This window comes from Sphingomonas sp. (assembly GCF_019635455.1).
GTDB lineage: Bacteria > Pseudomonadota > Alphaproteobacteria > Sphingomonadales > Sphingomonadaceae > Sphingomonas.
Map to the genome: position 1 here is coordinate 113,155 of NZ_JAHBZJ010000005.1, position 52,795 is coordinate 165,949.

Below are 52,795 nucleotides of genomic sequence, written 5' to 3' on the forward strand. Positions count from 1 at the left end.
CGCATCCTGAAGCCGTTCAGCCGTCTGCGCATCGTCGTGCGCGAAGTGCAGGAAGAAGCATAATGGGTCACAAGAGCAACCCGATCGGTCTGCGTTTGCAGATCAACCGCACCTGGGACAGCCGCTGGTTCGCGGAAGGCCAGGATTACGGCCGCCTGCTCATGGAGGATCTGAAGATCCGCCAGTACATCCTCAAGACGCTGCCGCAGGCGGCGATCTCGAAGGTGGTGATCGAGCGTCCGGCGAAGCTGTGCCGCGTGAGCATCTATGCCGCGCGTCCCGGCGTGATCATCGGCAAGAAGGGGTCGGACATCGAAAAGCTTCGCAAGAAGCTGGCGTCGATGACCAGCTCGGACGTGTCGCTGAACATCGTCGAGATCCGTAAGCCCGAAGTCGATGCCAAGCTCGTCGCGCAGGGGATCGCCGATCAGCTGGAGCGCCGCGTGGCGTTCCGCCGCGCCATGAAGCGCGCGGTTCAGTCGGCGATGCGTCTGGGTGCCGAAGGCATCCGCATCAACTGCGCCGGCCGTCTGGGCGGCGCGGAAATCGCGCGTTCGGAATGGTATCGCGAAGGTCGCGTTCCGCTGCACACGCTGCGCGCGAACATCGACCATGCCGAGGCCGAAGCCCACACCGCCTATGGCGTGTGCGGCGTGAAGGTCTGGATCTTCAAGGGCGAGATCCTCGGTCACGACCCGATGGCGACCGACCGCCTGAACATGGAATCGCAGACCTCGGGCGTTCGCCCGGCGCGCGATGATCGCCGCTAAGGACTAGAGAGATGCTGCAACCCAAGCGCACCAAGTTCCGCAAGGCCTTCAAGGGCCGCATCAAGGGCGAGGCCAAGGGCGGCGCGACGCTGAACTTCGGCTCGTACGGCCTGAAGGCGATGGAACCGGAGCGGATCACCGCCCGCCAGATCGAAGCGGCCCGCCGCGCGATCACCCGCCACATCAAGCGCCAGGGCCGGCTGTGGATCCGCGTGTTCCCCGACCTGCCCGTGTCGAGCAAGCCGGCCGAAGTCCGCATGGGCTCGGGCAAGGGCGCGCCTGAATATTGGGCGGCGCGCGTCAAGCCCGGCCGTATCCTGTTCGAGCTGGACGGCGTTCCCGGTCCGCTGGCGGCCGAAGCGTTCGAACGTGCGGCGATGAAGCTGCCGATCAAGACCAAGGTCGTGGCGCGTCTCGGCGACACGTCGCACCTGGAGGGTTGAAGACAATGACGAAGGCAACCGATCTGCGCGCGAAGAGCGACGATCAGCTGACCGAGGAGCTGGGCAACCTGAAGCGCGAGGCGTTCAACCTGCGTTTCCAGGCCGCGACCAGCCAGCTCGAGAAGCCGAGCCGCGTGAAGGAAGTCCGCAAGGACATCGCCCGCATCAAGACGCTGCAGTCCGAGCGTTCGCGCTCGGCTGCGAAGTAAGAGGATACGAGACATGCCGAAGCGCGTGCTGACCGGGCAGATCGTGTCCGACAAGGGCGACAAGACGGTGGTCGTGAACGTGGAGCGCAAGGTCAAGCACCCGCTCTACGGCAAGATCATCCGCCGCTCGAAGAAGTATCACGCCCATGACGAGGCGAATGAGTACAAGGCCGGCGAAACGGTGCGGATCGAAGAGACCAAGCCGATTTCCAAGCTGAAGACCTGGAAGGTGATCGAGCGGGTGAACACCCACGCGACCCCGGCCAAGGCCGACATCGCCTGAGGCGTCACCGCCTGAACTTTTAACTGGAACCGCCGGGCGAACAGTCCCGGTAGGCCGAACGAGAAGGAACCGGATCGATGATCCAGATGCAGTCCAATCTCGACGTCGCCGACAACAGCGGCGCGAAGCGGGTGCAGTGCATCAAGGTGCTGGGCGGCTCGAAGCGCCGCACGGCCGGCGTTGGCGACGTGATCGTCGTCAGCGTCAAGGAAGCGCAGCCCCGCGGTCGCGTGAAAAAGGGTGACGTCCATCGTGCGGTGATCGTCCGCACGGCGAAGGACATCCGCCGCGCCGACGGCTCGGTGATCCGCTTCGACGGCAATGCCGCCGTGCTGGTCAACAAGAACACCGATCCCATCGGCACCCGTATCTTCGGCCCGGTCGTCCGCGAACTGCGGTCGAAGGGCTATATGAAGATCATTTCGCTCGCCCCCGAGGTGCTGTGATGGCTGCTGCCAAGATCAAGAAGGGTGACCAGGTCATCGTCCTGTCCGGCAAGGACAAGGGCAAGACCGGCGAAGTCACCAAGTCGATGCCCAAGGACGGCAAGGTCGTCGTCGCGGGCGTCAATGTCGCGGTGCGTCACCGCAAGCCGAGCCAGACCAACCCGCAGGGTGGCCTGGAGCGCGCCGAGGCGCCGCTGCACGTGTCGAAGGTCGCGCATGTGACCAAGGACGGCAAGGCGACCCGCGTCCGCTTTGAGGAGCGCGACGGCAAGAAGGTGCGCGTCGCCGTCAAGACCGGGGAGGTCATCTAATGGCTGACAAATACACCCCGCGCATGAAGTCGAAGTACGACGCGGAGATCGCGAAGGCGATGACCGCTAAGTTCGGCTACAAGAATGCGATGGAAGTGCCGAAGATCGAGAAGATCGTGCTCAACATGGGCGTCGGCGAAGCGACCCAGGACAAGAAGAAGGTCGAAGCGGCGGCTGCCGAAATGGAGCTGATCGCGGGCCAGAAGCCTGTCGTGACCAAGGCCAAGAAGTCGATCGCGCAGTTCAAGCTGCGTGAAGGCATGGCGATCGGTTGCAAGGTGACGCTGCGCCGTGAGCGGATGTACGAGTTTCTCGATCGTCTGATCACGATCGCGATGCCCCGCATTCGCGATTTCCGTGGGCTGAACCCGAAAAGCTTCGACGGCCGTGGCAATTACGCCATGGGCGTCAAGGAACAGATCGTGTTCCCCGAGATCAACTATGACCGCATCGAAAAGGTGCGCGGCATGGACATCATCGTGACCACCACCGCGAAGACCGACGATGAGGCGCGCGAGCTTCTCCGTCTCTTCGGCTTCCCGTTCCCGATCGAGGACGGTGAAGCGAAGCAGGCGGCATAGGAAGGAAAGAGAACTTAAGTCATGGCGAAACTGAGTTCCGTGAACAAGAACGAGCGTCGCAAGAAGCTGGTGAAGAAATATGCCGGCCGCTACGCGAAGCTCAAGGCAATGGCGAACGACAAGTCGCTCGACGAGACCGAGCGTCTGATCGCGCGCCTGAAGATGGCCGAGATCCCGCGCAACGGGAATCCGACGCGCATCCGCAACCGGTGCGAGCTGACCGGTCGTCCGCGCGGTTATTACCGCAAGTTCCGTCTCGCGCGCGTCATCCTGCGTGATCTGGCCAATAAGGGCCTGATCCCCGGCGTCACGAAGTCGAGCTGGTAAGGGTCCAAGAAAATGGCAGTGACCGATCCCCTGGGTGATATGCTCACCCGCATCCGCAACGGCCAGCGCGCCCGTAAGGACAGCGTCCTGACGCCGGCGAGCAAGCTGCGTGCGCGTGTCCTCGACGTGCTTCAGCGCGAGGGCTATATCCGTGGCTACAGCGAAGAGCAGATGGGCCCTGCGGCCGGCATCCGCATCGAGCTGAAATATTTCGAGGGCCAGCCGGCGATCAAGTCGATCGCGCGCATCTCGAAGCCGGGTCGCCGCGTCTATTCGGGCAGCAAGGAGCTGCCGACGGTACGCAACGGCCTGGGCATCACCATCGTTTCGACGCCGCGCGGCGTTCTGTCCGACGCGGAAGCGCGCGACCAGAATGTTGGTGGCGAAGTGCTGGCGGAGGTGTTCTGATGAGCCGCACCGGTAAGAAGCCGATCCCCGTCCCCGCCGGCGTCACCGCCAGCGTCGAGGGTGGCAAGATCAGCGTCAAGGGTCCGAAGGGGACCCTGTCGATGCCGACCGCCGACGACATCTCGTATGAGGTGAGCGATGGCAATATCGTCGTGAAGCCGGCGAACGAGACCAAGCGCGCCAAGGCGTTCTGGGGCATGCAGCGCACGCTGGTCCAGAACCTGGTGACGGGCGTGACCGACGGCTTTTCGAAGAAGCTGCTGATCACCGGCGTCGGCTATCGCGCGAACGCGCAGGGCAAGAAGCTGAAGCTTCAGCTCGGCTATTCGCACGACGTCGATCTCGACGTTCCGGAAGGTCTGGAGGTGAAGACCCCCGACCAGACGACGGTCGAGATCTCGGGGAACGACAAGCAGCAGGTCGGCCAGTTCGCGGCCGAGATCCGCCGCTGGCGCAAGCCGGAGCCCTATAAGGGCAAGGGCATCAAGTATGAGGGCGAGTTCGTCTTCCGCAAGGAAGGGAAGAAGAAGTAATGAGCAAGGGTCTCTCTCTCTTCGAGAAGCGCCGCCGGCGCAACCGTACCGCGCTGCGCGCGCGTTCGGGCGGCCGTCCGCGGCTTTCGGTCCATCGTTCGGGCCGTCACATCTATGTGCAGGTGATCGACGACGCGCAGGGCAAGACCCTGGCCGCGGCCTCGACCCTCGACAAGGACGTGTCGGGCAAGACCGGTGCGACGATCGACGCCGCGAAGGATGTCGGCACCCGGATCGCCGAGGCCGCGAAGAAGGCCGGCGTGACCCAGGTCGTGTTCGACCGTGGCGGGTTCCTGTTCCACGGCCGCGTCAAGGCGCTGGCGGATGCCGCCCGTGAAGGCGGATTGGAGTTCTAAGAATGGCTGACGAAACCAACCAGACGCCCGTCGAGGGCGCGGCGCCGGAAGCCGGCAACGAAGCGCCCCGTCGGGGCCGTGGCGGTCGCGGTGGCGAGCGTGGCGGTCGCGGTGGCGATCGCGGCCGTGGCCGTCGTGACGATCGTCGCAACGCCGAGGACGGTGGCGAGGAGCTGATCGAAAAGCTGGTCCATATCAACCGCGTCAGCAAGACGGTGAAGGGCGGCAAGCGCTTCGGCTTTGCGGCGCTGGTCGTCGTGGGCGACGGCAAGGGCCGGGTCGGCTTTGGCCATGGCAAGGCGCGCGAAGTGCCGGAAGCGATCAGCAAGGCGACCGCGTCGGCCAAGAAGAAGATGGTCCGCGTGCCGCTGCGCGAGGGTCGGACGCTTCACCATGACGGCAAGGGTCATTTCGGCGCCGGCAAGGTGACCGTGCGCTCGGCCCCGGCCGGCACCGGCATCATCGCGGGCGGCCCGATGCGCGCCGTCTTCGAAAGCCTGGGCGTCGCCGACGTCGTGACCAAGTCGGTCGGTACGTCGAACCCCTATAACATGATCCGCGCCACCTTTGAGGCGCTGAACGACCAGTCTTCGCCGAAGGCGGTCGCCCAGCGGCGCGGCAAGAAGATCGCCGACCTGCTCGGCCGTGGCGGTTCGCAGACCGCCGAGGCCGACGCCGCGGCGATCACGGAGTAAGGCGCATGGCCAAGAAGGAAGCAGCCCAGAGCAAGACGGGCACGATCAAGGTAAAGCAGGTCGGTTCGCCGATCCGCCGCACCAAGGATCAGCGCGCGACGCTGATCGGTCTGGGCCTCAACAAGATGCATCGCGTCAGCGAGCTTCAGGACACGCCGGAAGTGCGCGGCATGATCCGCAAGCTGCCGCACATGGTCGAGATCGTCGAGGATTGACCGGTCGGCAAATTGCCGGGTGACAGACAAGGGGAAGGGGGCTATCGGCCCCCTTTCCGATTTTTTCAGCGCGACAAAAGCGAAAGCGAGTGCAAGACATGAAACTGAACGAAATCAACGACAATGAAGGCGCTCGCAAGGGCCGGATGCGCGTCGGACGCGGCATCGGTTCGGGCAAGGGCAAGACCGCGGGCCGCGGCCAGAAGGGCGCCAAGGCGCGTTCGGGCGTCGCGATCAACGGGTTCGAGGGTGGCCAGATGCCGCTCCACATGCGCCTGCCGAAGCGTGGCTTCAACAACCCCAACGCCAAGGATTATGCCGAAGTCAATCTGGGCGCGATCCAGAAGCTGATCGACGCCGGCACGCTGACTGCGACCGACATCGATCACGCGGCGCTGAAGGCCGTCGGCCTGGCCCGTGGTGGCAAGGATGGCGTCCGCCTGCTCGGCAAGGGCGAGCTGAAGGCGAAGCTGAGCTTCACCGTCGCCGGCGCGTCGAAGGGCGCGGTCGCGGCGGTCGAGAAGGCCGGCGGCAGCGTCACGGTGCCGACGATCGTCCCCGCTGCCGAAAAGCATGCCGCCAAGCATCGCACGAAGCAGAAGGAAATCGCCGCGAAGAAGGCCGGCAAGGCCTGACTTTAGCTGTGGACAGGGACGTGCGATGCATTGCCCTGACCCGGCGCTAACCTATATGAGCGGCGGGGTGGCGGAAAACGCTGCACCGCCGCTTTGGTTTCCAGGATAATCGTTCAATGGCATCCGCAGCCGATCAATTCGCAACCGGCCTCAACCTGTCCAAATTCGGGCAGGCGACCGAACTCAAGAAGCGCCTGTGGTTCACGCTCGGTGCGCTGATCATCTTCCGGATGCTGAGCTATGTTCCGCTGCCGGGTATCGACCCGACGCAGCTGGGCCTGCTGGCCCAGCGCACGCAGGGCGGCGTGCTCGATTTCTTCAACACCTTTTCGGGCGGCGCGTTGCAGCGCATGTCGGTGATCGCGCTTGGCGTGATGCCCTACATCACCGCCTCGATCGTGGTGCAGCTGGCGACGTCGCTGTCGCCCCAGCTCGCCGCGATCAAGAAGGAAGGCGAGAGCGGACGCAAGAAGCTGAACCAGTATACCCGGTACGGGACGGTCGCGCTGACGGCGGTTCAGGGCTGGGTGATCGCGGTGGGGCTTGAGACGCTGGGCGCGAACCAGGGGCTGGCGCCGGTGGTTGATCCGGGCCTGTTGTTCCGGATCGCCGCCGTGGTCAGCCTGATCGGCGGCACGATGTTCCTGATGTGGCTGGGCGAGCAGATCACCAGCCGCGGCGTCGGCAACGGAATCTCGCTCATCATCATGGCGGGCATCGTCGCGCACCTTCCGACCACGCTGGTACAGCTGTTCGAAGGCGGCCGTACCGGATCGCTCGATCCCATCAAGATGGCGGGCATCCTGATCGCGGTGGTCGGCCTGGTGCTGTTCATCTGCTTCATGGAGCGTGCGCAGCGCCGTATCCTCATCCAGTATCCCAAGCGCCAGACGGCGCGCGGGGTGCAGTCCGAGCGCAGCCACCTGCCGCTCAAGATCAACACCGCCGGCGTGATCCCGCCGATCTTTGCCAGCTCGCTGTTGCTGATGCCGCTGACGATCAGCCAGTTCGCCGGCCAGGCGCAGGCGAGCGGCAAGAGCAGCTGGTGGGGTGATCTGGTCATCAGCCTGAACCAGTATCTTCAGCATGGCAGCCCGATTTACATGGCGCTGTACGGCGCGGGCATCATCTTCTTCTCGTTCTTCTACACCGCCGTGGTGTTCAATCCGGAGGAGACGGCCGAGAATCTGAAGAAATATGGCGGCTTCATCCCCGGCATCCGTCCGGGCAAGAACACCGAGGCGTATTTCGATTATGTGCTGACGCGCATCACCGTGATCGGTGCGGCCTATCTGACGCTGATCTGCCTCGTGCCGGAATATCTTGTCTCCGCGCTCTCGATCCCCTTTTATCTGGGCGGCACCAGCCTGCTGATCGTAGTGAACGTGACGATGGATACGGTGACGCAGATTCAGTCGCACCTGCTGGCGCACCAGTATGGCGATCTGATCAAGAAGGCGAAGCTGAAGGGCGGCCGGCTCCGCTAAGCGGGCGGCACATCAGGCCCTGAGGAGGGGAAGCGCGTTGAACATCATCCTGTTGGGGCCTCCCGGGGCCGGCAAGGGTACCCAGGCAAGCCGGTTGGAAGATGACCGCGGCATGGTCCAGCTTTCGACCGGGGACATGCTGCGCGCCGCAGTGAAGGCCGGAACGCCCGTGGGGCTGAAGGCCAAGGCGGTGATGGAGGCCGGCGAGCTGGTTTCCGACGCGATCGTCAGCGGCATCATCGGCGAGAAGCTGGACGAGATCGGCGACAAGGGCGCGATCTTCGACGGCTATCCCCGCACGGCGGCGCAGGCGGATTCGCTCGACGCGCTGCTGGCGGCGCGCGGGCGCAAGCTGGATCACGTCATCGAACTGGTGGTGGACGAGGATGCGCTGGTCGAACGCATTACCGGTCGCTTCACCTGCGCCAATTGTGGCGAGGGCTATCACGACCGGTTCAAACAGCCCGTCGTCGCCGGAGTGTGCGATGTCTGTGGCTCGACCGAGTTCAAGCGCCGCCCGGACGATAATGAAGAGACCGTGCGCACCCGCATGGCGGAATACCGCGCGAAGACCGCACCGATCCTGCCGGGCTATGAAGCGCGCGGGCTGGTGAAGCGGGTCGATGGCATGGCCGACATCGCCGACGTCACCGACGCGATCGAAGCGATCCTGGACGGGCGGGGGTGAGCGTGAAGCCTGGCTCAGTGGCAAAGCCCGAGTGAGTCTTTCGCCGCTTTCGGATCAGGAGGCGGCCGATTTTTCCCTGTCGATGACTCCTGCCGAACGCATAATGATGCGGCATTTTCTGGAGGAGCGCGGACGGCTCTACGCGGTAATCGCTGAAAAGGCTGGCGTGTCGTACGCGTTGGTGCGGACGTTCGGTCGCAAGCTACAGAATGCTCGGCTGGCGCATATTTCAGTGATCCCGTTCGATGGATGCCGGCTGTTCCTGAACGCCCGCGGAGTGAGGGTTAAGCGCGCCGTCGAAATACTGGACCGCATCGAACGCAACCGCGCTCAAGGTCCGAGCTTGTCACAGAGGTAACCCCACAGCAGAAAGGCCGCCGTCCCGGGGGACAGCGGCCTTTCCCTTACTCCCTCGTCCTTCTCAACGCCGGGCGCGGCGCTTGAACTGGTCCAGGCTGACGACGTTGCTGGGCGGCTCGATCGCGATGCCCGAATAGAGCGTCGCCATCGGTTCGTCGGCGACCTCATGCGTCGCATCGACACCGAAGCCGTTGAAGGCGGTGCGCATCGCGCAGCCATAGGCGCCCAGCATCCCCACCTCGATATAGTCGCCGGCGCGGATGTCGGCGGGAAGCACGAACGGCCCCGCCATATGGTCCATGTCGTCGCAGGTCGGGCCATAGAAGCTGAATTCGGCCACGTCCTCCGACACCTCGCCGTCACGCAGCAGCGTAACCGGGAAGCGCCAGCCGACATGCGCGGCGTCGAACAGCGCGCCATAGGCACCGTCGTTGATGTACAGTTCATCGCCACGCCGCTTTTCGACGCGCACGATCAGCGAGCTGTATTCCGCGCACAGCGCACGGCCCGGCTCGCACCACAGCTCCGCGCTGTACGAGATCGGCAGGTTTTCGAACGCATTGTGGATCACGCCGAAATACGCGTCGAGCGGGGGCGGCTCCATGCCCGGATAGGTCGAGGGAAAGCCGCCGCCGACATCGACGATGTCCACCGTCACCGACGATGCGACGATCGCTGCGCGAACACGCTCCATCGCCTCGGCATAGGCGGCCGGCGTCATCGCCTGGCTGCCGACATGGAAGCAGATGCCGAGCGCGTCGGCGGCCTGCCGGGTTGCGACGAGCAGTTCGGCCACGTCCTCTGGCTCCGCACCGAATTTCGCGGCAAGGCTGAGCTTCGAATGATCGGACGACACGCGAATCCGCACGCACAGGTTCAGATCCTGCGCGCCCCGGGTGGCGCGGACGATCTTTTCCAGTTCGTCCATCGTGTCGAGGCTGAAGGTGCGCACGCCATGGACGAAATACGCCTCTTCGATCGCTTCCTCGGCCTTGACCGGGTGCATGAAGCAGAGCGTCGCCTTGGGCAGGGTGCGGCGGGCCATCCGCACCTCACCGATCGACGCGACGTCATAATGCGTCACGCCGGCGTCCCACAGGATTTGCAGGAGGGCGGGGGAGGGATTGGCCTTGACGGCATACATCGTCGTCCCCGGAAACTTCTCAACGAAGAATCGGGCTGCTCGCTTGGCGGCGTGCGGACGAACGAGCGTTACCGGCTCGACGGGACGAAGGGCTTTCGCTAGCCCCAGCGCGCTAAGATGCTTGTGCAACTCAAGGGACCTCCAATTGGCTTGCGCCGTACGGTTAATTCACTGCCTTGCGGTGGAAGTCCCATGGGGCAGCGGACGGGTCACATAGGGTTGGAGACCCTCCTTGTAAAGCCTATTGGGGTCGAAACCAGCGAAGCGGGGTGAGATGTGACGATTGTGCGACAGCCCACACGGGCCGGGGTTCGCGACGCAGCAGCAAAGGTGGCGGCGGTGCTGCCGGCGACGCCGCTGTTCGTGGTCGAGGTGCGCGGCGTGCCGGTGATGTTCAAGGCCGAATCGCTCCAGCCGATCGGTGCGTTCAAGATTCGCGGCGCCTGGCACCGGCTCACCGCGCTGAACCCGGAACAGCGGGCGAGCGGCGTCGTCGCCTATTCGTCGGGCAACCATGCGCAGGGCGTGGCCTGGGCGGCGCGGCGGCTGGGCATGCCGGCGGTCATCGTGATGCCGTCCGACGCCCCCGCCCGCAAGCGCGACCAGACGCTGGCGCTGGGGGCCGAAGTGGTGAGTTACGACCGGATGACCGAAAGCCGGGAGAAGATCGCCGCGCACCTGGCCCATGCGCGCGGCGCGGTGCTGGTGCCGCCGTTCGACGATCCGTGGGTGATCGAGGGACAGGGGAGCATCGGCATCGAGGTGCTGACCCAGGTCGCCGAAATGAAGCTGCCGGACCCGACCCATGTCGTGACGCCATGCGGCGGCGGCGGGCTGGCATCGGGCGTGGCGCTTGCGCTGCCCGATGCGCAGATGACGATCGTGGAGCCGGCGGGCTGGGACGATATGTGCCGCAGCCTGGAGGCCGGGTGGATCGAATCGGTCGGCGACAATCCGCCACCCACCGCCTGCGATTCGCTCCAGACGATGCAACCGTCACCGCTGACGTTCGACGTGCTGTCGCGGCGCGGCGCGACCGGGGTGACGGTGAGCGAGGCGGAGGTGCGCGCGGCGCAGCGATGGGCGGCGGCGCAGCTGCGGCTGGTGGTCGAACCTGGCGGCGCGGCGGCGCTGGCGGCGGTGCTGGCGGGCAAGGTCGATCCGGTGCCGGGGATGCTGGTCGTGCTGTCGGGCGGCAATGCCGATCCGGCCGCCTATGCCCGGGCGATCGCTCCCGAGGCGCAGGCCGATCGCCAGCCGGTCGAGGCATGATGCGGATGCCGGGGGCGCTGCCCCGGCCCGGATCGACCTGCCCGTCCTGATCGCGGCCCCACGTGCCGGCGAAGGCCGCCGGCCGACATTTCCACGCGATCGCGCGCAGATGATGGGCGCACACCACGTCGCGGAACGCAAACAGAACGAATCCGACATTGCAACCGTGCGCCGATGCGGCCAGAGCGGTCGCACGGCATGACGAGGCGATGATGGGTTTGACCGCGATCGATATATTGGTGCTGATCGCGATCGGCGGCGCGGCGGTGCTGGGCCTGATGCGCGGGTTCGTCACCGAAGTGCTGTCGCTGATGGCGTGGCTGTTCGTCGTCGTCGCGCTCAAATTCCTGCACACGCCGCTGGCCGCCGCGCTGGCGGAACCGGTCGGCACGGTCCAGGGGGCGGCGGTGCTGGCCTTCGCGCTGATCAGCGGCGTCACCTGGTTCGGTGGCAGGGTCGTCGCCAACGCGATCGGATCGCGCACCCGCACCGGTCTGCTCGGCCCGATCGATCGCGTTCTGGGGCTGGGCTTTGGCGCGGTAAAGGGGCTGATCCTTGCCAGCCTGGCGTTCCTGCTGGTCGCGCTGGTGGTCGATACGGTCGGAGGCGGCCCGGCGCGGCGGCCCGACTGGATGACTCAGTCGCGCACCTACCCATTGCTTAACGCGACCAGCGCGAGCATCGCCGAATTCGTCGATCGGCGACGGCGCGGAGAGCCGGTGTTCGGCAACGACAGCGATGGCGCCGCCCTTGCGAACGAGGCCGCCGACGATACATCCGGCAGATGAACGCGCCGCTCTATACCCCCGAAATCCTGCGCCTGACGACCGCGCCGGGCCTTGATCGCCGGCTTGCGGATGCGATGGCCAGCGTCGAGAAGCGGTCGCCGGTCTGTGGCAGCCGGATCATCATCGACATCGATCTCGACGCGGATGGGCGGATCAGCGATCTGGGCATGCAGGTACGCGCCTGTGCGCTGGGACAGGCTTCGGCGGCGCTGTTCGAGGCGCATGCACGCGGCCGTCACGCGGACGAGATCGCGGCGGCGTCGGATGCAGTCGCGGCGTGGCTGTCGGGTGAGCGGGCGGCGGCGCCCGAGTGGCCGGGCATCGACCTGCTCGCTCCGGCGATCCCGCATCGGGGACGCCATGCCGCGATCCGGCTGCCGTTCGAGGCGGCGGCCGACGCCTGCGCCGCGATCCTCAAGGAGCGCGGGTGATGGAAAGTTCGGCCCATTCGCTGGTCACCGAGGGGGCGCCGCTGCTCGGCTTCGCGCTGCTGTTCGTCCTGATCTTTCGCCGGATGGGGCTGGGCGCGACGCTGGGCTATCTCGTCGCCGGGGCGCTGGTCGGCCCGCAACTGCTGAACCTGGTGGGTGAAGCGGAAAGCAAGATGGGCATCGCCGAATTCGGCATCGCCCTGTTGCTGTTTCTGGTTGGCCTGGAACTCAGTCCGTCGCGGCTGTGGCGGATGAAGCAGGATATCTTCGGCTTTGGCCTGTTGCAGGTCGTGCTGTGCGGCGTCGCGCTGAGCGTGGTGATCGGATATGGCGCGAACTTCTCGCTCGCCGCCGCACTGGCGCTGGGCCTGCCGCTGGCGCTCTCATCGACGGCCCAGGTGTTGCCGATGCTGCAATCGGCGGGACGGCTGCGCACCCCGTTCGGCGAACGTGCGTTCGCGACGCTGTTGTTTCAGGACATCTCGATCGTGCCGCTGATCACGATCATCGCGGTGCTGAGCCGCAATCCGGCGGACGCGTCGGGGCCGCCGGGATGGCTGCTGGCGCTCTACACCGTCGGCGCGATCAGCGGACTGGTGCTGGCCGGCCGCTATGTCCTGCGCCCGCTGTTCAAGCTGATCGGCAATTGGGGCGAGCGTGAGCTGTTCGTCTTTGCCGGGCTGTTCACCGTCGTCGCCAGCGCGGCGCTGATGCAGGCGCTGGGGCTGTCCATCGCACTGGGTGCATTCATCGCCGGCGTGATGCTGGCGGACAGCCCCTATCGCCACGAACTGGAGGCGGATATCGAACCGTTCCGTTCGATCCTGCTCGGCCTGTTCTTCCTCTCTGTCGGCATGATGCTGGACCTGTCGGCGATCGCCGAGCGGCCGGTGTTCGTGCTGTCGATGGCGCTGGCGCTGATCGCGACGAAGACGGCGGTCATCACCGCGCTGGCGATGGCGTTTCGCATGTCGTGGCGGCAGGCGCTGGGGCTGGGGCTGTTGTTGAGCCAGGGCGGCGAATTCGGCTTTGTGCTGTTCGCCCAGGCGCAGGCGGCGCTGCTGATCGCGCCCGAAGCGGTGAGCGTGTTCAGCGCGGTGGTGACGATTTCGATGGCGACCACCCCGTTCCTGATGATGCTGACCCGTCGGTTCCGTACCGAGGCGGCGGAAGCGAAGGGCGAGCGCGACGGCCCCGTTGCCGATGGATCGAGCGCGCTGATCGTCGGCTATGGCCGGTTCGGCCAGACGGTCGGCCAGATGCTGAACGCCCAGGGGATCGCGGTCACGCTGATCGACACCGACATCGAGATGATCGACGTCGCCGGCCAGTTCGGCGCCAAGGTCTATTATGGCGACGGCACCCGGCTGGACCTGTTGCGGCAGGCCGGCGGCGCGGAGGCGGAACTGATCCTGTTCTGCATGGACGGCGACAAGGTCGATTCCGATCTGGTCGAGGCGGTGCATGAGGCATTTCCGAAGGCCGCGATCTTCGTCCGCGCCTATGACCGACGCGCGCTGCTGAAGCTGAAAGGGTCGCCGGCGGCGGGAGTGGTGCGCGAGGTGATGGAATCGGCGGTATTGATGGCGCGCCGGGCGATGGACGCGGTCGGCGTCGATGTCGAGGAGATCGACCGGACCGAGGATCTGTATCGCCGGCGCGACCGCGAACGGCTGCGCATCCAGCATGAGAGCGGCGACCTGCTGGCCGCGCGTGAGACGATCAACGCCGATCCGGAACTGCGCTTTTCGGCCGGACGCGAACGGGCGCGTCCCGATCCGCTCGAGGGCAGGGACGCGCCGGGGACCGGGGGCGAGCCGGATCACAGGGGAGAGTGCGGATGAACTGGCTGATGATGCTGGCCGCGCTGTCGGGCGCGATTGCGGTGGGCGCGGGCGCGTTCGGCGCGCATGGCGCGAGCGGCGAGGCGGCGGCGTGGCTGAAGACCGGCGGCGAGTATCAGCTGATCCATGCGGTTGCGGCGCTGGTGGCCGTACAGATCGGCGCGAAGGGGGCGGGATGGCTGTTCGTCGCGGGCGCGGCGATATTTGCCGGGACGCTGTACCTGATGGCGCTCGGCGCGCCGCGCTGGCTGGGCGCGATCACGCCGATCGGCGGAACCGCGCTGATCGCGGGATGGCTGTGGCTGGCATGGGTGGCGCTGCGCGGAGGATAGGATGCCGCGCGATCGGTGGGGCATCGCCGCAGCGTCGCGGTGCGTCGTTGCGCATGGCCCGGCTTCCGGCGGTTGCTTCGCCCGTCCGCCCCGCCACTGCCGGAAATAGAAGGCCGGCATGCGCACGCGGCTGAGCGTCTGTCGTCGCAAGCGGCGCTTCGCGGACCGGAGCGCGGCGATCGCCGCCGCAGCGGCGGCGGACGTCCCGCTACGCCCCTATCGCTGCGACCGGTGCCTCCGCTTTCACCTTACCGGCAGGATGAAGGGCAAGGGGTGGCTTCTCCTCCCCTCGCCCCGCGACTGATCGGCGCGCCGCTGCGTGGGGGACGCCCCACGCCCGACCTGGGCCGGGCCGGCGCATTCGACCTACTTCCCGTCGAGGATCCGCGTGACCGCGCCAACCGTGACCGGGTGGTAGCCCGGCTTCGCCTTCGCGAAGATGCGCCGCGCGATCGGTTCGCCCCAGTCGCCCTGCGCCTTCAGCCCGGCATAGAGCGGGCGGACCAGCAGGTTGCGGCCGACGCGGGTGAGATATTCCTCGAGCGCCGGAATGATCGGATCATAGCGGTTGGCGATCGCCAGATCGAACCAGGCCGACTGGATATAGGCGTTTTTCGAGCGGGTAAGGCCCAGCGCGTCATCCAGTTCGCGAAGCCGCGCGGCGCTCTGTTTGCGGGGCAGATTGTCGAGGAAGCGTTTCCACTGCTGCGTTTGCCATCCGCGTGTGTCGATCGCGCTGGCGGGGCCGCCGGCGTTGAAACGGGTGAGGTCGGCATCGACCTTGGCCAGCGTTTTCGACCGGACATGCACGGCGTTGTCGGGGATGCCGGGCTGATACACCCAGCGGTCGAGCTGAAGCCTGGCCTCCAGCGCCTTGTTACCGCGGATCAGGTGACGGCGCAGATCGGCGAGGAAGCCCGCGCTGGTCTGCGGCTGAAAGGCGTGGCGGTCGAAATAATTGCGCAGATACGCGTCCCAGCGCTTGCGCCCGACCGCGGTTTCGATGGTGCGCAGAAAGATGCTGCCCTTGCTGTAGTCGAGGCTGCCGGCACCGTCGCCGGGATCGCCATGCAGCCGGGTCGAGGGCGCGGTGGCGCCGCCCGCTTCCTTCACGTCGCGGACCATCCCTTCATAATCCAGATCGGCGTAGATGGCGGCGCGCTCCTTGCCATACAGCGCCTCCATGATCCGGTTTTCGAAATAGGTGGTGAACCCCTCGTTCAGCCAGCTGTCCGACCAGGTGGCGTTGGTGACGAGGTTGCCCGACCAGCTATGCGCCAGTTCGTGGGCGACGACATCGGTGTTGGAGCGATCGCCGGTGATGATCGTCGGGGTGAAGAAGGTGAGATTGGGGTTCTCCATCCCGCCGAACGGGAAACTGGGCGGCAGGACGAGCATGTCGTAGCGGCCCCAGCGATAGGGACCGTACAGCGCCTGCGCCGCGTCGATCATCCGCTCGACATCGCCGAATTCGGCGACCGCGGCATCGACCATGGCCGGTTCGGCCCAGACGCCGGAGCGCGGGCCGGTCGGCTTGAACGCGAGATCGCCGACCGCCAGCGCGATCAGATAGGGCGGGACGGGATGCTCCATGCGGAAGCGGAAGCGGCGGCGCCCGTCCGGCAGCGTCTGCCCGTTCGCGCCGTCGAGCATCTGTGCGCTCATCACCGCAGTGAAGCCGGCGGGGACGGTGATCGTCGCCGACCAGGTCTGGCGGATGCCGGGGCTGTCCTGGGTCGGAATCCAGCTGCGATTGTTGATCGCCTGTCCCTGGCTGAACAGAAAGGGCAGTTTCTTCCCCAGCGTCTGTTCGGGGGTAAGCCATTGCAGCGCGCGTGCGCCGGGTTTCGAGCGATAGGCGATGCGGACCCGCTTGGCGCCTTCAAGCCTGATCGTCATGGCGCGGCCGAGCTGATCGTCCGCCGCACCGAAGCTGTAGGGAAGGGCGGTGCCGCGATCGTCGGTGACGCTGGCGATATCGAGGTCGAGCGTGTCGAGCACGATCTCGTCCGCCCCCTTTGCGGTGAGGATGTCGAGGGTCGCGACGCCGCCGATGGTTCGGCTGTCGAAATCGACGGAAAGGTCGAGATCGACATGGGTCACGCGCGCTTCGGCCGGGCGGGCGCGGGTCCACACATCCTTCGCTTCGGGTGCGGTGAGGATCGGGGCAACCTGCTGGGCGGCGGCGAGGGCAGGGGCGGAGGCGGCGAGCAACAGCGCCGCGAGGGGGAGAATACGCATGATGCGAGGCTATCGCCCGCCACGCGGGAGAGCAACCGCAGGCCGGCAGATTGGGAAACCGAAATGATGAAACTTGCGCGCGCTCACGCGTTGATCGGGTGAAAGGAGAGCAGGCGATGAACATCGATACCAACGCCACGGCGCAGGGCGCCAATCCGCTGATCGCGTCCGACCGGGTGGAGGGAACTACGGTCTATGGCCGCGATGGCGAGAAGCTGGGCCGCGTCGAGCGGTTCATGGTGAACAAGATTTCGGGGCAGGCCGAATATGCGGTGATGTCCTTTGGCGGGCTGCTGGGAATCGGAAGCCGTCATTTCCCGGTGCCGTGGAAGGCGCTGGACTATGAGGAGGACAAGGGCGGCTATGTCGTCGGATTGACGCCCGAGACACTGGAACGCGCGCCGCATTACGACGCGGAGGGCGCGGAGCCGGTCTATGACCGCGTCTATACCCAGCATGTCTTCGCCTTTTACGGCCTGCCCTATCTCTAGGAGCGGTCGCCGGGCGCGGGGGGAGACCGCCAGCGCCCGGTTTCCATCCAGCGCAGCAGCGGCCTGAGCGGCGCGATCCAGATGATGCCGGTAACGATGTAGAACACCAGCTGCACCAGGATCGGCCAGCCGCCGACGACCGGCGACAGGCTGGCGATCGCAACGCACCAGATGACGATCAGCGCGACGATCGCGAACGCGCCGGCCGGTTTGCGCCACGACGGCGTCATGCCGACACCTCACCCCAGAGATCGGATTCGGTGATCACGCCATGAAGCGGCACGTCCCACGAATCGGTGGCGAGGCGATCGACCTGTTGCACCGACCAGGCGATGCCGATCCGCCACGCGTCGGGCAGGCGGGCGAAAACGCGATCATAGTGGCCGGCGCCCTGACCCAGCCGGTTCAGTTCGGCGTCGAACGCCAGCAACGGCGTGAGGACGATATCGGGATCGTACTCGCCGGCATCGGGCAAGGGCTGGCGCAGGCCGAGCGGGCCGTCCGCGAGCGGCTGGCCCGGCTCCCACCGAAAGAAGCGCACCTGCGAGTCGCGGCTTTCCACATGAGGAAGCACGATCGTGACACCGCGTTCATGCGCGGCAAAGGCGACCCCGCTGGGATCCGCCTCGCTCCCCACCGGGATGTAGCTGGACAGGATGACGCCGGGAGCGAGCCGGGCGAGCAGCGCCGGCGGCGGCTCGATGGCGCCGCCGATCGTCATCGCGAATTCGTCGCGCAGCGAGCGCATCCGGGCGCGCAGGGTCCGTTTGTCGTCGGTCATTTGCATTGAAGCCTCGCCCGCGGCGAGGTGGCGGTGCCTGCCCGCTCCCCCACCCGGCCACCCATGGGATACTGGCACCGGGTGGCGGGGTAGGGGAGCGGGCAGGCACCGCGCAGCTTCGCTGCACAATCAAGCAAGTGGCGGAACCACCATGGGCCGTTTGCGGTGATATCCACTGACGCCCAAAACGTCAGGTGGGGACCATGTGCGTCGGACCAGGGTCCGGGCAGGGACAGCCCCCGTGGATGATGAATAGCCTCAGGGATGATCGTTCGCTCGTACCGGGCAGAACCGCCGCGACCGACTTATGCATTCGCGTCGCAATCCTCAAGTGCCGCCGCGACCGCTTCCAGCCGGTCGGCAAGATTGTCGATCAGCACCGGCGATACCCCGCCGGGGGGATTGCGTTCCGCCTCGTCCAGCAGATCGGCGAGAATGAGCGCGAGGAACAGCATCGTCCGCTCACCGCTCAGCCCGCCCGAGGCGCGGATCGCGGTTTCCGAATGGCGATCGAGCACCCGTCCCAGCCGTTCGAGATGCATCTCCTCCCCGTCGCGGCACGCGATGCTGTGCGGCTTGCCCGCGACGGTCAGCGTCACCTGTCCCATCAGTCGGGAGTCTCCCGCGTCATCAGCGCATCGAGCGCGCCGATCGCATCCTCGACCTTTTCGCGCAGCGTGGCGTGACGGCGCCGCAGCGCATCGGCGTCGAACGCGCGCTTTGCCGCCGCCGCCTCGATCCGCGCGAGCGCGGCGTCGATCCGTTCCAGCGCGGCGGGGGAAGCATCGGACATGCGTTCGGGATAGGCACGCTTTATGGCACCCGCAACCCCCGGCGGTTGACCTTCGCGCCCGCCCGCCCCATTGGCACGCCACATTCGATTCGCCGGGCCGTGGCGAGATGCGCGACCCGGAACAGGGGGGCCGCCGTGACCGTTTCATTCGCCGACCGCGCCAACGCGATCCGTGCGCTTTCCATGGATGCGGTGGAGGCCGCCAATTCGGGTCACCCCGGCATGCCGATGGGCATGGCCGATGTCGCGACCGTGCTGTTCAGCGACTATCTGAAATATGATCCCGCCGATCCGGCATGGCCCGATCGCGACCGGTTCGTGCTGTCGGCCGGCCATGGGTCGATGCTGATCTATTCGTTGTTGCACCTGACCGGCTATGCCCGGCCGACGATCGACGACATCAAGGCGTTTCGCCAGGTCGGCAGCCCGTGCGCCGGCCACCCGGAGAATTTCGAACTGCCGGGCGTCGAATGCACCACCGGCCCGCTGGGCCAGGGGCTGGCGATGGCGGTCGGCATGGCGATTGCCGAGCGCCACCTGAACGCGGTGCATGGCGACGATCTGGTCGATCACCGCACCTGGGTGATCGCCGGCGACGGGTGCCTGATGGAGGGCATCAACCATGAAGCGATCGGACTGGCCGGCCATCTGAAGCTCGGCCGGATGATCGTGCTGTGGGACGACAATGACATCACGATCGACGGCAAGGTATCGCTGTCGTCGAGTGAGGATGTGCCGGCGCGCTATGCCGCCACCGGATGGCATGTCGTGGAATGCGACGGGCATGACGAGGCAAGCATTCGCGCGGCGTTCGACGCGGCGATCGCCGACGACCGCCCCTCGCTGGTCCGCTGCCGCACGGTGATCGGCAAGGGCGCGCCGAACAAGGGCGGTACGAGCAAGGTCCACGGATCGCCGCTGGGCGCCGACGAAGTAGCCGCCGCGCGCGCGGCGCTGGGCTGGAACCACCCGCCCTTCATGGTGCCGGACGACATTCGCGCGGCATGGCTGGAAGCGGGCAGGCGCGGCGCGCAGCCGCATGCGCAGTGGCAGCAGCGGCTGGCCGCATCGGACAAGGCGCAGGGCTTTGCCGCCTCGGGCGCGCCCTGCGACCCGGCCGTGCTCGACGGCTATATCGCCGACCTGCTGGCCAATCCGGTAAAGGTGGCGACGCGCAAGGCGTCCGAAATGGCGCTGGAGGTCATCAACGCGGCGGTTCCCGCGACGATCGGCGGATCGGCGGACCTGACCGGGTCGAACAACACCCTGACCAAGGGGATGGGCGCGCTGAATGCCCAGGATTATGCCGGGCGCTACGTCTATTACGGCATCCGCGAATTCGGGATGGCCGCGGCGATGAACGGGATGGCGTTGCACGGCGGGGTGATCCCCTATGGCGGCACCTTCCTGGTGTTCAGCGATTATTGCCGTGGCGCGATCCGCCTGTCGGCGTTGCAGAATGCGCGCGTCGTCTATGTGATGACGCACGACAGTATCGGCCTGGGCGAGGACGGGCCGACGCACCAGCCGATCGAGCATCTGCAAAGCCTGCGCATGATCCCTAATCTGGACGTGTACCGGCCCTGCGACACGGTGGAGACGGCGGAGGCGTGGGCGCTGGCGCTGGCGCGGACCGACGGCCCGTCGCTGCTGGCGCTGAGCCGCCAGAACCTGCCGCAGCTGCGTACCGAGGCGGGAATGATGAGCGCGCGCGGCGGCTATCGCCTGCGCACGGCGGGCGCGGCGCGCAAGGTGGTGCTGATCGCGACCGGATCGGAAGTCGAGATCGCGGTCGGCGTGCGCGATCGGCTGGAGGCGCAGGGGATCGGCGCGGATGTCGTGTCGATGAACTGCACCGCGCGCTTCGATGCGCAGGAGGCCGCCTATCGCGATGACATCCTGCCGCCCGACGCCGATGTGCTGCGCGTATCGATCGAGGCAGGGACGACATTTGGTTGGGAGCGCTACACGATGGTGCAGGGGATGCGGTTCGGCATCGACCGGTTCGGCGCATCCGGCCCCGCCGAGGATGTCTATGCGAAGTTCGGCCTGACCCCGGACGCGATCGCCACGAAGATTCAGGAACGGCTCAAGGCTTAGGAGACACAGATGACGAAGGTTGCGATCAACGGATTCGGGCGCATCGGGCGGCTGGTGGCGCGCGCCATCCTGGAACGTCCCGACAGCGGTCTGGAACTGGTGACGATCAACGACCTGGCCGATGCCAAGTCGAATGCCTGGCTGTTCAGCCGTGACAGCGTGCATGGCAAATATCCCGGCACCGTGTCGGCGGACGGCGACGACATCGTCATCGACGGCAAGCGCATCAAGGTGACCAAGGAGCGCGATCCCGCCAACCTGCCGCATGCGGCAAATGGCGTCGATATCGTGCTGGAATGCACCGGATTTTTCACCGATCGCGAGAGCGCGCAGAAGCATCTCGACGCCGGCGCGAAGAAGGTGCTGATCTCTGCCCCGGCCAAGGGCGTCGATCTGACCGTCGTCTATGGCGTCAACCACGACAAGCTGGAGGCGGGCCACACGATCGTTTCCAATGCCAGCTGCACCACCAACTGCCTGGCGCCGGTTGCCAAGGTGCTGAACGATGCGATCGGGATCGAGCGCGGGCTGATGACCACCGTCCACGCCTATACCAACGATCAGAAGATTCTCGACCAGATCCATCCCGACCTGCGCCGCGCGCGCGCCGCGGCGATGAGCATGATCCCGACCACCACCGGCGCGGCGCGCGCGGTGGGCGAAGTGCTGCCCGAACTGAAGGGCAAGCTGGACGGATCGGCGATCCGCGTGCCGACGCCGGACGGCAGCCTGATCGACCTGACCTTCACGCCGAAGCGCGACACCACGAAGGAAGAGGTCAATGCACTGCTGAAAGCGGCGGCGGAGGGGCCGATGAAGGGCGTGCTCGACTATTCGGACGAGCCGCTGGTTTCGATCGACATCGTCCACACGCCGGTGTCATCCACGGTCGACAGCCTGGAAACGGCGGTGATGGACGGCAAGCTGGTGCGCGTGGTCAGCTGGTACGACAATGAATGGGGCTTCTCCAACCGCATGGTCGATACCGCCAGCACGATGGCAAGGCTGGGCTGATCGATGGGCCGGATCGCCGGCATTGCCCGCCACCCGTTTCCCAAGGCGCCGATGGAAACCATCGAACACGCCCGGGTGACGCTGGAAGGCGGGATTGCCGGCGATTATCGCGGTGCGATGAAGGGGCGGCCCTATAAGCGTCAGGTCTCGCTGATCGAGGCCGGTGACTGGGACGCGGCGATGGCGCTGGTCGGCCATTCGATCGGATGGGAACAGCGCCGCGCCAATCTGCTGGTCGAGGGCATGGACCTGCCGCAGACGGTGGGAACGCGGCTGCGGATCGGGGCCGATGTGGTGCTGGAAGTGCGCTGCGAGACCGACCCATGCGCGCGGATGGAGGCGCTGGCCGAAGGGCTGCGCGCGGCGCTGACGCCGGACTGGCGCGGCGGAGTTTGTACGATGGTGGTCGCTGCGGGCGAGATCGCGCTGGGCGACGAGATCAGGATCGAGGACGCATGAGCCGGGCTTTCAAGACTCTTGACGATATGGGCGACGTTTCGGGCAAGCGCGTGCTGGTCCGCGAGGATCTGAACGTGCCGATGGCCGATGGTGCGGTCACCGACGATACCCGGCTGCGCGCCGCAGTGCCGACGGTCGGCGAACTGGCGGACCGGGGCGCGATCGTGCTCGTCCTCGCGCATTTCGGACGGCCCAAGGGACAGCCCGATCCGGCGATGAGCCTGGCGCTGGTGACCAAGCCCTTTTCCCAGGTGCTGGGCCGGCCGGTGCGCTATATCGACTGGGAAGGGGATGCCGAGGCGGTCGCGACGCTTCAGCCGGGCGACATCGCACTGCTGGAGAATACCCGGTTTTTTGGCGGCGAAGAGCGGAATGACGCGGGGGTGGTCGCGCGCTTTGCCGAGCTTGGCGACCTCTATGTCAACGACGCCTTTTCGGCGGCGCATCGCGCCCATGCCTCGACCGCGGGACTGGCGCGCGCGCTCCCGGCCTTTGCCGGGCGGCAGATGGAGGCGGAGCTGGACGCGCTGGACAAGGCGCTGGGCCAGCCCGAGCATCCGGTCGCGGCGGTGGTCGGCGGCGCCAAGGTCTCGACCAAGCTGGACGTGCTCAAACATCTGGTCGGGCGGGTCGATCACCTGATCATCGGCGGCGGCATGGCGAACACCTTTCTCGCCGCGCGCGGGGTGGATGTCGGCAAGTCGCTGTGCGAGCACGACCTGGTCGGCACCGCCAACGCCATCTTCGACGCGGCGGATGCGGCGGGCTGCACGATCCATCTGCCCTATGACGTGGTGGTGGCGAAGGAATTCGCGGCCAACCCGCCATCCTTGCGTACCTGCAACGTCCATGAGGTCGCCGCCGACGAGATGATCCTCGACATCGGCCCGGCGGCGAGCGAGGCGCTGGCGGACGTGCTGAAGACGTGCCGGACGCTGGTGTGGAACGGGCCGCTGGGCGCGTTCGAGACCAAGCCGTTCGATACCGCGACAATGGCGCTCGCGCACACCGTGGCGGCGCTGACCAAGGAAGGATCGCTGGTATCCGTGGCGGGCGGAGGCGATACCGTCGCTGCGCTCAACCAGGCGGGTGTGGCCGGCGACATGACGTTCGTTTCGACGGCGGGCGGCGCCTTTCTGGAATGGATGGAGGGCAAGGAGCTGCCCGGCGTCGCCGCGCTGACGCATTAGGCGTGTTGCCAATGTAATACAGTTCGACTAACATTTGCCGCGGATCGGGGGGCAGATGATGATGTCGCAAAAGTGGACCGGGCGCGTTGCGGGCCTGTTATATCTGATCGTCGTGATCACTGGGATCGTCAGCCTGGCCTATGTGCCGTCGCGGCTGATGGTGCGCAACGACACCGCCGCCTCGATCGCCAACATCCTGGCCAACGAGCAGCTGTTTCGGATCGGCATCGCCGCCGGGCTGATCTGTTACACCGCGTTCCTGTTGCTGCCGTTGGTGCTGCATCGGTTGTTGGCACCGGCCGGTCGCGCGGCGGCAGCGGCAATGGTGGCGCTGGCGCTCGCGAGCGTGCCGCTCTCGCTATGGAACATGCATGCGCGGCTCGACCTGTTGTCGTTGCTCAAGCGACCCGAATATGGCCTGTCCGGGGGGCAATTGCAGATGCAGGCCCGGATGCTGCTGGATTCGTACAGCAACGGCATCTTGATCGTCGAACTGTTCTGGGGCTTGTGGCTGCTCCCGCTGGGATATCTGATGATCCGGTCGCGGGCGATTCCACGCGTGCTGGGCGCGTTCCTGATGCTGGGTTGCGCGGGCTATCTGGTCGATGTGTTCGCGACACTGCTGGTTCCGGGCTTCGATGCGATGTCCTTTGCTCCCTATGTCACCACGCCGGCGGCGATCGGAGAGATCGGCACCTGCCTGTGGCTGCTGGTGATGGGCGCGCGAAACGTGGACGGCAAATCGACCAGCGAGTGACCTGTCCATCGTTGTCAGACTTTGCAGGCGCGGGTCGCGCTGCGATAGCGGCGCCAGCATCGCAAAGGGGATCGCATGAACACCGCCGAAATGACCGCCAAGATCGCCGCCGGAAACGGCTTCATCGCCGCGCTGGACCAGTCCGGCGGTTCGACGCCAAAGGCGTTGAAGGGCTATGGCGTCGAAGAGGGGGCATGGTCGAGCGAGGAGGAGATGTTCGGCCTGATCCATGACATGCGCAGCCGGATTATCACCTCGCCCTGCTTCACCGGCGAAAAGGTGATCGGCGCGATCCTGTTCGAACGGACGATGGATGGCACCGTCGATGGCGAACCGACCCCGGCGGCGCTGATCGCGCGCGGCGTCGTCCCGTTCATCAAGATCGACAAGGGGCTGGAGGATGAGGCCGACGGCGTCCAGCTGATGAAGCCGATGCCCCAGCTCGACGCGCTGCTGATCCGTGCCAAGGCGCTTGGCGTGTTCGGCACCAAGGAACGCTCGGTCATCAACCTCGCGAATGCGGCGGGAATCGCGGCGGTGGTGAAGCAGCAGTTCGAGCTCGGCCGGCAGGTGCTGGCGCACGGCATGATGCCGATCATCGAGCCGGAGGTGAACATCAAGTCGCCCGAACGCGCTGAGGCGGATGCGATCCTGCGCGACGAAATCCTGAAGGAACTGGATGCGCTTCCCGATGGGCAGCAGGTGATGCTGAAACTGTCGATCCCCGCCCGGGCCGGGCTGTTCGAGCCACTGGTCGATCATCCCAAGGTGCTGCGCGTCGTCGCGTTGTCGGGCGGGTTCAAGCGGCCGGAAGCGTGCGCGGAGCTGGCAAGGAATCGCGGCATGATCGCGAGCTTCAGCCGGGCGCTGCTCGAAGATCTGCGCCACGGGATGAGCGACGACGCGTTCGACGCGTCGCTGGGCGGCGCGATCGACGAGATTCACGCCGCGTCGGTGGCTGGCGCCCCGATCGACGCCTGACGCGACGCTGCGGCCGGCGCGGGCCTCGTTCGGGGGCCGCGCCCGCCGCCTGCGCTCGGCGTGTCAGGGGCGCGGGGCAAAGCTGAAATGAACGCGATAGGCGGGGGACGGGATCTCGCCGTCCTGGGTAGTCCGTCCCGGCGTCGCCGAATCGAGGCGGATCGGACCGAAATCGGTCTGCGCGACCTCACCCAGCGTGAAATTCCGCTCCAGCCGGTCATAGCCGCCGGCGATCGCCGCGCGCACGACCAGGCGCCCGGCCCAGATGCAGCGGGCGTTGATCGGGCAGCGGCTATCCTCGACGATGGCGAGCGGGGTGATGGTGAGGCCGCCGAGCCGCTGCGGCTGGTCGAGCGCGACCGGACCGGTCGATGCGGTCGGGGTCATCATGCAACCGGCAAGCAGCATCGGGACGGCGCACAGGGCGGGGCGGGCAAAGGCGTTCATGCGATCCCTGATGGCACAAAGCGCCTTGCCTCGCGATGAATTCGATCGTTAGGGCAGGGGGATGGACGATGACGACCTGCCCCCGATCGGCCCCGAATTCGCCGCCCGGTTCGTGCGCGACGACCGGCGGCCGCCCTGCCAACTCTACCTGATCTCCCCGCGCGACGTCGCCGGCGGATTTCCCGACCGGCTGGCACGCGCGCTGGACGCCGGCCCGGTCGCGGCGTTCCAGTTTCGCGTGAAGGATATCGATCAGCATGCGGCCGCGCGGCTGGCGGAGCCGTTGCAGCGCATCTGCGCCGATCGCGACGTGGCCTTCATCGTCAATGACAGCGTCGCCCTGGCGAAGCGGCTGGGTGCGGATGGCGTTCATCTGGGCCAGTCCGATGGCGACCCGCGTGAGGCGCGGACGATCCTGGGTCCGGGGGTGCAGATCGGCATGACCTGTCACGACAGCCGGCATCTGGCGATGGAGGCGGGAGAGGCGGGCGCGGATTATGTCGCGTTCGGCGCCTTTTATCCCACGACGACCAAGGAAACGTCGCACCGCCCGGATCCCGCAATCCTGTCCTGGTGGGCGACATTGTTCGAGCTGCCCTCGGTCGCGATCGGGGGGATCACCCCGGACAATGCCGGCATGCTGGCGGCGGCGGGCGCAGATTTCGTCGCGGTCAGCGGCGCGGTGTGGAATGGCGAGGAGGGCGATGCGGTACGCCGCTTCGCGCAGGTTCTGGGCATCGTTTGACGCAACAAACCGCGCGGCCGGATCGTTCTACCTCCGCAAGGACATCAGGAGAGCGAACAGGTGCGTCGAGTGTTTACCGCAATGTTTCTGGGATCGGCGCTGGCGCTGGGCGCATCGGGCGCGGCCGGGCAAAATGGCAGCGCGACGTCGCAGAGCGCCAAGCCGGTGCTGAGCCGCGACATCCTGCATGTCCAGGTGATCCTCGACCATCTGGGATTCGGGCCGGGCGTCCTCGACGGGCGTGAGGGGCAGTCGCTGACCGCCGCGCTGCGCGGGTTCCAGATTTCGCGACAATTGCCGGTCACCGGCAAGATCGACCAGCGCACGCTGGTCGAACTGCACAAGCACCGCGAGATTCGTCCCACCCGGATCATCCGCCTGACCCCCGACATGCTGTCGGGCGATTTCGTCCGGCCGTTCCCGACCGATCCGGCGGCGCAGGCGAAGCTCAAGACGATGGGCTATCGCTCCGCGCTCGAAAAGCTGGCGGAGATGTTCCACACTACGCCCGAGGTGCTGATCGAACTGAACAGCCCCGATACCCGGCTTGCCCCCGGCGTGCCGGTTCAGTTCCCCAACGCGGTGCCGGCGTCGCGCGATTATCCCGCCGACTGGAAACCGGAATGGCGCAAGACGCTCGCCGATCTGAACATCGATGCGAACCAGCCAAAGGCGGGGCGCATCGTCGTCGACAAGTCCGACAAGGTGCTGCGCGTATTCGACAGGGCGGGCAAGCTCGCCGCGCTGTTCAGCGTGACCACCGGCAGCACTCACGATCCACTGCCGATCGGCAGCTGGAAGGTGACGGGGATCGCGCAAAATCCAGAATTTCACTATAATCCCAAACTGTTCTGGGACGTTTCGGACAAGAAACCTGAAGCGCTGCTACCCCCCGGCCCCAACAATCCGGTCGGCGTGGTGTGGATCGATTTGAGCAAGGAACATTACGGCATCCACGGCACGCCCGAGCCGCAGACGATCGGCCGGACCGAGAGCCATGGCTGCGTCCGCCTGACCAACTGGGATGCGGCGCGCGTGGCGATGATGGTCGAGCCGGGGACGCAGGTGATCTTTCAGCCATGAGCGTGCTGCGTGTCACCATCTGGACGCTGATCGGCGTGCTGATCGCGGCGATGGCGTTTCTGGCCGCGACGATCCGCGTGGTCGAGCCGGGCCGGGCGGTCGCCGGAAACGCGACACGGCAGGACGGCGCGCGCGCGCCTCTTGTGGAGCGCGCGCTCGCCACCACCCCGCGTCCGCAGGCCGATCCGGGGCCTGCCCTGACGATGCCGGTCGTCGGCGCGGACATCACCAGGTTGCGCAGCAACTGGGGCGATGCGCGCGGCGGCGGCACCCGCGTGCATCAGGGGTTCGACATCATGGCGCCCGGCGGGACCCAGGTGGTCGCCGCCGCCGACGGCACGGTCGAAAAGCTCTATTATTCGAACGGCGGCGGCGGCATCACGCTGTACGAGCGGTCGGACGACGGGCGCTGGATGTATTATTACGCGCATCTGGGCGGTTATGCGCCCGGGGTGGAGCAGGGACGGCGCGTGCGCGCGGGCGACCCGATCGCCTATGTCGGCGACACCGGCAATGCGGGACCCGGCAATTACCACCTGCATTTCGGGATCGCGACGATGGCGCCCGGCGAACGCTGGTGGCAGGGAACGCCGATCGACCCCTATCCGCTGCTTGCGGCGGGGCGGCAGGGCCGCTAAGGGCCGCTCCCTGTTCTTTCTCAGCATTGATAGGCACGTCCCATGAAGATCAGCGGCGTGGACATTCGTCCCGGCAACATCATCGAATATGAAAACGGCATCTGGCGCGCGGTGAAGATCCAGCACACCCAGCCGGGCAAGGGCGGCGCCTATATGCAGGTTGAGATGAAGAACCTGCGCGACGGCCGCAAGACGAACGTGCGCTTCCGTTCGGCCGAGACGGTGGAGCGCGTGCGGCTCGATACCAAGGATTTCCAGTTCCTCTATGCCGAGGGCGATGGCCTCGTGTTCATGGACAAGGATACGTATGACCAGGTGACGCTGCCGCGCGACCTGCTGGGCGATGCCGCCGCATTTTTGCAGGACGGCATGGACGTGGTCATGGAACTGTACGAAGAGGAAGCGATCAGCGTCCAGTTGCCGGACACGATCGAGGCGGAGATCGTCGAGGCCGACGCGGTGGTGAAGGGGCAGACCGCCTCGTCCAGCTACAAGCCCGCGATCCTCGACAATGGCGTGCGCATCATGGTGCCGCCGCACATCGCGGCCGGTACGCGCATCGTCGTGGATGTGTACGAACAGACGTACGTGCGGCGCGCGGACTGAACGGCACCATGGTTTCCCATTCCGGCCTGATCACCGTCATGGAGCGTGCCGCGCGCAAGGCGGGGCCGCGGCTGCGGCGCGACTTTAACGAGGTTCAGCACTTGCAGGTCAGCCGCAAGGGGCCGGCCGATTTCGTGTCGATGGCCGACAAGCGGGCCGAGGACACGCTGATCGAGGAACTGCGCAAGGCGCGGCCCGACTGGGGCTTCCTGGTCGAGGAGCGCGGTCAGATCGCGGGCGATCCGGACAAGCCGCGCTGGATCATCGATCCGCTGGACGGCACCACCAACTTCCTGCACGGCATCCCGCATTTTTCGATGTCGATCGCGGTCGAGGATCCGCGCGGAAGCCAGGGCAAGCCCGAGATTACCCATGGCTATATCTATCAGCCGATCACCGATGAGAGCTTCTGGGCCGAAAAGGGGCGCGGCGCCTGGTTGCAGGACCAGCGGCTGCGCGTGTCGGCGCGCAAGGACCTTGCCGATGCGCTGATCGCCACCGGCATTCCGTTTCTGGGCCATGGCAATTTCGCCGAGTGGAGCCGCATCTTTGGCGCGGTGGCACCGGAAGTCGCCGGCATTCGCCGCTTCGGATCGGCCGCGCTCGATCTCGCATGGGTCGCGGCGGGGCGGTATGACGGGTTCTGGGAGAGCGATCTTCAGCCCTGGGACGTGGCGGCGGGAATCCTGATCGTCAAGGAAGCGGGCGGCTTCGTCACCGATTATCGCGGGGCCGAGGCGTCGATCCACAAGGGACAGGTGCTCGCCGCGAACGACGCGCTGCATTCCAAGCTGCACAAGGCGGTCGCGAGCGCGCTGCGCAACGCGTGATCGATCCGCCCATCGAGCCGTTCAGTATCTCGGCACATCGTCGCCGATCGGCGGGGACATGATCGGCTTGTCCCCGAAATATCTGGCGACGATCCGATCGCGCCTGTCGAGCGACGCGCCCTCCGGATCGATGTCCTCGGGATAGATGAGGGTCGCGTTGAAGCGGCCATATCTGATGAGATATTCGATCTCCGCCCTTTGCCTGTTCCCGTCTTGCGTCGCCCACAGGCCCAGCGAAGCCCGGCTCAGTCGCTTGAGATCCGGCGCTTTGTAAGGAATGTGGGTTTCCGGACCCTTGAGCATCGCCCTGCCGCGCCGCGCCTGCGCGCGTGTGCGTCGAGTTGCAACGCACCGCTCCAATTGTTCGATACGACAAGAACATTTGAGGAACATGTTTCAAGGCGTCAATCGCCGTTCGCAGGAAGCGCGGCCGTAATTGCGAGTGATTCTCACCGGTTTCCGCCCTTGTCGGGCAATTCCCATCGGCCTAGAGAGACCCCGAGATTCCGCAACCGCGAGAGGCCGTCTTGGTCGATCTGATCGAATATCTGCCAATCCTGCTGTTCCTGGGGGTGGCGCTGGCGCTGTCGGGCGCATTCGTGTTCCTGCCGATGCTGGTGGCGCGCCTGACCGGCACGCATCAGCCCTATCCGGAAAAGCTGACCGAATATGAGTGCGGCTTTCCCGCGTTCGAGGATTCGCGCAGCCAGTTCGACGTGCGATTCTACCTTGTCGCGATCCTCTTCATCATCTTCGACCTTGAAGCGGCGTTTCTCTATCCCTGGGCGGTGACGGTGTTCGATCTGGGCTGGGCGGCCTGGGTGAGCATGATGATCTTCATCGCCGAACTCGCGCTTGGCCTCGCCTATGCGTGGAAGGTGGGGGCGCTGGATTGGGAATGAGCATTGTGAACACATCTTCCAACATCGTGATGCCCGGCCATGACGGCGCGGTGGTCCAGCCGAATCAGGCGTTTTTCGACGATCTGAACGGCGAACTGACCGACAAGGGTTTCCTCGTCACATCGACCGAGGAGTTGTTCCAGTGGGCGCGCACCGGCAGCCTGTGGTGGATGACCTTTGGCCTGGCCTGCTGTGCGGTCGAGATGATCCATGTGAACATGCCGCGCTACGACATGGAACGGTTCGGCGCCGCGCCGCGCGCCTCGCCGCGCCAGAGCGACGTGATGATCGTGGCCGGCACGCTGTGCAACAAGATGGCACCCGCGCTGCGCCGCGTGTACGATCAGATGTCGAACCCCAAATATGTGATTTCGATGGGGTCGTGCGCGAATGGCGGCGGCTATTATCATTATAGCTACAGCGTCGTGCGCGGGTGCGACCGGATCGTGCCGGTGGATATCTACGTCCCCGGCTGCCCCCCGACTGCCGAGGCGCTGCTCTATGGCGTGATGCAGCTCCAGCGGAAGATCCGCCGGATCGGGACGGTGACGCGGTGAGGGCTCCTGCACCCCGCTACGCCGCGAATGACGGCGTGATCGCGGCGGCGCAAGCGGCGCTGGGCGACATGCTGGTCGCGGCGAGCGACCTGGTCGGCGAGGTCAATCTGACCGTTGCGCGCGACCGGCTGGTCGCGGCGATGACCGCGCTGCGCGATCATCCGATGCTGCAATATCAGGCGCTGATGGAGATCGCCGGCGTCGATTACCCCGCCCGTGCGGAGCGGTTCGACGTCTGCTACATGCTGCTCAGCTACACCCGCAACCACCGTATCCGCGTGCGCGTGACCACCGACGAGGTGCAGCCGGTGCCGTCGATCACCTCGATCTGGCCGGTCGCCGGCTGGCTCGAGCGTGAGGTATACGACATGTATGGCGTGCTGTTCGACGGCAATGAGGACCTGCGCCGCATCCTGACCGATTACGGGTTTCGCGGGCATCCGCAGCGCAAGGATTTCCCGCTGACCGGCTATGTCGAACTGCGCTATTCGGAGAGCGCGAAGCGGGTGGTGTACGAGCCGGTGCAGCTGGCGCAGGATTTTCGCAATTTCGATTTCATGAGCCCGTGGGAAGGCGCGCAATATGTGCTGCCGGGCGACGAAAAGGCGCCTGCGCCTCCGCCCGCGGCACCCGCGCCGCCGCCCGCTGCGCCGGCAAAGGCCGAGCCGAAGCCCGCGGTGCCGGAGGCGAAGGGCGCGCCGACGCCCGCTACCGCCGATCAGGTGGCAAAGGCGGATGCCGCTGCCAAGCCGGTCAAGGCGCGGGTGCGCAAGCCCAAGACCACGGACAGCACGGCGGAAAGCGGCGCGGGCAAGCCCGGCCCGGACGCAGGCCCGGCACCGGCCAAGAAGCCGCGCAAGGCGCCCGCCAGGCCGCGCGCGAAGAAGGGTGACGCGTAATGCGGACTGCGATTTCCTGTTTCCGTCACCCCGGCCCCCGCGCCGGGGTCCCGCTTCTTCTCTCCGCGCGCAGCGGGACCCCGGATCAAGTCCGGGGCGACGACGTGTGGGAGGCTGCGAATGGCTGACTATCTCGACGAAATCGAAGGCCGCACCGATGCCGCCGATCCGACCGTCGGCGATATCGAGATCGCCAACTACACGATCAACTTCGGCCCGCAGCACCCGGCGGCGCACGGCGTGTTGCGCCTCGTCACCGAACTGGACGGCGAGATTATCGAGCGGATCGACCCGCATGTCGGCCTGCTCCACCGCGGCACCGAAAAGCTGATCGAGTACAAGACCTATACCCAGGCGCTCCCGTACATGGATCGCCTCGACTATTGCTCGCCGCTGGCGATGGAGCACAGCTTCGTGCTGGCGGTGGAAAAGCTGCTCGATCTCGAAGTGCCGGTGCGCGCGCAATATCTGCGCGTGTTCTTCGCCGAGCTGACGCGCATCTGTAACCACATGCTCAACCTCGGCAGCCATGTGATGGACGTCGGTGCGATGACGCCGAACCTGTGGATGTTCGAAATCCGCGAGGATTGTTTGAACTTCTTCGAGCGCATGTCCGGCGCGCGGATGCACCACAATTATCTGCGGCCCGGCGGCGTGCATCAGGACGTGCCGCTGAAGCTGCTGGCGGATATCGCCGACTGGCTCGACACGCGGCTGCCGCGCCTGTTCGGCGACGCGATCAGCCTGGTGGCGGAAAACCGCATCTTCAAGCAGCGCAATGTCGATATCGCGATCGTCAATCGCGACGATGCGATCAAATGGGGCTTTTCCGGCCCGATGATCCGCGCGGCGGGCATTCCGTGGGACCTGCGCAAGTCACAGCCCTATGATGTCTACGACCGCATGGACTTCGAAATCCCGGTCGGTACGCGCGGTGACTGCTATGACCGGTTCATGGTCCGCGTCGAGGAAGTGTACCAGTCCGCGCGCATCATGAAACAGTGCCTGAACGAGATGCCGGACGGGCCGATCGCGTCGCTGGATCGCAAGGTCGTCCCGCCCAAGCGCGGCGAGATGAAGCAGTCGATGGAAGCGCTGATCCATCACTTCAAACTGTATACCGAGGGCTTCCACGTCCCCGCCGGCGAGGTCTATGTCGCGACCGAAAGCCCCAAGGGCGAGTTCGGCATCTACATGGTCAGCGACGGGTCGAACAAACCCTATCGCTGCAAGATCCGCCCGACCGCGTTCAGCCACTTGCAGGCGATGGACTTCATGTCGCGCGGCCACATGCTGGCGGACATCACCGCGATCCTTGGCGCGATGGATATCGTGTTCGGGGAGTGTGACCGGTGAGGTTGCCGTCTGCGAAACTCGTAATCGCTGTAGCAGTTGGCGCGACGGCTATGGCCTATCGTGCCTATGACATCGCACCGGACTCCACGCTCATACAGGTAGAGATGGCGGGATGGGTCATGACCGGGGCTAGCGTCGCGGTGGTGGGCATTTTTTGGGAGCTTGTTCGCAAGCTAATGCAAAAGAACGGGCTGCACGCTCATGGCTGACGCAAAAGCAATCGAAGATACCCCCGAACTCCGCGCACGCTGGGGCGGTTTTGCGTGGAATGCGGAGAACGCCAGGAAGGCCACGACCATCCGCGCGCGTTACCCTGAGGGGCGGCAGATGAGCTGCACGATTCCCTATCTCGATCTGGCGCAGCGTCAGGTCGGGGCGGAGACGGATACGCAGGGCTGGCTGCCGATCCCGGTGATCGAGTTCGTCGCGCGTGAGCTGGACCTGGCGGTGATCCGCGTGCTGGAGGTCGCGACCTTCTACACGATGTTCAACCTGCATCCGGTCGGCAAATATCATGTGCAGGTGTGCGGCACGACGCCGTGCTGGCTGCGCGGCAGCGACGATGTGTTCGCGGCGTGCAAGAACCGGGGCATGGCCAAGGGCAAGACCACGCCCGACGGGCTGTTCACGCTGACCGAGGTCGAGTGCATGGGCAATTGCGCGTCGGCACCGATGGTCCAGATCAACGACGATAATTACGAAGACCTCGACTACGACCGCACCGCCGCGATCCTCGACGCGCTGGCCAAGGGCGAGCAGCCCAAGACCGGCACGCAGGAACCGGGGCGCCACACGGTCGAGCCGGTGGGCGGGCCGACGACGTTGACGGCGATGGTCTCCGAAAATCACGATTACAGGAGCGAGTGGTGAGCAAGAACACGATCGTCACGATCCTTGCCGTCATCGGCGGGCTGGTCGTCCTGGGATGGGTGCTGAAGCTCGCGGTGAAGCTGTTCATCCCGCTGCTGCTGATCGGCGTGGGTGTGGCCGTTTACCTGGCGGTGAAGGACAACAAGCGCATCGGAGGGCCGAAGTGAACGCGATTCTCGCGATCGATCTTCTCCTGCGAAAGCAGGGGGTCAGGGCCACAGGCGTCGTCGTTCGTAACTTTGGACCCCTGCTTTCGCAGGGGAACAAGTGCGGAGTCCGTCATGCTCGCTGACAAGGATCGCATCTTCACCAACCTCTATGGTTATCAGCCGTGGCAGCTGAGCGCCGCGCTGAAGCGCGGGGCGTGGGACAATACCAAAAAGCTGCTCGAACAGGGCCAGGACTCGATCATCGAAAAGGTGAAGGCGTCGGGCCTGCGCGGACGCGGCGGGGCGGGGTTCCCGACGGGGATGAAGTGGAGCTTCATGCCCAAGAATCCGACGCCGGAGCGGCCGAGCTTCCTGGTCATCAACGCCGACGAATCCGAGCCGGGTTCGTGCAAGGACCGCGAGATCATCCGCCACGATCCGCATCTGCTGCTCGAAGGCGCGCTGGTCGCGGGCTTCGCGATGCGCGCGCGGGCGGCGTACATCTACATTCGCGGCGAATATATCCGTGAGGCCGAGACGCTGTTCGCGGCGATCGAGGAAGCCTATGCCAAGGGGCTGCTGGGCAAGAATGCCTGCGGCTCCGGCTATGATTTCGACGTGTTCTGCCATCGCGGCGCGGGCGCCTATATCTGCGGCGAAGAAACCGCGATGATCGAAAGCCTGGAGGGCAAGAAGGGCCAGCCGCGCCTGAAGCCGCCCTTTCCGGCGGGCGCGGGTCTGTATGGCTGTCCGACGACGGTCAACAATGTCGAATCGATCGCGGTGGTGCCGACGATCCTGCGGCGCGGGGCGGACTGGTTCGCCAGTTTCGGCGCGGAGAATAATCGCGGCACCAAACTGTTCCAGATCAGCGGGCATGTCGAAAAACCGTGCGTGGTCGAGGAAGCGATGAGCATCCCGTTCCGTGAGCTGATCGAAAAGCATTGCGGCGGCATTCGCGGCGGCTGGGACAACCTCCTCGCGGTGATCCCGGGCGGATCGTCGGTGCCGCTGGTGCCGGCGGCGCAGATCATGGACTGCCCGATGGACTTTGACGGGCTGAAGGCGCTGGGCAGCGGCCTTGGCACGGCGGCGGTCATCGTCATGGATAAATCCACCGATATCGTTCAGGCGATCAGCCGGATCAGCTATTTCTACAAGCATGAAAGCTGCGGCCAATGCACCCCGTGCCGCGAAGGCACCGGGTGGATGTGGCGGGTGATGGAGCGGCTGCGCACCGGCGACGCCGACATTTCCGAGATCGACACGCTCTACAACGTCACCAAGCAGGTCGAGGGCCATACGATCTGCGCGCTGGGCGACGCGGCGGCCTGGCCGATCCAGGGCCTGATCCGCCATTTCCGCCCCGAGATGGAACGCCGCATCCTGGAGAAACAGGGCGGCGGCGAAGCCCCGATGCAGGAGGCGGCGGAGTGAGGATCGGCGGCGCCATTCTCCTGCTGCTGGCGGGTGCGGTCGCGCCGGTCGCGACGGCCAGCCAGACGCCGCGCGAGGCGGCGGACGCGCGCTACGTCATGCGCGATTATGCGAAATGCGCGGTGAAGCGTGAGCATGATCTGGCACGCGCATTCGTGCTGATGCCGACGGACAAGCGGCTGACCGACAAGGATTATGCGCGGCTGGCGGATGGCGATTGTCTGGGCCTGCGCGGCGGGCAGCTGAAGATGCGGCACGAGCTGTTTCGCGGCGCGCTGGCGGAGGAATTGCTGGCGACCGATTTCAAGGGGCCGCCGGTGATCGATCCGGGCAAGATCGCGCCGCTGGTCTGGCCAGAGCCCGTACCGCCGTCCGCAAACGATCCGGCGACCGGCAAGCCGTTGCCCGCCGATGCCGCCGCGTCGTTGCAGACCGCTTATGAGCGCGCGCTGGCCGACCGCTATGCCAATCAGATCGGCGAATGCGTGATCCGGATCGACCCCGCCGGTGCGCGGGCGGTACTGGGTACCGGCGTCGACAAGCCCGAGGAACTGGAGGCGCTCAAGACGCTGGCGCCGAATATCGGCCGCTGCGTGGTGAAGGGTCAGACGCTGCGCTTTACCCGGACGACCCTGCGCAACGGGATCGCCATCGCCTATTATCGGATGGCGAGCGCGGAACAGGTGGCGGGATGAAGGCGCTGTTCGCCTTGATGCTGATCGCCGGCGTCGCGTCGGCGGCCGAACCGCAAGAGCCGGGGGGCTTCACGCCCTCACCGCCGCCATCGGATTCGAACCAGTTCGACGGGCGCGCGCCGACGCGCCGAAAAGACCCCGAACGACTGAGCGATGCCGAGGCAAGAAAGATGGTGCAGGCTTATGCGGCCTGCACGATGCGCGGATCCGTGCGCGAAGTCCGCGCCTATCTGGCTACCTTTCCGATGAGCGCGCCGGCCGGCAAGCTCGGCCAGGCGCTCGCGCGGTTCAAATGCGCGCGGGTCGACCGGATGTATTTCACCGATGGGACCTTTCGCGGTATCTTTTACGAGGCGCTGTATCGGCGCGATTTCTCCTCAAAATGGCCGTCCGATTTCAGCGCGGTACCCCCGATCGACTATGGCAAGGGGGTCGGGGTTGAGACCGTGTCGGATCCGGGGGCGTTGATCGGGCTGCGCCGGTTCGCCGACTGCGTCGTTCGAACCGACCCTGGGGGCGCCCGAACATTTGTGATGTCGGCCATTGCCGAGCCTGGCGAGCGCAACGCAGTGCAAGCATTGATCCCGACGATGCAGAAATGCGTGATCAAGGATCGCGAGCTGAAGTTCAGCCCGTCGATGGCACGCGCGCTCGTCGCCGAGGCGCTCTATCGATTGTCCGAGAAAGCGACGGAGGTGCAATCATGATGATGCTTCTGATGTCTTCGCTGGCGCTCGCCGCGTCGGCGCCCGCCAGCCCGGCGGGATGCGTGCTGGAAAAGGATTCGGCAGGTTCGCGCGCGCTGATGAAGGCGGCGCCCGGATCGGCCGAACTGGCCGCCGCCGCGACGGGCGCCGCGCCCGTGCTGATCGCCTGTGGCGCGCCGCGATCGGGTCCGTCGCTCGACGCGATGATCGCCGACATGGCCGAACTGACGCTGCGCACCGATTATGCGCAATATCCGTTCGACAAGCTGCCCGATCCCGCGTTCACGCCGGCCCAGGCCGAAGGGCTGCGGCGTGAAACCGCGGGCTGGCCCACCGCCGATGCGGTCGGCCGGTGCATCGTCGCGCGCGACGTGAAGGCGGCGGTCCGCTTCGTTCGCGCGCGCCCGGCGAGCGGCAGCGAGGGCAAGGCGCTGGCGGCGATCACGCCGCTGATCCCGGGTTGCGTCGATGCCGGCGCTTCCTTTACCGCCAGCCGCGCGGACCTGCGCAACGGCGTTGCCCGCGCGCTTTATCGCGACGTCCTCAGTCTCATTCCGGAAATCTGGCCCTCCTGACATGCCCAAGCTGACCGTAGACGGTATCGAAGTCGAAGTTCCCGCCGGCGCCACCGTGCTCCAGGCGTGCGAAGCCGCGGGCAAGGAAATCCCGCGCTTCTGCTATCACGAACGGCTGTCGATCGCCGGCAATTGCCGGATGTGCCTGGTCGAGGTGAAGCCCGGGCCGCCCAAGCCACAGGCGAGCTGTGCGCTGCCCGCCGGCGACGGACAGGAGGTGCGCACCGACAGCGCGATGGTGAAGGCCGCGCGCGAAGGCGTGATGGAATTCCTGCTGATCAACCACCCGCTCGACTGCCCGATCTGTGACCAGGGTGGCGAGTGCGACCTTCAGGACCAGTCGATCGCGTACGGGCGCGGCCACAGCCGCTATACCGAGAACAAGCGCGCGGTGACCGAGAAATATATGGGTCCCATCGTCAAGACGGTGATGACCCGCTGCATCCAATGCACCCGCTGCGTCCGCTTCGCCGAAGAGGTGGCCGGGGTCGAGGAAATCGGCGCGATCTATCGCGGCGAGAATATGCAGATCACCAGCTATCTGGAACAGGCGGTGACGTCCGAACTGTCGGGCAATGTCGTCGATCTGTGTCCGGTCGGGGCGCTTACGGCCAAGCCCTATGCGTTCGAAGCGCGGCCGTGGGAGCTGAAGAAGACGCTGGCGATCGACGTGATGGACGCGGTCGGCACCAACATCCGGATCGACAGCCGCGGACGCGGCGTGCTGCGCGTGCTGCCGCGCATCAACGAGGATGTGAACGAGGAATGGGCGCACGACAAGACGCGCCATCATGTCGATGGCCTGTCGCACCGGCGGCTGGATCGCCCCTATGTCCGCCGCGACGGCAAGCTGGTCGAGGCAAGCTGGGACGAGGCGTTCGAGGCGATCGCGGTTGCCGCCAGGGGCGCGGGCGGCAAGGTCGCGGCGATCCATGGCGACCTGACCGATTGCGAGACAATCTTCGCCGCCAGAAAGCTGGTGGAGGCGTTCGGCTCCGACTTGCTCGAAGGCCGTCAGACCGGCATGGATTATGACGTTACCAGCCTGTCGGCGGTGAATTTCAACACCACCATCGCCGGTGCCGAGACGGCCGACGCGATCCTGCTGGTCGGCACCAATTTGCGCTGGGAAGCGCCGCTGGTGAACACCCGCGTGCGCAAGGCGATCAAGCGCGGGGCAAAGGTGTTCGCGATCGGCCCGCAGGTCGATCTGACGTACAAGGTCGAATGGCTGGGCAACGATCTGTCGCTGCTGGGCAAGCTGCCCAAGGCGGCGGCCGAGGCGTTCAAGGACGCGGCACGGCCGATGGTGATCGTCGGCGGCGCGGCGCTGAAGGGTGGCCACGGCGCCAGCCTTGCGCTTGCCAAGAAGCTGAATCTGGTGCGTGACAACTGGAACGGCTTCAACGTGATGCACATGGCGGCGAGCCGGATGGGCGGCCTGATGCTGGGCTTCGCGTGCAAGGGCGGCATCGCCGACATCGTCGCGGCGGGGCCAAAGCTCACCTTCTTCCTTGGCGCGGACGAGGTGGATTTCACGAAGTTTTCCAATAGCTTCAACGTCTATATCGGCCATCACGGCGACAAGGGCGCGCATGCGGCGGACGTGATCCTGCCCGGCGCCAGCTATGCCGAAAAGGCCGGAACCTACGTCAACCTGGAAGGACGCGTGCAGCGCGGCGACAAGGCGGTGTTCGCGCCCGGCGACGCGCGCGAGGACTGGACGATCCTGCGCGCCCTGTCCGAAAAGCTGGGCAAGACGCTGCCATTTGACAGCTTTGACCAGCTGCGCGCCGCGATGTTCGCCGAAGTGCCGGCGCTCGCCGAAGAGGGGCTGGCCAGCTTTGACTGGAATCCGCCGTCGCTCGACGCGAAGGGACAGGGAGAGGTGGGCTACCCGATCGCCGACTTCTACCTGACCAACGCCATCTGCCGCGCGTCGCCGACGATGCAGCGGTGCTCGGCCGAACTGATCCACGGCCAGGATTTCGCGGAGGCCGCGGAATGACCGTCAACCATCCCGGTACTCCTGCCTTCGCAGGAGCACATAGGTGCTGCCAATGACCGCCTTCTTCCAATCGTTCGGCATGATGTATGAGTGGGCGTGGTTCCTCTCGACGATCATCGGCATCCTGCTGATCGCCCTGCCGCTGATGCTCGCCGTGGCGATGATCATCTATGCCGACCGCAAGATCTGGGCGGCGATGGCGTTGCGGCGCGGGCCGAACGTCGTCGGGCCGTTGGGGCTGCTGCAATCGTTCGCCGATGGTCTGAAGGTCATGCTTCAGGAAACGATCATCCCGTCCAGCGCGAACAAGGGGCTGTTCCTGCTGGCGCCGATCATCACCTTCACCGTCGCGTTGATCGTGTGGGCGGTGGTGCCGTTCCAGGCGGGGGTGGTGCTCTCGAACATCAATGTCGGGCTGCTCTACATCCTCGCGGCGTCGAGCCTTGGCGTGTACGGCGTCATCCTCGCCGGCTGGTCATCCAACTCCAAATATCCCTTCTACTCGGCGATCCGCGCGGCGGCGCAGATGGTGAGCTACGAAGTGTCGATCGGCTTCGTGCTGATCGCGGTCGTGCTGTGGGCGGGCAGCTTCAACCTGTCGGTGATCGTCGACAAGCAGCAGGGGCATGTGCTCGGCCTGCTCAACGGTTTCGGCTTCAACCCGCTGCTGTTCCCGATGGCGGTGGTGTTCCTGATCTCCTCGCTCGCCGAGACGCAGCGTGCGCCGTTCGACCTGACCGAGGCGGAGAGCGAGCTGGTCGCGGGGTATCAGACCGAATATTCGTCGATGGCGTTCGCGCTCTACTGGCTGGGCGAATATGCCAACGTCATCCTGATGTGTACGCTCAACGCGACGCTGTTCTGGGGCGGGTATCTGCCGCCGCTCGACATTCCGATCCTGTATGCGGTGCCGGGCATCATCTGGCTGTTCGCCAAGATCCTGTTCTTCTTCTTCGTGTTCAGCTGGGTGAAGGCGACCGTGCCGCGCTATCGCTACGACCAGCTGATGCGGCTGGGCTGGAAGATCTTCCTGCCGCTGTCGCTGATCTTCGTGTTCGCGATTTCGGGCTGGCTGATGGTTCAGCGGGTGGGGCTGCCGGTATGATCGCGCTCATGCTCCTAATGGCCGCGCAGGACGTGCAACCGCCTGTCTCTCCCGGGGCAGGCCGGGCTTTTCCTGCCGCGCGACTGATGTGCGGCGTCACCACGCCCGACAACGTGACGTTTACCGTGGCGATCAAGGCGAAGGCCGATAGCGCGACGCTGAAATCGTCGCGCGAGGATTTGTTTCCGTCGGGTGGCTTCACCGTCGCGCCTGCGCTGATCACGCGCAGGTCGGGCGGAGATGCGGTCGATTATCGCGTCTCCCTTTCCAGCGATCGACCGACTGGCAGATTTTCGCTGGGCATGAACGTCGAGGGCGGCGTCGTCACCAAAAGCTGGCTGCGCATGATGCCGCCCGGTCCCTTTCGCAGCGACCGCTCCCGCGAACTGGGATCGGCGCGGTGTACTGCAGAGAAAAAGTCATGAGCGTCGCCCAACTCGTCCGTTCGTTCACGCTGTGGGAGTTCGTGAAGGCGCATGCCCTCACGCTGAAGTATTTCTTCAAGCCCAAGGCGACGATCAACTATCCGTATGAGAAGAACCCGCTGTCGCCGCGCTTTCGGGGCGAGCATGCGCTGCGCCGCTATCCCAATGGCGAGGAACGCTGCATCGCGTGCAAGCTGTGCGAGGCGATCTGCCCGGCGCTGGCGATCACGATCGAGGCCGAACCGCGTGACGACGGCAGCCGCCGCACCACGCGTTACGACATCGACATGACCAAGTGCATCTATTGCGGGCTGTGCCAGGAGGCATGCCCGGTGGATGCGATCGTCGAGGGGCCGAATTTCGAGTTCGCGACCGAAACGCGTGAGGAGCTGATCTACCACAAGGACAAGCTGCTCGCGAATGGCGACCGGTGGGAGCGCGCGATCGCCGCGAACCTTGCCGCCGACGCACCCTATCGTTAAGCGCGCGGCACCAGAGGGGCATTCGATTCCGTGATTCAAGCAATCGCCTTTTACCTGTTCGCCGCGGTGGTCATCCTGTCCGCCGCGATGACGATCACCGCGCGCAATCCCGTTCATTCGGTGCTGTGGCTGATCCTCGCCTTCTTCAACGCCGCCGGCCTGATGGTGCTGGCGGGGGCGGAGTTCATCGCGATGCTGCTCGTCATCGTCTATGTCGGCGCGGTCGCGGTGCTGTTCCTGTTCGTGGTGATGATGCTCGACATTGATTTCGCCGAATTGCGCGCCGGCTTCGTGCGCTATGCGATGTTCGGGCTGGCGATCGCGATCGCACTGGCGGCGGAGATCGTGATCGGCACGGCCGCGTGGAGCGCGGGCGGGGTGAACCTGGCCGGGCGCGTCGCGCCGACCGATGCCGACACCGCGCTGGGCCAGCTGCCGAACATCCAGGCGATGGGGATGCTGCTCTATTCGCGGTATCTGTACGTGTTCGAGGCGGCGGGCTTTGTCCTGCTGGTCGCGATGGTCGGCGCGATCGTGCTGACCCACCGCCAGCGGGGGGGCGTGATGAAACAGAATGTCTGGCGCCAGGTCAGCCGCCGGTCGGAGGATGCGATCCGCAAGGTCGATCAGCCGGTCGGACAGGGGGTGGAACTGTGATTCGCATGCAGATCCGTCATGCCGGACCTGTTCCGGCATCCACCGGGCCGCTGGGCGCCGTTGGTGAGGTCATCGCGGAACCCTTGAGGCTTGGCCGGGTTGCGCGGTGGACCCCGGAACAAGCCCGGGGTGACGAAGAAATGGAAGGGGTTGGAGCATGATCTCCCTGACCCACTATCTCGTCGTCAGCGCGGTCCTGTTCACCATGGGCGTGCTCGGCATCTTCCTGAACCGCAAGAACCTGATCGTCATCCTGATGGCGATCGAGTTGATCCTGCTCAGCGTGAACCTCAACCTCGTCGCGTTCAGCGCGGCGCTGCACGACCTGGTCGGGCAGATTTTCGCGATGTTCGTGCTGACCGTCGCTGCGGGTGAGGCGGCGATCGGCCTTGCCATTCTGGTCATCTATTTCCGCGGCCGCGGCACGATCTCGGTCGACGACGTCAATCGGATGAAGGGCTGATGTCTGCGATCCATTTCATCGTATTCCTGCCGCTGCTCGCCGCGGCGGTGGCCGGGTTCAGCAACCGTGCGTTCGGGACGACGCTGCCAAAGCTGGTGACGACCGGCGCGCTGTTCATCGCCGCCGGGCTGAGCTGGCCGATCTTCATCAGCTATATGAACGGCACCGCCGAACCGCAGGTGGCACAGGTCTTCACCTGGATGCGTTCGGGCGATCTGGACGTCAGCTGGGGCCTGCGGGTCGATGCGCTGACCGCCGTCATGCTGGTCGTGGTGACCAGCGTCTCCAGCCTCGTCCACCTCTACAGCTGGTCGTATATGGCGGAGGACCCGGATCAGCCGCGCTTCTTCGCGTACTTGTCGCTGTTCACCTTCGCCATGCTGATGCTGGTGACCGCGAACAATCTGCTTCAGATGTTTTTCGGCTGGGAAGGCGTCGGCCTGGCATCCTATCTGCTGATCGGTTTCTGGTTCAAGAAGCCCAGCGCCAACGCCGCCGCGATCAAGGCGTTCGTGGTCAACCGCGTCGGCGATCTGGGCTTCATGCTCGGCATCTTCGGCGTGTTCCTGGTGTTTCAGACGATCTCGATCCCCGACATCCTGGCCGCCGCGCCGGGGATGAAGGGCAGCACGATCGGATTTCTGGGTCACCGCGTCGATACGCTGACCGTGCTGTGCCTGCTGCTGTTCATCGGTGCGATGGGCAAATCCGCGCAGCTGGGCCTGCACACCTGGTTGCCCGACGCGATGGAGGGGCCGACCCCGGTGTCGGCGCTGATCCACGCCGCGACGATGGTGACGGCGGGCGTGTTCATGGTGTGCCGCCTGTCGCCGCTGTTCGAACAGGCGCCGATCGCACTGGGCTTCGTCACCTTCATCGGTGCGGCGACATGCCTGTTCGCGGCGACGGTCGGCACGACCCAGACCGATATCAAGCGCGTGATCGCCTATTCGACCTGCTCGCAGCTCGGCTACATGTTCTTTGCGGCCGGCGTCGGCATGTACGGCGCCGCCATGTTCCACCTGTTCACCCACGCCTTCTTCAAGGCGCTGCTGTTCCTGGGCGCGGGCAGCGTGATCCACGCGATGCATCACGAGCAGGACATGCGCTATTATGGGGGCTTAAGGAAACATATCCCGGTCACCTTCTGGACGATGATGGCGGGGACGCTGGCGATCACCGGGGTCGGCATCTACTGGCTGCACGCCGGGTTCGCGGGCTTCCATTCGAAGGACGCGATCCTGGAGGCGGCGTGGGCCGCCGGCGGTGGCGGGCAGGGCGCCTTTTGGGTCGGCGTGGTCGCCGCGCTGCTGACCAGTTTCTACAGCTGGCGGCTGATGTTCCTGACCTTCTGGGGCAAGCCGCGCTGGACGCAGTCGGAGCATATCCAGCACGCGCTCCACGACGCGCACGACCATGGCCGGCACCATGAGGACCCGGCGGCCGAGGATGCGGGCCATGCGCCCGATCCGCACGCGCCCGGCGCGCACGAAATCGACCATGCCGCCCATGGCGACGGCACCGGCGGATATCATCCGCACGAAAGCCCGTTGCCGATGATGATCCCGCTGCTGGTGCTGAGCCTGGGCGCGGTGTTCGCGGGCTTCGCGTTCAACAAATTCTTCGTTCAGCCGGACAGCGGCGAAATCTTCTGGAAGGGCGCGGTCGCGTTCAACGAACATCTCGCGCATGCGATGCATGAGGTGCCGATTTGGGTGAAGCTGGCGGCGAGCGTCGTGATGCTGCTCGGCCTGTTCAGCGCATGGACCGCCTATATCTGGAAGCCGGGCATCCCCGCCGCCTTCACCGGCACGTTCGGGCTGCTGTACAAATTCCTGCTGAACAAGTGGTATTTCGACGAGCTGTACAACGCGCTGTTCGTCCGCCCCGCCTTCTGGCTGGGCCGCGTCTTCTGGAAGAAGGGCGACGAGGGGACGATCGACCGGTTCGGCCCCAATGGGTCGGCCGCCGTGGTGCGGCTGGGCAGCGTGGTCGCCGCGAGATTCCAGTCCGGATATGTCTATAGCTATGCGTTCGTCATGCTGATCGGCCTGACCGCAGCCGTTACCTGGGTGATCACGCGATGAGCGGCATTCTCTCCATCATGCTGGTCGTCCCGCTCGCCGCGGCGCTGGCCTGCCTGTTCGTGAACGCGAACACCGCCCGCTGGATCGCGCTGGGTGCGACGCTGGTCGATCTGGTGCTGGGCGGCGTGCTGTGGGCGAATTTCGAGATCGGCGGGCCGCAATGGCAATTTGTCGAATATACCCCGATCTTCGGTCGCTTCGCCTGGGCGCTGGGCATTGACGGCTTTGCGCTGCTGCTGATCCTGCTCAGCGTGTTCCTGATGCCGATCTGTATCGGCGCGAGCTGGCAGGCGATCACGACGCGCGTCCAGGAATATATGGCCGCGTTCCTGATCACCGAAGTGTTGATGATCGGCACCTTCGCGGCACAGGACCTGTTCCTGTTCTACGTCTTCTTCGAGGCCGGCCTGATCCCGATGTTCCTGATCATCGGCATCTGGGGCGGCGCGAACCGCATCTACGCCAGCTATAAATTCTTCCTGTACACGCTGCTCGGGTCGGTGCTGATGCTGATCGCGATGATGTACATGGCGAGCACCGCCGGTACGACGTCGATCCCCGAACTGATGACGCATGATTTCCCGGCGCACGTCCAGACATGGCTGTGGCTCGCCTTCTTCGCTTCGTTCGCGGTGAAGATGCCGATGTGGCCGGTTCATACCTGGCTTCCCGATGCGCACGTTCAGGCGCCGACGGCGGGTTCGGTCATCCTGGCCGGCGTGCTGCTGAAACTGGGCGGCTATGGCTTTCTGCGCTTCTCGCTGCCGATGTTTCCCGAAGCGTCGGCGCAGCTGATCTGGCTCGTCTTTGGCCTGTCCTGCGTGGCGGTGGTCGTCACCAGCCTGATCGCGCTGGTGCAGAACGACATGAAGAAGCTGATCGCCTATTCGTCGGTCGCGCACATGGCGATCGTGACGATCGGCCTGTTCACCTTCAACCGGCAGGGGATCGAGGGTGCGATGATGGTGATGCTGGGCCACGGCCTGGTATCCGGCGCGTTGTTCCTGTGCGTGGGCGTGATCTACGATCGGCTGCATACCCGCGAGATCGACCGTTATGGCGGCCTGGCGGTGAACATGCCGAAATACGCCGTGCTGTTCATGCTCTTCACCATGGCCTCGGTCGGCCTGCCGGGGACGAGCAACTTCGTCGGCGAATTCCTGGCGCTGATGGGCAGCTATCAGGTATCGACCTGGACCACGCTGATCGCCACCACCGGCATCATCCTGGGCGCGGCTTACATGCTGTACCTGTATCGCCGCGTGGTGTTTGGCGATCTGGTCAAGGACGATGTCAGGGCGATGCCGGACCTCAGCAAGCGCGAGATCGCGCTGCTCGCCCCGATCGCGGCGGTGGTGCTGTGGATGGGCGTGTATCCCGAGAGTTTCCTGGCGCCGATGCGCGGCGATGTCGCGACGTTGCTTGCGCGGATCGAGCGCGCCCGGCCCGCCGGTGACAGCCGGCCGGCCCCCGCCACCCCAATGGCCGCAAAGGCCGAACCCCGGCATGCCGAGCATGGAGCGGCCCACTGATGAGTTACGCCGCACAACTTTCGATGGTCCTGCCCGAAATCGTCCTGTCGCTGGGCGGGCTGGCGCTGCTGATGGTCGCCGCCTGGGGTGGCCAGGCGGTTTCGCGCGCGGTCAGCTGGGTGGCGGTCGCGGTGCTCGCCGGCGCCGGCGTGGCGCTGATCGGCCCGGCTTCGGCGGGCGGCACCGCGTTCGACGGCCTGTATCGCGCCGATCTGTTCGCCGCCTTTGCCAAGGTGCTGATCTTCTTTTCAGCAGCTGTATCGATCGTGGTCGCCCCGCGTTTCTTCGCGCGGACCAGCGGCGAGGATCTGCGCCCCGAATATCCGATCCTGATCCTGTTCGCCGCGGCGGGCATGGGGATGATGGTATCGGCGAACGATCTGCTGACGCTGTATGTCGGCCTCGAGCTTCAGAGCCTCGCCGCCTATGTTCTCGCCAGCTTCATGCGGCGCGACGTGCGTTCGGCCGAGGCGGGGCTGAAATACTTCATCCTCGGTTCGCTCGCCTCCGGCATCCTGCTCTATGGCATCAGCCTGGTTTACGGGTTCAGCGGCACCACCGTCTTCACCGATATCGCCGCCGCCTATGCGGCAGGGCGCGGGACCGGCCTGTTGTTCGGCCTGGTCTTCGTGTTTGCGGGCCTGGCCTTCAAGATGTCGGCGGTGCCGTTCCACATGTGGACCCCCGACGTGTACGAAGGCGCGCCGACGCCGGTCACGACCTTCTTCGCCAGCGCGCCGAAGGTGGCGGCGGTGGCGCTGGCGGTGCGCGTCGCGATCGAGGCGATGGGACCGGTCACCAGCGACTGGCGGCAGATCGTGATCTTCGCCTCGCTCGCATCGATCATACTGGGTGCCGTCGCGGCGATCGGGCAGACGAATATCAAACGGCTGCTGGCCTATTCGTCGATCAACAATGTCGGCTTTGCGCTGATCGGCCTTGCCGCCGGCACGGCGGAGGGCGTGGCCGGCGTGCTGACCTATATGACGATCTACATCGTCATGACGCTGGGCAGCTTCCTCGTCGTGCTCCAGATGCGCGACGAAGCGGGGCAGCCGGTCGAAACGATCGTCAGCCTGTCGGGCCTTTCGCGTACGCGCCCCGCGCTGGCGGCGGCGCTGGCGATCTTTATGTTCAGCCTTGCGGGGATCCCGCCGCTGTTCGGTTTCTGGGCGAAATTCGCGGTGTTCGACGCGGCGGTGAAGGCCGGTCTGTTCCCGCTCGCGGCGATCGGCATCGCGGCGTCGGTGATCGGCGCCTTTTACTATCTCAAGGTCGTGAAGACGATGTATTTCGACGATCCAGCCCCTGAATTCGGTCGCGACGGCAACGCGCTGGAGGGTGGCCTGATCGCCGCCGCCGCCCTGTTCGTCTCCCCGCTCGGCTATCTGCTGATCCCGGTGCTGGGCGCATGGTCGATGGCGGCGGCGCGGGCGCTGTTCTGATCGACCTGATCCGCGCGGTCGGAGAAACCGGCTCCACCAATGCCGACATGCTGGCGCTCGCGGCGACGGGCGCGGTCGAGGGAAGCTGGCTGCGTGCCGATCGCCAGACTGCGGGCAAAGGGCGACAGGGGCGGGCATGGCAATCGCCGCCAGGCAATCTGTACGCCAGCACGCTCGTCCGGCTGCGCCCGGCGGATCCTGTCGCCGCGACGCTGGCGCTGGTCACGGTGGTCGCGCTGGAGGCGACGGTCGCCACCTTTCTCCCCGCCGGTGCGACGATCAAATGGCCCAACGACCTGTTGATCGACCGCGCGAAGCTGTCTGGGGTGCTGCTCGAACGGATGGGCGACGTGGTGGTGATCGGCATCGGGGTCAATCTGGCGCATGCGCCAGATCTGCCCGACCGGCCGGCGACGAGCCTGCGCGCCCGGGGTGTCGATGTCGCGCCGGGCATGTTCCTTGACGTTCTGGCCGATGGCTTTGCCCGCTGGCTTGCGCGCTGGCGCGGCGAGGGACTCGAACCGGTCCGCCGGCGCTGGCTGGAACGCGCGCACCCGGTCGGCACCGCGTTGTCCGTCCGTATGCCCGATGGCGAGCGGATCGACGGCCTGTTCGACGGCCTCGACCCCGGCGGAGCGCTCAACCTGCGCTTGGCCAATGGCGCGCGCCGTGTCATTCACGCGGCCGACGTCTTCCTGATCTAGCCAGAGGCAATCGCATGCTGCTCGCCATCGACGCCGGCAATACCAATGTCGTCTTCGCACTCGTCGAAACCGGTGCCGGCCGGCGCGAGGTGAAGGCACGATGGCGGATTGCGACCGATCCCCGGCGCACCGCCGACGAATATGCGGTGTGGCTCAGCCAGCTGCTCGCGCTGGAGGGCTATGAGCGCGATGCCGTCAGCGGCGTGATCATCGGCACTGTCGTGCCGCGCGCGCTTCACAATCTGGAGGTGCTGTCGCAGAAATATTTCGGCGTCGATCCGCTGGTAGCCGGTCGCGATGGCTGGCCCGTCGCGCTGGATGTGGAAGAGCCCGGCAGCGTCGGCGCCGATCGCGCGCTGAACATCATCGCCGCGCACGCCAATCACCCCGGCGATCTGATCATCATCGACTTCGGAACCGCCGCCACCTTCGACGTCGCCGACTATACCGGCGCGTACAAGGGCGGGATCATCGCCCCGGGCATCAACCTGTCGCTCGATGCGCTGGTCACCGCCGCGGCCAAGCTGCCGCGCATCGCGATCGAGGCGCCGAAGGGCAATCTGTCGGTCATCGGCCGCAACACCGTCGATCAGATGCACATCGGCATCTATTGGGGATATATCGCGATGATCGAAGGGCTGGTCGCGCGGATGAAGGCGGAAATCGGTCGGCCGGTCAAGGTGATCGCGACCGGCGGGCTGGCGACGCTGTTCGAAAAACACACCGGCGTGTTCGACACGATCGAGCCGGACCTGACGATCCAGGGGCTGGCGATGCTGTGGGAACAGCGCGGGGCGTGAGCGCCCGCCCCCCGGAACCCGCCCCCCGGAACCCGCCCTTGTGCCGGGGGACACTTGTCCTTACGCGTTTCGGATCGAGCGTCTTTGCATAGCGCCTGCCGCGCTGTGGACCCTGGAAGCTGTCCGGGGTGACGATGACAGCGGAATATGAAAGACCAGATGACCCCCGGTAACGAACTTCTATTTCTCGCCCTTGGCGGTTCGGGCGAGATCGGCATGAACGTCAATCTCTATGGCTGTCAGGGCAAATGGCTGATGGTCGATTGCGGTGTGATCTTCGGCAATCCGGACTATCCGGGCATCGATCTGATGCTGCCCGATCTCCAGTTCATCGAGGAGCGGCTGGACGACCTTCTCGGCATCGTGCTGACGCATGGGCATGAGGATCATATCGGCGCGTTGCCCTATCTCGCCGGCGATCTGGGCGTGCCGCTCTATGCGACGCCGTTCACCGCCGGCCTCATCCGCGGAAAGCTGGAGGAGGAGGGGATCGAGGACCAGGTCGAGTTGAATGTGGTCAGGGATGACGAGACGTTCGCCCTCGGGCCGTTTCGCATGCGCTACCTGCCGCTGGCGCATTCGATTCCAGAGGGCAATGCGGTTCTGATCGACACGCCCCATGGCCGCATTTTCCATACCGGTGACTGGAAGCTGGACGAGGCGCCGCTGCTCGGTGCGCCCTCCACCGCTGAAGAGCTGACCGCGATCGGCGATGCAGGCGTGCTCGCGCTGGTCTGCGATTCGACCAATGTCTTCAACGCGCAGGCGTCGGGTTCGGAATCGGCGGTGCGCGAGGGGCTGGACGCGGTGATCGGCGCGGCGAAGGGCAGGGTGCTTGTCACCACCTTCGCATCCAATGCCGCGCGGCTCCAGACGCTGGGCGAGGTTGCCCGGGATACCGGACGCGCGATGTGCGTCGCCGGTCGCTCGCTGGACCGTATCCTGCGCGTCGCCAGGGCCACGGGCTATCTGCGTCATTTCCCCGAAACGGTCGATTTCGATACCGCCATGACGCTGCCGCGCGACAAGGTGATGATCGTCGCCACGGGCGGGCAGGGCGAACCGCGCGCGGCGCTGTCGCGCATTGCCGAGGGAACGCACCCGCTGAAGCTGGACGCCGGCGATACCGTCGTGTTTTCGTCAAAGCAGATTCCCGGCAACGAAATGGCGATCGGCCGCATCATGAATGCGCTGGCCACCAAGGGGGTCGAGATGATCACCGACCGGCAGGCGTTCGTCCACGTTTCGGGCCATCCCGGACGGCCGGAACTGGCCGCCATGTATGGATGGATCCGGCCGGAGATGCTGGTGCCGGTGCATGGCGAGATGCGGCATATGGCCGAACAGGCGCGGTTCGGCCTGGGCGAAGGCATCCCCCGGGCAGTGGTTCAGGTGAACGGCGATATCGTTCGCCTGGCCCCGAACGGGCCGGAAAAGATCGGTTTCGCCCCGGCCGGCCGGCTTGTCCTGGATGGCGACGTGATTCTGCCGGCGGATGGATCGACGATCAACGAGCGCCGCAAGCTGGGTCTGTATGGCCAGATGTCGGTTGCGGTCGCGCTGGACGCGCGGGGACGATTGGCGGGAGACCCGCAGGTGCGCATCCAGGGCGTCCCGGTCGAGGAGGAGCGGGAGCCGTTTCTGGAGGAGGCCGCCGCCGCCGCCGCAAAGGCCGCCCGCGAAGGGGGCGATCGTGAAAAGATGCGTGAGGCGATCCGCCTTGCCACGCGGCGCGTCGCGGTCAAATGGACCGGCAAGAAGCCGATCGTCGATGTGATGTTGATCGAGGTCTGACGATGAACTGGTACAGCATTTTCGCGATCTATTTCCTCTTCTGGTTTCTCGCGCTGTTCCTGGTGCTGCCCTTTTCGGCGCGGACGAGCGTGGAGGCGGGCGAGGAACTGGTCCCCGGCCAGGCGGAAAGCGCGCCGCAGCATTTTCCGGCAGGCCGGATCGCGTTACGCACGACGATCGTCTCCGCCGCGCTGTTCGCGCTGTTCTATCTCAATTATATATTCGGCTGGGTGACCCCGGAAATGCTCGATTATTGGGGTTGATCGGAGGCGGTTCGGCGTTCGAGGAAGCGGTTGAACGCCGTCGCCTCGTAACCACCAAAGGCAGGGCAGGGGATGAAGCCGTGCCGCGCGTACAGGCGATGCGCCGCGTCAAAGGCCGCACCGGTGCCGGTTTCCAGTTTGAGCGCAGTATAGCCGCGCCGTGCCGCGATCTCGACGATCCGGGCGAGTATCGCCGCGCCGACGCCCCGGCCCCGGGCCGCGTCGGCGGTGCGCATCGACTTGATCTCGCCGGTTCGCGGATCGAGCTGCTTGAGCGCGCCGACGCCGAGCAGCGTGCCACCGTCCCAGGCGGACAGGAAGGTGATGTCGGGTGTCTTCAGCCCCGAGAGATCGAGGAAATGGCAGGAGCCGGGCGGCGAATTGGCGCGCATGGCGCGCGCATGCTGGTCGAGCCGCGCGATCACCTGCGGATCGTCAAGGCCGCCGTCGCGGATGATCATCGCTTTACGCTGAACCCGTATCGCCCGGCAACGGCACGGCCGGACCGATCGACAAGAGGGGTGAACGCAATGGTGCGCAGGCGTTGGCAGATGCGCAGGTCGATCAGGTCGATCCGCGTCGCGCCCATCAGGGTGCAGGCGGTGACCCGGCCGGCGGAATCGATGGCCAGGCCGCCGCTCACGCCGGTGATCTGCGCCGGGACGTCGGGTTCGTTCAACCCGATCGCGGCGGCGTCGATCGGCCGTTGCGGCCGTGGCTCGGCGCGCGCGAGCACCGGCACCGGGGCGCCCGTCCATTTTTTCGGCGCGTCCTCGACCACCGCAAAGCGATAGCGGACGACGCGCGTCAGCGTGTCGCCCACGCGCTCGCCCCGCCAGTCGAGCGCGGGGCTATGGCGCAGGTGCCGCATCAGATGGGGGCAGACATGCGCGTCGAACGCGGCGTTGCCACTCGCACGGATGACCGCGCATGCGCCGGGCGTACCCGCCCTGTCGATCGCAAGTCGGACACGCAGTTCCACCGGTTCCTCATCGCCGCGGGCGGGCGCGGGAAATGCGCCCGACTGGAGCGAAGACGGGGCCGCGTCATAGTCCGCCCGCCGCACAAGATCGGGTTTCGGGTCGAGCAAACCCTCGCCATAGGTGCTGAACCGCGCTTCACGCCGGGTGCCATCGGCCATCGCGAACGGCTGGCCGAATATCGGCGCG

Annotated in this window: 69 protein-coding genes (2 of these 69 running past the window's edge); 59 read left to right on the top strand and 10 right to left on the bottom strand. The window is 65.9% G+C overall.

Annotated features, from left to right (window positions below; genetic code table 11):
• The 18 genes from rplV to KF783_RS08410 form a co-directional block, all read left to right on the top strand.
• Positions 1 to 63: the end of a 50S ribosomal protein L22 gene (gene rplV / locus KF783_RS08325; RefSeq protein WP_294078162.1), read on the top strand. It extends 318 nt beyond the left edge of the window; 63 of the gene's 381 nt are visible here — the last part of the coding sequence; its start codon lies off the left edge, out of view; its stop codon occupies positions 61 to 63.
• The gene (rpsC, locus tag KF783_RS08330) at positions 63 to 770 is read left to right on the top strand and encodes a 30S ribosomal protein S3 (protein WP_294078164.1); all 708 of its coding nucleotides are present in this window, start codon (positions 63 to 65) and stop codon (positions 768 to 770) included. The genes rplV and rpsC overlap by 1 nt, the downstream gene beginning before the upstream one ends.
• Before the next feature lie 11 nt (positions 771 to 781).
• A complete protein-coding gene (gene rplP, locus KF783_RS08335) occupies positions 782 to 1,213 on the top strand; it encodes a 50S ribosomal protein L16 (RefSeq protein ID WP_265119410.1) in 432 nt (143 codons plus the stop codon).
• A 5-nt stretch (positions 1,214 to 1,218) separates the two neighbouring features.
• Complete coding sequence (rpmC, locus tag KF783_RS08340; protein WP_066574432.1) at positions 1,219 to 1,422, top strand: 50S ribosomal protein L29; 204 nt, start codon at positions 1,219 to 1,221, stop codon at positions 1,420 to 1,422.
• Between the two features lie 13 nt (positions 1,423 to 1,435).
• Positions 1,436 to 1,705, top strand: coding sequence for a 30S ribosomal protein S17 (gene rpsQ / locus KF783_RS08345; protein WP_294078168.1), 270 nt, complete (start codon positions 1,436 to 1,438; stop codon positions 1,703 to 1,705).
• Between the two features lie 77 nt (positions 1,706 to 1,782).
• Positions 1,783 to 2,151 (top strand): 50S ribosomal protein L14, encoded by a 369-nt coding sequence (gene rplN, locus KF783_RS08350; protein ID WP_294078169.1) that lies wholly within the window; start codon positions 1,783 to 1,785, stop codon positions 2,149 to 2,151.
• Positions 2,151 to 2,462: a 50S ribosomal protein L24 gene (gene rplX, locus KF783_RS08355; protein WP_294078171.1), complete on the top strand. Its 312-nt coding sequence runs from the start codon at positions 2,151 to 2,153 to the stop codon at positions 2,460 to 2,462. Before rplN ends, rplX begins: the two co-directional genes overlap by 1 nt.
• Positions 2,462 to 3,043: a 50S ribosomal protein L5 gene (rplE, locus tag KF783_RS08360; protein WP_294078173.1), complete on the top strand. Its 582-nt coding sequence runs from the start codon at positions 2,462 to 2,464 to the stop codon at positions 3,041 to 3,043. The genes rplX and rplE overlap by 1 nt, the downstream gene beginning before the upstream one ends.
• 21 nt (positions 3,044 to 3,064) lie before the next feature.
• Positions 3,065 to 3,370 carry a 30S ribosomal protein S14 gene (rpsN, locus tag KF783_RS08365; protein ID WP_294078174.1) on the top strand — a complete coding sequence of 102 codons (306 nt, stop codon included), beginning with the start codon at positions 3,065 to 3,067 and terminating at the stop codon, positions 3,368 to 3,370.
• A 12-nt stretch (positions 3,371 to 3,382) separates the two neighbouring features.
• A complete protein-coding gene (gene rpsH, locus KF783_RS08370; RefSeq protein ID WP_294078175.1) occupies positions 3,383 to 3,778 on the top strand; it encodes a 30S ribosomal protein S8 in 396 nt (131 codons plus the stop codon).
• Complete coding sequence (gene rplF / locus KF783_RS08375) at positions 3,778 to 4,311, top strand: 50S ribosomal protein L6 (RefSeq protein ID WP_294078177.1); 534 nt, start codon at positions 3,778 to 3,780, stop codon at positions 4,309 to 4,311. Before rpsH ends, rplF begins: the two co-directional genes overlap by 1 nt.
• Positions 4,311 to 4,667 (top strand): 50S ribosomal protein L18, encoded by a 357-nt coding sequence (gene rplR, locus KF783_RS08380; protein ID WP_294078179.1) that lies wholly within the window; start codon positions 4,311 to 4,313, stop codon positions 4,665 to 4,667. The genes rplF and rplR overlap by 1 nt, the downstream gene beginning before the upstream one ends.
• A gap of 2 nt (positions 4,668 to 4,669) precedes the next feature.
• Positions 4,670 to 5,362 (top strand): 30S ribosomal protein S5, encoded by a 693-nt coding sequence (gene rpsE, locus KF783_RS08385; protein ID WP_294078181.1) that lies wholly within the window; start codon positions 4,670 to 4,672, stop codon positions 5,360 to 5,362.
• Between the two features lie 5 nt (positions 5,363 to 5,367).
• Positions 5,368 to 5,577, top strand: coding sequence for a 50S ribosomal protein L30 (gene rpmD, locus KF783_RS08390; RefSeq protein WP_294078184.1), 210 nt, complete (start codon positions 5,368 to 5,370; stop codon positions 5,575 to 5,577).
• A gap of 98 nt (positions 5,578 to 5,675) precedes the next feature.
• Complete coding sequence (gene rplO, locus KF783_RS08395; protein WP_294078186.1) at positions 5,676 to 6,212, top strand: 50S ribosomal protein L15; 537 nt, start codon at positions 5,676 to 5,678, stop codon at positions 6,210 to 6,212.
• Positions 6,213 to 6,328: 116 nt separating this feature from the next.
• A complete protein-coding gene (gene secY / locus KF783_RS08400) occupies positions 6,329 to 7,699 on the top strand; it encodes a preprotein translocase subunit SecY (RefSeq protein ID WP_294078187.1) in 1,371 nt (456 codons plus the stop codon).
• Between the two features lie 37 nt (positions 7,700 to 7,736).
• Positions 7,737 to 8,387, top strand: a complete 651-nt coding sequence (locus KF783_RS08405; protein WP_294078189.1) for an adenylate kinase — start codon at positions 7,737 to 7,739, stop codon at positions 8,385 to 8,387.
• A gap of 82 nt (positions 8,388 to 8,469) precedes the next feature.
• Complete coding sequence (locus KF783_RS08410) at positions 8,470 to 8,745, top strand: hypothetical protein (protein ID WP_294078191.1); 276 nt, start codon at positions 8,470 to 8,472, stop codon at positions 8,743 to 8,745.
• A 63-nt stretch (positions 8,746 to 8,808) separates the two neighbouring features.
• Here the strand turns inward: KF783_RS08410 and KF783_RS08415 are convergent, their stop codons facing one another.
• A complete protein-coding gene (locus KF783_RS08415) occupies positions 8,809 to 10,020 on the bottom strand; it encodes a type III PLP-dependent enzyme (RefSeq protein WP_294078192.1) in 1,212 nt (403 codons plus the stop codon).
• 147 nt (positions 10,021 to 10,167) lie between these two features.
• On the opposite strand from KF783_RS08415, the gene KF783_RS08420 reads away from it, so the two are divergent.
• The 6 genes from KF783_RS08420 (at position 10,168) to KF783_RS08445 (ending at position 14,862) form a co-directional block, all read left to right on the top strand.
• The gene (locus tag KF783_RS08420; protein ID WP_294078193.1) at positions 10,168 to 11,163 is read left to right on the top strand and encodes a threonine/serine dehydratase; all 996 of its coding nucleotides are present in this window, start codon (positions 10,168 to 10,170) and stop codon (positions 11,161 to 11,163) included.
• Positions 11,164 to 11,375: 212 nt separating this feature from the next.
• Complete coding sequence (locus KF783_RS08425) at positions 11,376 to 11,951, top strand: CvpA family protein (protein ID WP_294078356.1); 576 nt, start codon at positions 11,376 to 11,378, stop codon at positions 11,949 to 11,951.
• Positions 11,948 to 12,382, top strand: coding sequence for an iron-sulfur cluster assembly scaffold protein (locus KF783_RS08430; RefSeq protein ID WP_294078195.1), 435 nt, complete (start codon positions 11,948 to 11,950; stop codon positions 12,380 to 12,382). The genes KF783_RS08425 and KF783_RS08430 overlap by 4 nt, the downstream gene beginning before the upstream one ends.
• The gene (locus KF783_RS08435) at positions 12,382 to 14,226 is read left to right on the top strand and encodes a cation:proton antiporter (protein ID WP_294078197.1); all 1,845 of its coding nucleotides are present in this window, start codon (positions 12,382 to 12,384) and stop codon (positions 14,224 to 14,226) included. The genes KF783_RS08430 and KF783_RS08435 overlap by 1 nt, the downstream gene beginning before the upstream one ends.
• Positions 14,223 to 14,558 (top strand): DUF423 domain-containing protein, encoded by a 336-nt coding sequence (locus tag KF783_RS08440; RefSeq protein WP_294078199.1) that lies wholly within the window; start codon positions 14,223 to 14,225, stop codon positions 14,556 to 14,558. The genes KF783_RS08435 and KF783_RS08440 overlap by 4 nt, the downstream gene beginning before the upstream one ends.
• A 118-nt stretch (positions 14,559 to 14,676) precedes the next feature.
• Positions 14,677 to 14,862 carry a hypothetical protein gene (locus tag KF783_RS08445; protein ID WP_294078201.1) on the top strand — a complete coding sequence of 62 codons (186 nt, stop codon included), beginning with the start codon at positions 14,677 to 14,679 and terminating at the stop codon, positions 14,860 to 14,862.
• Between the two features lie 62 nt (positions 14,863 to 14,924).
• On the opposite strand, the gene KF783_RS08450 is transcribed toward KF783_RS08445, so the two are convergent.
• The gene (locus KF783_RS08450) at positions 14,925 to 16,799 is read right to left on the bottom strand and encodes a M1 family metallopeptidase (protein ID WP_294078202.1); all 1,875 of its coding nucleotides are present in this window, start codon (positions 16,797 to 16,799) and stop codon (positions 14,925 to 14,927) included.
• A 116-nt stretch (positions 16,800 to 16,915) separates the two neighbouring features.
• Between KF783_RS08450 and KF783_RS08455 the strand changes: the two genes are divergently transcribed.
• Complete coding sequence (locus tag KF783_RS08455; RefSeq protein ID WP_294078205.1) at positions 16,916 to 17,290, top strand: PRC-barrel domain-containing protein; 375 nt, start codon at positions 16,916 to 16,918, stop codon at positions 17,288 to 17,290.
• On the opposite strand, the gene KF783_RS08460 is transcribed toward KF783_RS08455, so the two are convergent.
• The 4 genes from KF783_RS08460 to KF783_RS08475 form a co-directional block, all read right to left on the bottom strand.
• Positions 17,287 to 17,520: a DUF2842 domain-containing protein gene (locus KF783_RS08460; protein ID WP_294078207.1), complete on the bottom strand. Its 234-nt coding sequence runs from the start codon at positions 17,518 to 17,520 to the stop codon at positions 17,287 to 17,289. The two genes, KF783_RS08455 and KF783_RS08460, sit on opposite strands and share 4 nt — an antisense overlap.
• Complete coding sequence (locus tag KF783_RS08465) at positions 17,517 to 18,071, bottom strand: 5-formyltetrahydrofolate cyclo-ligase (protein ID WP_294078209.1); 555 nt, start codon at positions 18,069 to 18,071, stop codon at positions 17,517 to 17,519. The genes KF783_RS08460 and KF783_RS08465 overlap by 4 nt, the downstream gene beginning before the upstream one ends.
• 305 nt (positions 18,072 to 18,376) lie before the next feature.
• On the bottom strand, positions 18,377 to 18,679 hold the full coding sequence (gene zapA / locus KF783_RS08470) for a cell division protein ZapA (RefSeq protein WP_294078211.1): 303 nt from the start codon (positions 18,677 to 18,679) through the stop codon (positions 18,377 to 18,379).
• Positions 18,679 to 18,864, bottom strand: coding sequence for a hypothetical protein (locus KF783_RS08475; protein WP_294078212.1), 186 nt, complete (start codon positions 18,862 to 18,864; stop codon positions 18,679 to 18,681). The genes zapA and KF783_RS08475 overlap by 1 nt, the downstream gene beginning before the upstream one ends.
• Before the next feature lie 135 nt (positions 18,865 to 18,999).
• Here KF783_RS08475 and tkt point away from each other — a divergent pair, with 135 nt between their 5' ends.
• From tkt to KF783_RS08505, 6 genes are all read left to right on the top strand, one after another.
• A complete protein-coding gene (gene tkt, locus KF783_RS08480) occupies positions 19,000 to 20,964 on the top strand; it encodes a transketolase (protein ID WP_294078214.1) in 1,965 nt (654 codons plus the stop codon).
• A 9-nt stretch (positions 20,965 to 20,973) separates the two neighbouring features.
• Positions 20,974 to 21,978 carry a type I glyceraldehyde-3-phosphate dehydrogenase gene (gene gap / locus KF783_RS08485; RefSeq protein ID WP_294078216.1) on the top strand — a complete coding sequence of 335 codons (1,005 nt, stop codon included), beginning with the start codon at positions 20,974 to 20,976 and terminating at the stop codon, positions 21,976 to 21,978.
• A 3-nt stretch (positions 21,979 to 21,981) separates the two neighbouring features.
• Entirely contained in the window at positions 21,982 to 22,437 is a 456-nt protein-coding gene (locus tag KF783_RS08490; RefSeq protein ID WP_294078217.1) for an MOSC domain-containing protein, read from the top strand.
• Positions 22,434 to 23,627 (top strand): phosphoglycerate kinase, encoded by a 1,194-nt coding sequence (locus KF783_RS08495; protein WP_294078219.1) that lies wholly within the window; start codon positions 22,434 to 22,436, stop codon positions 23,625 to 23,627. Before KF783_RS08490 ends, KF783_RS08495 begins: the two co-directional genes overlap by 4 nt.
• 58 nt (positions 23,628 to 23,685) lie before the next feature.
• Positions 23,686 to 24,384, top strand: coding sequence for a DUF4386 domain-containing protein (locus KF783_RS08500; RefSeq protein WP_294078221.1), 699 nt, complete (start codon positions 23,686 to 23,688; stop codon positions 24,382 to 24,384).
• 75 nt (positions 24,385 to 24,459) lie between these two features.
• Positions 24,460 to 25,365 (top strand): fructose bisphosphate aldolase, encoded by a 906-nt coding sequence (locus tag KF783_RS08505; RefSeq protein ID WP_294078223.1) that lies wholly within the window; start codon positions 24,460 to 24,462, stop codon positions 25,363 to 25,365.
• Between the two features lie 63 nt (positions 25,366 to 25,428).
• On the opposite strand, the gene KF783_RS08510 is transcribed toward KF783_RS08505, so the two are convergent.
• Positions 25,429 to 25,812, bottom strand: a complete 384-nt coding sequence (locus tag KF783_RS08510; protein ID WP_294078225.1) for a hypothetical protein — start codon at positions 25,810 to 25,812, stop codon at positions 25,429 to 25,431.
• Positions 25,813 to 25,873: 61 nt separating this feature from the next.
• Between KF783_RS08510 and thiE the strand changes: the two genes are divergently transcribed.
• From thiE to KF783_RS08535, 5 genes are all read left to right on the top strand, one after another.
• Positions 25,874 to 26,557, top strand: a complete 684-nt coding sequence (gene thiE, locus KF783_RS08515) for a thiamine phosphate synthase (RefSeq protein WP_294078227.1) — start codon at positions 25,874 to 25,876, stop codon at positions 26,555 to 26,557.
• 69 nt (positions 26,558 to 26,626) lie between these two features.
• Entirely contained in the window at positions 26,627 to 27,640 is a 1,014-nt protein-coding gene (locus KF783_RS08520) for a L,D-transpeptidase family protein (protein ID WP_294078228.1), read from the top strand.
• Positions 27,637 to 28,278, top strand: a complete 642-nt coding sequence (locus KF783_RS08525) for a M23 family metallopeptidase (protein ID WP_294078230.1) — start codon at positions 27,637 to 27,639, stop codon at positions 28,276 to 28,278. Before KF783_RS08520 ends, KF783_RS08525 begins: the two co-directional genes overlap by 4 nt.
• 42 nt (positions 28,279 to 28,320) lie before the next feature.
• The gene (efp, locus tag KF783_RS08530) at positions 28,321 to 28,884 is read left to right on the top strand and encodes an elongation factor P (RefSeq protein WP_294078232.1); all 564 of its coding nucleotides are present in this window, start codon (positions 28,321 to 28,323) and stop codon (positions 28,882 to 28,884) included.
• Positions 28,885 to 28,892: 8 nt separating this feature from the next.
• Positions 28,893 to 29,714 carry an inositol monophosphatase family protein gene (locus tag KF783_RS08535; protein ID WP_294078233.1) on the top strand — a complete coding sequence of 274 codons (822 nt, stop codon included), beginning with the start codon at positions 28,893 to 28,895 and terminating at the stop codon, positions 29,712 to 29,714.
• Between the two features lie 21 nt (positions 29,715 to 29,735).
• On the opposite strand, the gene KF783_RS08540 is transcribed toward KF783_RS08535, so the two are convergent.
• Entirely contained in the window at positions 29,736 to 30,017 is a 282-nt protein-coding gene (locus tag KF783_RS08540; protein WP_294078235.1) for a hypothetical protein, read from the bottom strand.
• A gap of 224 nt (positions 30,018 to 30,241) precedes the next feature.
• On the opposite strand from KF783_RS08540, the gene ndhC reads away from it, so the two are divergent.
• From ndhC to KF783_RS08655, 23 genes are all read left to right on the top strand, one after another.
• Entirely contained in the window at positions 30,242 to 30,616 is a 375-nt protein-coding gene (gene ndhC / locus KF783_RS08545; protein ID WP_294078237.1) for an NADH-quinone oxidoreductase subunit A, read from the top strand.
• On the top strand, positions 30,613 to 31,173 hold the full coding sequence (locus tag KF783_RS08550; protein ID WP_294078238.1) for an NADH-quinone oxidoreductase subunit B: 561 nt from the start codon (positions 30,613 to 30,615) through the stop codon (positions 31,171 to 31,173). Before ndhC ends, KF783_RS08550 begins: the two co-directional genes overlap by 4 nt.
• Positions 31,170 to 32,072: an NADH-quinone oxidoreductase subunit C gene (locus KF783_RS08555; RefSeq protein WP_294078240.1), complete on the top strand. Its 903-nt coding sequence runs from the start codon at positions 31,170 to 31,172 to the stop codon at positions 32,070 to 32,072. Before KF783_RS08550 ends, KF783_RS08555 begins: the two co-directional genes overlap by 4 nt.
• A gap of 120 nt (positions 32,073 to 32,192) precedes the next feature.
• Positions 32,193 to 33,428: an NADH-quinone oxidoreductase subunit D gene (locus KF783_RS08560; protein ID WP_294078242.1), complete on the top strand. Its 1,236-nt coding sequence runs from the start codon at positions 32,193 to 32,195 to the stop codon at positions 33,426 to 33,428.
• A 201-nt stretch (positions 33,429 to 33,629) separates the two neighbouring features.
• Positions 33,630 to 34,298 (top strand): NAD(P)H-dependent oxidoreductase subunit E, encoded by a 669-nt coding sequence (locus KF783_RS08565; protein WP_294078244.1) that lies wholly within the window; start codon positions 33,630 to 33,632, stop codon positions 34,296 to 34,298.
• Positions 34,295 to 34,465: a hypothetical protein gene (locus KF783_RS08570; RefSeq protein WP_294078246.1), complete on the top strand. Its 171-nt coding sequence runs from the start codon at positions 34,295 to 34,297 to the stop codon at positions 34,463 to 34,465. The genes KF783_RS08565 and KF783_RS08570 overlap by 4 nt, the downstream gene beginning before the upstream one ends.
• A 114-nt stretch (positions 34,466 to 34,579) precedes the next feature.
• Positions 34,580 to 35,884 carry an NADH-quinone oxidoreductase subunit NuoF gene (gene nuoF, locus KF783_RS08575; RefSeq protein WP_294078247.1) on the top strand — a complete coding sequence of 435 codons (1,305 nt, stop codon included), beginning with the start codon at positions 34,580 to 34,582 and terminating at the stop codon, positions 35,882 to 35,884.
• The gene (locus KF783_RS08580) at positions 35,881 to 36,579 is read left to right on the top strand and encodes a hypothetical protein (RefSeq protein ID WP_294078249.1); all 699 of its coding nucleotides are present in this window, start codon (positions 35,881 to 35,883) and stop codon (positions 36,577 to 36,579) included. The genes nuoF and KF783_RS08580 overlap by 4 nt, the downstream gene beginning before the upstream one ends.
• The gene (locus tag KF783_RS08585; RefSeq protein ID WP_294078251.1) at positions 36,576 to 37,286 is read left to right on the top strand and encodes a hypothetical protein; all 711 of its coding nucleotides are present in this window, start codon (positions 36,576 to 36,578) and stop codon (positions 37,284 to 37,286) included. The genes KF783_RS08580 and KF783_RS08585 overlap by 4 nt, the downstream gene beginning before the upstream one ends.
• Positions 37,283 to 37,861 carry a hypothetical protein gene (locus KF783_RS08590; protein ID WP_294078252.1) on the top strand — a complete coding sequence of 193 codons (579 nt, stop codon included), beginning with the start codon at positions 37,283 to 37,285 and terminating at the stop codon, positions 37,859 to 37,861. Before KF783_RS08585 ends, KF783_RS08590 begins: the two co-directional genes overlap by 4 nt.
• 1 nt (position 37,862) lies before the next feature.
• Positions 37,863 to 39,869 (top strand): NADH-quinone oxidoreductase subunit NuoG, encoded by a 2,007-nt coding sequence (gene nuoG / locus KF783_RS08595; protein ID WP_294078254.1) that lies wholly within the window; start codon positions 37,863 to 37,865, stop codon positions 39,867 to 39,869.
• Between the two features lie 52 nt (positions 39,870 to 39,921).
• Positions 39,922 to 40,974 carry an NADH-quinone oxidoreductase subunit NuoH gene (nuoH, locus tag KF783_RS08600; protein WP_294078256.1) on the top strand — a complete coding sequence of 351 codons (1,053 nt, stop codon included), beginning with the start codon at positions 39,922 to 39,924 and terminating at the stop codon, positions 40,972 to 40,974.
• Positions 40,971 to 41,399 (top strand): hypothetical protein, encoded by a 429-nt coding sequence (locus tag KF783_RS08605; protein ID WP_294078257.1) that lies wholly within the window; start codon positions 40,971 to 40,973, stop codon positions 41,397 to 41,399. Before nuoH ends, KF783_RS08605 begins: the two co-directional genes overlap by 4 nt.
• The gene (gene nuoI / locus KF783_RS08610; protein ID WP_294078259.1) at positions 41,396 to 41,881 is read left to right on the top strand and encodes an NADH-quinone oxidoreductase subunit NuoI; all 486 of its coding nucleotides are present in this window, start codon (positions 41,396 to 41,398) and stop codon (positions 41,879 to 41,881) included. The genes KF783_RS08605 and nuoI overlap by 4 nt, the downstream gene beginning before the upstream one ends.
• 30 nt (positions 41,882 to 41,911) lie before the next feature.
• Positions 41,912 to 42,538 (top strand): NADH-quinone oxidoreductase subunit J, encoded by a 627-nt coding sequence (locus KF783_RS08615; protein WP_294078261.1) that lies wholly within the window; start codon positions 41,912 to 41,914, stop codon positions 42,536 to 42,538.
• 157 nt (positions 42,539 to 42,695) lie between these two features.
• Positions 42,696 to 43,001 (top strand): NADH-quinone oxidoreductase subunit NuoK, encoded by a 306-nt coding sequence (nuoK, locus tag KF783_RS08620; RefSeq protein WP_294078262.1) that lies wholly within the window; start codon positions 42,696 to 42,698, stop codon positions 42,999 to 43,001.
• Positions 43,001 to 45,088, top strand: coding sequence for an NADH-quinone oxidoreductase subunit L (gene nuoL, locus KF783_RS08625; RefSeq protein WP_294078263.1), 2,088 nt, complete (start codon positions 43,001 to 43,003; stop codon positions 45,086 to 45,088). Before nuoK ends, nuoL begins: the two co-directional genes overlap by 1 nt.
• On the top strand, positions 45,085 to 46,620 hold the full coding sequence (locus tag KF783_RS08630) for an NADH-quinone oxidoreductase subunit M (RefSeq protein ID WP_294078264.1): 1,536 nt from the start codon (positions 45,085 to 45,087) through the stop codon (positions 46,618 to 46,620). Before nuoL ends, KF783_RS08630 begins: the two co-directional genes overlap by 4 nt.
• On the top strand, positions 46,620 to 48,065 hold the full coding sequence (gene nuoN / locus KF783_RS08635) for an NADH-quinone oxidoreductase subunit NuoN (protein WP_294078266.1): 1,446 nt from the start codon (positions 46,620 to 46,622) through the stop codon (positions 48,063 to 48,065). Before KF783_RS08630 ends, nuoN begins: the two co-directional genes overlap by 1 nt.
• Positions 48,032 to 48,769, top strand: a complete 738-nt coding sequence (locus KF783_RS08640; RefSeq protein ID WP_294078267.1) for a biotin--[acetyl-CoA-carboxylase] ligase — start codon at positions 48,032 to 48,034, stop codon at positions 48,767 to 48,769. Before nuoN ends, KF783_RS08640 begins: the two co-directional genes overlap by 34 nt.
• Positions 48,770 to 48,783: 14 nt before the next feature.
• A complete protein-coding gene (locus KF783_RS08645; protein ID WP_294078269.1) occupies positions 48,784 to 49,569 on the top strand; it encodes a type III pantothenate kinase in 786 nt (261 codons plus the stop codon).
• A 159-nt stretch (positions 49,570 to 49,728) separates the two neighbouring features.
• Positions 49,729 to 51,363, top strand: a complete 1,635-nt coding sequence (locus KF783_RS08650; RefSeq protein WP_294078270.1) for a ribonuclease J — start codon at positions 49,729 to 49,731, stop codon at positions 51,361 to 51,363.
• 2 nt (positions 51,364 to 51,365) lie between these two features.
• Positions 51,366 to 51,626: a DUF1467 family protein gene (locus tag KF783_RS08655; RefSeq protein ID WP_294078272.1), complete on the top strand. Its 261-nt coding sequence runs from the start codon at positions 51,366 to 51,368 to the stop codon at positions 51,624 to 51,626.
• Here KF783_RS08655 and KF783_RS08660 read toward each other — a convergent pair.
• Both KF783_RS08660 and KF783_RS08665 read right to left on the bottom strand, forming a co-directional pair.
• Positions 51,614 to 52,087 (bottom strand): GNAT family N-acetyltransferase, encoded by a 474-nt coding sequence (locus KF783_RS08660; protein WP_294078273.1) that lies wholly within the window; start codon positions 52,085 to 52,087, stop codon positions 51,614 to 51,616. The two genes, KF783_RS08655 and KF783_RS08660, sit on opposite strands and share 13 nt — an antisense overlap.
• A protein-coding gene (locus KF783_RS08665) for a hypothetical protein (protein ID WP_294078275.1) crosses the window boundary here: on the bottom strand, positions 52,084 to 52,795 show its 3' portion. The gene runs 38 nt beyond the window's last position; only the last 712 of its 750 coding nucleotides appear in the window; the start codon falls outside the window, past its right edge; the stop codon is at positions 52,084 to 52,086. Before KF783_RS08665 ends, KF783_RS08660 begins: the two co-directional genes overlap by 4 nt.

What these genes read in the sequence shown, in the direction of transcription:
- KF783_RS08565 (WP_294078244.1), top strand. Translation starts at nt 33,630, where the DNA reads ATGGCTGACGCAAAAGCAATCGAAGATACCCCCGAACTCCGCGCACGC.
- gap (WP_294078216.1), top strand. Translation starts at nt 20,974, where the DNA reads ATGACGAAGGTTGCGATCAACGGATTCGGGCGCATCGGGCGGCTGGTG.
- thiE (WP_294078227.1), top strand. Translation starts at nt 25,874, where the DNA reads ATGGACGATGACGACCTGCCCCCGATCGGCCCCGAATTCGCCGCCCGG.
- rpsC (WP_294078164.1), top strand. Translation starts at nt 63, where the DNA reads ATGGGTCACAAGAGCAACCCGATCGGTCTGCGTTTGCAGATCAACCGC.
- KF783_RS08605 (WP_294078257.1), top strand. Translation starts at nt 40,971, where the DNA reads ATGATCGCGCTCATGCTCCTAATGGCCGCGCAGGACGTGCAACCGCCT.
- KF783_RS08455 (WP_294078205.1), top strand. Translation starts at nt 16,916, where the DNA reads ATGAACATCGATACCAACGCCACGGCGCAGGGCGCCAATCCGCTGATC.
- rplO (WP_294078186.1), top strand. Translation starts at nt 5,676, where the DNA reads ATGAAACTGAACGAAATCAACGACAATGAAGGCGCTCGCAAGGGCCGG.
- KF783_RS08460 (WP_294078207.1), bottom strand. Translation starts at nt 17,520, where the DNA reads ATGACGCCGTCGTGGCGCAAACCGGCCGGCGCGTTCGCGATCGTCGCG.
- nuoI (WP_294078259.1), top strand. Translation starts at nt 41,396, where the DNA reads ATGAGCGTCGCCCAACTCGTCCGTTCGTTCACGCTGTGGGAGTTCGTG.
- nuoH (WP_294078256.1), top strand. Translation starts at nt 39,922, where the DNA reads ATGACCGCCTTCTTCCAATCGTTCGGCATGATGTATGAGTGGGCGTGG.
- KF783_RS08450 (WP_294078202.1), bottom strand. Translation starts at nt 16,799, where the DNA reads ATGCGTATTCTCCCCCTCGCGGCGCTGTTGCTCGCCGCCTCCGCCCCT.
- KF783_RS08495 (WP_294078219.1), top strand. Translation starts at nt 22,434, where the DNA reads ATGAGCCGGGCTTTCAAGACTCTTGACGATATGGGCGACGTTTCGGGC.
- rplE (WP_294078173.1), top strand. Translation starts at nt 2,462, where the DNA reads ATGGCTGACAAATACACCCCGCGCATGAAGTCGAAGTACGACGCGGAG.
- KF783_RS08525 (WP_294078230.1), top strand. Translation starts at nt 27,637, where the DNA reads ATGAGCGTGCTGCGTGTCACCATCTGGACGCTGATCGGCGTGCTGATC.
- efp (WP_294078232.1), top strand. Translation starts at nt 28,321, where the DNA reads ATGAAGATCAGCGGCGTGGACATTCGTCCCGGCAACATCATCGAATAT.
- nuoN (WP_294078266.1), top strand. Translation starts at nt 46,620, where the DNA reads ATGAGTTACGCCGCACAACTTTCGATGGTCCTGCCCGAAATCGTCCTG.
- KF783_RS08490 (WP_294078217.1), top strand. Translation starts at nt 21,982, where the DNA reads ATGGGCCGGATCGCCGGCATTGCCCGCCACCCGTTTCCCAAGGCGCCG.
- nuoK (WP_294078262.1), top strand. Translation starts at nt 42,696, where the DNA reads ATGATCTCCCTGACCCACTATCTCGTCGTCAGCGCGGTCCTGTTCACC.
- KF783_RS08445 (WP_294078201.1), top strand. Translation starts at nt 14,677, where the DNA reads ATGCGCACGCGGCTGAGCGTCTGTCGTCGCAAGCGGCGCTTCGCGGAC.
- KF783_RS08645 (WP_294078269.1), top strand. Translation starts at nt 48,784, where the DNA reads ATGCTGCTCGCCATCGACGCCGGCAATACCAATGTCGTCTTCGCACTC.
- KF783_RS08500 (WP_294078221.1), top strand. Translation starts at nt 23,686, where the DNA reads ATGATGTCGCAAAAGTGGACCGGGCGCGTTGCGGGCCTGTTATATCTG.
- KF783_RS08440 (WP_294078199.1), top strand. Translation starts at nt 14,223, where the DNA reads ATGAACTGGCTGATGATGCTGGCCGCGCTGTCGGGCGCGATTGCGGTG.
- rplR (WP_294078179.1), top strand. Translation starts at nt 4,311, where the DNA reads ATGAGCAAGGGTCTCTCTCTCTTCGAGAAGCGCCGCCGGCGCAACCGT.
- rpmD (WP_294078184.1), top strand. Translation starts at nt 5,368, where the DNA reads ATGGCCAAGAAGGAAGCAGCCCAGAGCAAGACGGGCACGATCAAGGTA.
- KF783_RS08425 (WP_294078356.1), top strand. Translation starts at nt 11,376, where the DNA reads ATGGGTTTGACCGCGATCGATATATTGGTGCTGATCGCGATCGGCGGC.
- KF783_RS08550 (WP_294078238.1), top strand. Translation starts at nt 30,613, where the DNA reads ATGAGCATTGTGAACACATCTTCCAACATCGTGATGCCCGGCCATGAC.
- KF783_RS08435 (WP_294078197.1), top strand. Translation starts at nt 12,382, where the DNA reads ATGGAAAGTTCGGCCCATTCGCTGGTCACCGAGGGGGCGCCGCTGCTC.
- KF783_RS08475 (WP_294078212.1), bottom strand. Translation starts at nt 18,864, where the DNA reads ATGTCCGATGCTTCCCCCGCCGCGCTGGAACGGATCGACGCCGCGCTC.
- KF783_RS08410 (WP_294078191.1), top strand. Translation starts at nt 8,470, where the DNA reads ATGACTCCTGCCGAACGCATAATGATGCGGCATTTTCTGGAGGAGCGC.
- KF783_RS08585 (WP_294078251.1), top strand. Translation starts at nt 36,576, where the DNA reads ATGAAGGCGCTGTTCGCCTTGATGCTGATCGCCGGCGTCGCGTCGGCG.
- rpmC (WP_066574432.1), top strand. Translation starts at nt 1,219, where the DNA reads ATGACGAAGGCAACCGATCTGCGCGCGAAGAGCGACGATCAGCTGACC.
- rplF (WP_294078177.1), top strand. Translation starts at nt 3,778, where the DNA reads ATGAGCCGCACCGGTAAGAAGCCGATCCCCGTCCCCGCCGGCGTCACC.
- KF783_RS08590 (WP_294078252.1), top strand. Translation starts at nt 37,283, where the DNA reads ATGATGATGCTTCTGATGTCTTCGCTGGCGCTCGCCGCGTCGGCGCCC.
- rpsN (WP_294078174.1), top strand. Translation starts at nt 3,065, where the DNA reads ATGGCGAAACTGAGTTCCGTGAACAAGAACGAGCGTCGCAAGAAGCTG.
- KF783_RS08640 (WP_294078267.1), top strand. Translation starts at nt 48,032, where the DNA reads ATGGTCGATGGCGGCGGCGCGGGCGCTGTTCTGATCGACCTGATCCGC.
- KF783_RS08535 (WP_294078233.1), top strand. Translation starts at nt 28,893, where the DNA reads ATGGTTTCCCATTCCGGCCTGATCACCGTCATGGAGCGTGCCGCGCGC.
- nuoL (WP_294078263.1), top strand. Translation starts at nt 43,001, where the DNA reads ATGTCTGCGATCCATTTCATCGTATTCCTGCCGCTGCTCGCCGCGGCG.
- KF783_RS08505 (WP_294078223.1), top strand. Translation starts at nt 24,460, where the DNA reads ATGAACACCGCCGAAATGACCGCCAAGATCGCCGCCGGAAACGGCTTC.
- KF783_RS08630 (WP_294078264.1), top strand. Translation starts at nt 45,085, where the DNA reads ATGAGCGGCATTCTCTCCATCATGCTGGTCGTCCCGCTCGCCGCGGCG.
- secY (WP_294078187.1), top strand. Translation starts at nt 6,329, where the DNA reads ATGGCATCCGCAGCCGATCAATTCGCAACCGGCCTCAACCTGTCCAAA.
- KF783_RS08510 (WP_294078225.1), bottom strand. Translation starts at nt 25,812, where the DNA reads ATGAACGCCTTTGCCCGCCCCGCCCTGTGCGCCGTCCCGATGCTGCTT.
- KF783_RS08560 (WP_294078242.1), top strand. Translation starts at nt 32,193, where the DNA reads ATGGCTGACTATCTCGACGAAATCGAAGGCCGCACCGATGCCGCCGAT.
- nuoG (WP_294078254.1), top strand. Translation starts at nt 37,863, where the DNA reads ATGCCCAAGCTGACCGTAGACGGTATCGAAGTCGAAGTTCCCGCCGGC.
- KF783_RS08650 (WP_294078270.1), top strand. Translation starts at nt 49,729, where the DNA reads ATGACCCCCGGTAACGAACTTCTATTTCTCGCCCTTGGCGGTTCGGGC.
- KF783_RS08465 (WP_294078209.1), bottom strand. Translation starts at nt 18,071, where the DNA reads ATGACCGACGACAAACGGACCCTGCGCGCCCGGATGCGCTCGCTGCGC.
- KF783_RS08660 (WP_294078273.1), bottom strand. Translation starts at nt 52,087, where the DNA reads ATGATCATCCGCGACGGCGGCCTTGACGATCCGCAGGTGATCGCGCGG.
- rplX (WP_294078171.1), top strand. Translation starts at nt 2,151, where the DNA reads ATGGCTGCTGCCAAGATCAAGAAGGGTGACCAGGTCATCGTCCTGTCC.
- nuoF (WP_294078247.1), top strand. Translation starts at nt 34,580, where the DNA reads ATGCTCGCTGACAAGGATCGCATCTTCACCAACCTCTATGGTTATCAG.
- KF783_RS08655 (WP_294078272.1), top strand. Translation starts at nt 51,366, where the DNA reads ATGAACTGGTACAGCATTTTCGCGATCTATTTCCTCTTCTGGTTTCTC.
- rpsE (WP_294078181.1), top strand. Translation starts at nt 4,670, where the DNA reads ATGGCTGACGAAACCAACCAGACGCCCGTCGAGGGCGCGGCGCCGGAA.
- rplP (WP_265119410.1), top strand. Translation starts at nt 782, where the DNA reads ATGCTGCAACCCAAGCGCACCAAGTTCCGCAAGGCCTTCAAGGGCCGC.
- rpsH (WP_294078175.1), top strand. Translation starts at nt 3,383, where the DNA reads ATGGCAGTGACCGATCCCCTGGGTGATATGCTCACCCGCATCCGCAAC.
- KF783_RS08540 (WP_294078235.1), bottom strand. Translation starts at nt 30,017, where the DNA reads ATGCTCAAGGGTCCGGAAACCCACATTCCTTACAAAGCGCCGGATCTC.
- rplN (WP_294078169.1), top strand. Translation starts at nt 1,783, where the DNA reads ATGATCCAGATGCAGTCCAATCTCGACGTCGCCGACAACAGCGGCGCG.
- zapA (WP_294078211.1), bottom strand. Translation starts at nt 18,679, where the DNA reads ATGGGACAGGTGACGCTGACCGTCGCGGGCAAGCCGCACAGCATCGCG.
- KF783_RS08430 (WP_294078195.1), top strand. Translation starts at nt 11,948, where the DNA reads ATGAACGCGCCGCTCTATACCCCCGAAATCCTGCGCCTGACGACCGCG.
- rpsQ (WP_294078168.1), top strand. Translation starts at nt 1,436, where the DNA reads ATGCCGAAGCGCGTGCTGACCGGGCAGATCGTGTCCGACAAGGGCGAC.